The sequence below is a fragment of the Leuconostoc sp. C5 genome (assembly GCF_056530425.1).
The window spans coordinates 1,955,515-2,012,980 of record NZ_CP134351.1; the positions used below are offsets into that span (position 1 = coordinate 1,955,515).

A 57,466-nucleotide genomic window follows, 5' to 3' on the forward strand; every position below is an offset into this window, starting at 1 on the left:
TCTGACGCCCACTTTACAACAATTTATGAATATTTATACAGCATCTTCAACGGACAGTTACCGCCAACAACAGGGCAACCAAAAAGATTTATCCAAAATTGTCTTTCTTAAAAAACAACTTTCACTGAAGAAGGAGAATAACAAATAGTTTATTTGTTATTCTCCACTGTTTTTTTAGTTCGTTTCGCCATTGTGATCGCTAACAAAGCTGTGATAATTAACATGATTATAAATACTGATAAAAAAAGAATTTTCATCCAACCTCGATCCATCATCATACCCGAATAAATGGGACCAATGACTCGACCTGAGCTGATCATCATTGAAACAAAACCTTGTGCCTGTCCAGCTACTTCTTTGGGGGTGATTTGCGCAACCCATGCTGGAACCTGCGGACTTTGTAACATTTCTCCAATCGTTAGTAATTCAAACACTAGCACAATTTGCCAAAACTCTTTTACAAATATTAAAAAGAAAAAGCTAGAAGCAAAAATAATACTACCTAAAATAACTGAAACTTGATATGGTCGCTGATTTGCCCAATTAGAAACAAACTTCTGAAGCAAAATAATAGTTACGCCGTTAATCATCCATAAGTCTGCATAATTACGCGTTGGCATACCTAAACTTTTCATGTGCGGTGCCATCACGGTTTCCCACAGCATGTAGGATAAATACGTAATGAACAGCAATGCCCCAATGGCAACTAAAACTGGCGTCAAGCGAAAACGTTGATTTGGTGCACCGACACTGCTCACTTTTTCTGTTCCTTCAGGCGTCGTAACGCCCGTTGCTTCAGTATTCGTGCGAACTACCGGAACATTAAATTTGGTTGCAATAATTAACATTAATGTAAAATATAATGCTGCCGAAATCATCATCAACAGGTTAAAACCGTAATCAAATAAATATCCTACTGCTAAGGTCCCCAAAACCACCCCAATATTCAACACAATGTACATATTATTGAATACGATGCGCGTTTTTTCACCAGGAATTGTTGTGGCAAAAGAGTTAACTAACGTTTGTTCCGCGCCCATACCAAAATTAGCTAGCCAAATAAAAAAGGCAAATACGGGCCACCCATTCCAAATAATTAGACTGGAAACAGCAATTAAGATGATAAAACTCGTAATTACCATCGCTTCATATGGCCGCCAATTATCAAATAGTTTGCCACCAACAAATGAGCCAACCATACTAATAAGTGATCCCACCATTAAAACTAGTCCCGCCATCGTAAAACTTTGGTGCAAAACACCGGTCATATAAAGTGTCGTGACTGGCCAAATCATTGAATTTCCAGTGTTGGATAATAAAGTACCAAAAAGTAGCCACTTTTCATCAAGTGGCCGCGGCTTATCAGTTAAGTCAATTTGCATAAATCCTCCGAATAATAGAATAATTGTAACACGAAACCTATTCATATAACGGAAAATTAAGTGATTAATTTATCATCATTTGCGCATATCCCGTTTGTTTTTTATTAATCGAAGGATGACATATATAATACCCATTAAAATTAGACCCTCGAACGCCACACCAATACCTAAAGTGAAAGTTAGAATTAAAAATAAAATAATAATCAAGTAAAACATTTAGCACCATCCCATTGTAAAATTATATTGTGAATATATAGTTTATTTAACCTACTTAAACCATATTTTTAGTATAAACTAGTCATTTAATCAATTTTTGACTTGTTCAACGCTTAATATGTTTGTGAATCCCGTACTTTTCCAGACCTTTTTGCGTTATAATGGAGAGTGAATTTAATTATAATATAAGGGGAACATCATGGTTTCAGAAATCAAAACGTTGGTAACTTTCTTTGGCGGAACTGGTGATTTAGCAAAGCGTAAGCTTTACCCATCAGTTTTCAACCTCTACAAAAAAGGATACTTACAAGAACACTTTGCCATTGTTGGGACAGCACGTCAACAATTAAGTGATGACGAGTTTAAGCAATTGGTTCGTGATTCAATTAAAGACTTTACTGAAGATCAAGCACAAGCTGAAGCGTTTATTGCGCATTTTTCTTACCGTGCGCACGATGTCACAGATGCCGCTTCTTATGGTATCTTGAAGTCAGCGATCGAAGAAGCAGCAACCAAATTTGACATTGATGGCAATCGTATTTTCTATATGTCAGTTGCCCCTCGTTTCTTCGGTACAATCGCTAAATATTTGAAATCAGAAGGTTTGCTAGCTGAGACTGGCTACAATCGTTTGATGATTGAAAAGCCTTTTGGTACATCATACGCCACCGCAGAAGAATTGCAAAGTGATTTGGAAAATGCATTTGATGATGACCAACTGTTCCGTATTGACCACTATCTTGGAAAAGAAATGGTACAAAATATTGCAGCATTACGTTTTGGTAACCCAATCTTTGATGCCGCTTGGAATAAGGACTATATCAAAAACGTACAAGTAACTTTGGCTGAAGTTCTAGGTGTTGAAGAGCGTGCTGGTTACTACGATACCACTGGCGCCCTTTTGGATATGATTCAAAACCACACAATGCAAATTGTTGGTTGGTTAGCAATGGAAAAACCTGAATCATTCAATGATAAGGATATCCGTGCAGCTAAAAACGCCGCCTTCAATGCATTAAAGATTTATAACGAAGAAGAAGTGAATAAGTACTTCGTTCGTGCACAATATGGTGCTGGTGATACAGCTGATTACAAGCCATATTTGGAAGAAGCAGATGTCCCTGCTGACTCAAAGAACAACACATTCATTGCTGGTGAATTGCAGTTCGATTTGCCACGTTGGGAAGGTGTTCCTTTCTATGTTCGTTCAGGTAAGCGTTTGGCTGCCAAGCAAACACGTGTTGATATTGTATTTAAGGCTGGCACATTCAACTTTGGTTCAGAACAAGAAGCACAAGAATCAGTACTCTCAATCATCATTGATCCAAAGGGTGCTATTGAATTGAAGCTTAACGCTAAGTCAGTTGAAGATGCCTTCAACACCCGCACAATCAACTTGGATTGGGCAGTATCTGATGAAGACAAGAAGAACACACCAGAACCATACGAACGTATGATTCACGATACAATGAATGGTGACGGATCAAACTTTGCTGATTGGAACGGTGTATCAATTGCTTGGAAGTTTGTTGACGCAATTACTGCCGTTTACGATGCAGATAAAGCACCATTGGAGACATATAAGTCAGGTTCAATGGGTCCTGAAGCATCAGACAAGCTATTAGCTGAAAATGGCGATGCTTGGGTATTTAAAGGATAAGCACATTTAAAAAGACCATCAAACAAATCTTTGTTTGACGGTCTTTTTATATTGTCTGATTTAAGATGCGTTTGGTTTCACGGAAAACGGCTGACAAATTGGTGTATTGATCAGCATGCAATACAACCGTGATATAATGCTTCCCTTTATATGTAAATAATCCCACATAAGAAACGCCTGATTTAACAGAGATACCAAGTTTAGCACCGGTGACCGTATATTTCGTATTTTTAAAATAATTTTTCATTAAAACATAATTACTATCTTGTGTAATGCCATCAAATTGATTTTGTGATTGATGAACAATTCTCTTTATTCGTGGTGTTTTTTCTAAAATATTATCAGTCATAAGCGCAACATCAACAGCAGACATCTTATTTTCTGCATTATCAGGCGCCTTAACGCCATCATCCATTGCTTCATCATTACGGATTCCTGCTGCATTATACCATTGCGCTGATGCAAGTCCCCAAGACTGACTAGTCTTAGTCATTAATTTAACAAACTTTGTTTGTGAACCACTAACCTGATCACCTAAGGCAATAGCCGCGTCATTAGCTGATAACTGTAAGGCAGCACGCAATAATTCATCTGCTGAATAGGATTGATTACTATCCAAATTCACACTTGCCAGATTAGATTCTTCTCCGATTTTCATCGTGTTTGACGACGGCTGCACTTGCGTGCCTAAAGGTAACTTTTTTAGTACCAAATAGCCCGTCATTAATTTACTAATTGACGCAATCGCTAAAGATTTATGAGCGTTTTTTTCGGACAAAATTTTATCTGTATCCGCATTCATCACCACCGCTGCTTTCGCCGTTGTTGTGATTTTTTTAATTGATTTCTTTTTTTCACTTGCTTGGATTTGTTGTTGCCCATTCACAGGAAATGCTGTACTCAATGTCACAATACAAAATGCTGCCAGTAGTCCGCTTTTCTTCATGACTATAATTGTACTCAAAAATAACCTATTGACAATAGCTTCGCTTACATTATATAATTAACTGGTTAATTAACCAGTAAACTAAAGAGGTGTTTATGGAAAAAACAGATAAGATTATTCAAGAGCTTAACTCTTTTGTTCAAGAATACGCTACTAATTCTGAACTCGTAGCGGCAACTGCTGGACAAAAGATCAATTCAACACAAGCCCACTTACTGATGTTGCTTAAAATTCTGCAATCGCAGACTAACACAGAATTAGCTGCTGCAATGAATCTATCAAAGCCTGCTATCACCAAAGCTATTAAAAACCTGATGCGCTATCATTATGTCATAGCGGTGGTAGATGATTCTGATAAACGGAGCACTCACTATTTACTGACTGAAGATGGCGAAAAATTGGCACAACTCCACGAGCAGGCCCACGCCACGATGCACGATGATATTCATACCATCATGGCTGATTTCACACAGGAACAACAACAAACCATCACCCAGTTTTTAACAAAACTCAATAAAATAGGAAATAACTCATGAAAAAAATAATTATAGCACTCTCTGCCATTGTCGTCATCGTCATTGGTGTTGCCTTATTCAGAGGTAACTCCTCGTCGTCATCCAATCAAAAAATAACTATTGTTGCTTCAACAGACTTCTACGCCGAAATCGCCAAAACAGTAGTTGGCGAACACGGTACAGCAACTGCTATTATCAAGGACGCGAATGTTTCTCCCGAAGATTATGAGCCAACAACCACGGTTGCTAAAAAGGTTAGTGGTGCTGATATCGTTCTTGCTAATGGTCTAGGATATGACGCATGGCTAAATAAGCTTGCCAAAACTTCTAAAAATACAAAACTTATTCGCGTCGGTGAAGATGTTTTAAATAAAAAAACAGGCGTCAACCCGCACTTGTGGAATGATCCTGAAACGATGAGTAAAACAGCAAATTACCTAGCAACTGAGCTTGGTAAGAAAGACCCTAAAAACCGCGATTATTACAAAAAGAACGCCAAAAAGTACGTCGCTAGCCTGAAACCTGTGAATGATTTAATCACAAAAATATCCAAAAAGGCTGATGGCCAAACCGTTGCCCAAACTGAACCTGTTTTTGAGTATATGCTAGATGCCTTAGGATACAAAATAATGGATACAGATTTCTCTGAAGCAATTGAGGAAGGTAATGATCCTTCACCCGCAACATTAGCTGCACTTAAATCAGCAATTACAAACCATAAAATTGCCTTCTTCGTTAATAATACTCAGACATCAAGTTCAACTGTCTCTAACTTAATCGATTTAGCAAAGAAAAATGACATCCCCGTTGTTAATGTAACTGAAACCATTCCAAACGGTGAAAACTATGTTAGTTGGAAGCTAAAAGAACTGAAAGCAATCGAAAAAGTTACGCAATAAAAACCTCTCTGAAAAAAATTAAAAAGATCAGCTATCCAAATCATAAAGATAGCTGATCTTTTTAGCATTAATTTGCCTACCAATGAAATACTTTATATCTAACCCTATTTTGTCGCATAGTGTGCCGCCGCGGCACCCAAATTAAAACGAGAAATTCTAACTTTTTTGAAGCCCGACTTTAGCAGCAATTGCCCAAGCGTCATATAGTCCATAAAATGTTCTGTTGTTTCATCAAGATATTTGTATTCCTGATATTTTCCTTTAGCAAAAACACGCCCAAATAATGGCATGACATGACCGAAATATAACTGCCAAAATGGTTTAATAAGAGGGCTATCGGGTTGCGATGTTTCTAAAATGACAAGCTGTCCGCCTGGCTTTAAAATACGATACATTTCTTTGATTCCTTGTTTTGGATCAGGTAAATTACGTAATCCAAAACCAATGGTCACAATATCAAAGCTGTTATCAGGAAATTCTAAATCCATCACATCTCCTTGCTCAAGTGTGATTTTTTCCGAATAGTCACTTATATCAACCTTTGTTTGCCCGACCACAAGCATGGATTCACTGAAGTCTAAGCCAATGATCTCAGAATCAGAGTCACTGTTTTCTGCCAATGCAATTGCCCAATCAGCAGTGCCGGTAGCTAAATCAATGATTTGCGCTTTTCTTGGAAAGACCATTTTATCCATAACTTTTTGGCGCCATTTTTTATGTGCCCCTAGACTGATAATGTTATTCATCTTGTCATATTCTGGTGCAATTGTATTGAATAAAGATTTCACATCTGTATTTTTTGGAGATAATGTCATATCAATTCCTTTAATCTTTCAAGTTCAGCTAGGAAAGGTTTACGTTGTGTTTTTCCACTAGCAGTAGTGTGCCAGCTTTGAGCCAGATAAAATCGTTTTGGTATTTTATAATGCGCAATACGCTCTCGACCGAATTGAATTAAAGCATCTTTTTTCAATTCTTCACCCAAAACGATAGCTATTGGCACTGAACCCCACTTTTGATCCGACACCCCGACGACGACTATTTTATTTAATCCTGGGTATTCTGCGTAAATATCTTCAACTTCATTGGGAAAAATATTCTCACCACCTGAATTTATCATATCACCTTCACGCCCTTGGACAAACAAATATCCTTCGGCATCCAAATAACCATAATCTTCAGTATTAAACCAACCATCTATCATATGTTCAGCTAGTTTATCTGGTTGATTGAGATATCCTGTCGTTAGCGTTGGTGATTGAACCCAAATATTCCCTTGCTGGGACACTTTTCCAGCATGATCAGCAATTTTTAAACGAACTGGAAATAATGGTTTCCCCACAGAACCCACTTTTTGAACCGCATCTTTTGCATCAAGCGCCACAATTTGCGAGGCAGTCTCTGTCATGCCATACGATTGAATGACAGGAATTTGGTGGATCTGTGCCTGTTTCAATGTTGCAAGGTCTGTTGGTCCACCGCCAAGAAGCATTGACCGAAAATGATTATTATAATGAGCACCTTTTGGTAGGTCAGCAACTAACTGTTTTAACATCACTGGAACGACTGATATAGCAGTAATCGATTGTCCAATCAACAGTTCATTAATCTGATGGGCATCAAATTTAGATTGTAAGACCACGCGCATACCATAAATTAATCCACGCATAATGATCGAAAATCCACTAATGTGGAAGATAGGTACAACAGCTAACCAACTATCATCAGATGTTAATCCTAAATTCAAAGCACTCCCCATCGCAGAATAGAAATGGTTTTGATATGTTTGCATAACACCCTTGGCTTTACTCGTTGTACCCGAAGTATACATGATACTTGTCACAAAGTCTTCAGGAAAAGTTTCAATTGGTGTTATCTTTTGCTGTGTGGACAAATCACTGAACTTAATTTGCTTATCAATACTTAGCTCGCTCATGTAATCATCATCTGTTAAAACAGTTGTCACACCCGCATCTGCAAGCTGATAATTAATTTCTGCTACTGATAAACGCCAGTTTATAAAAACGATGGTCTTGCCAAGTTGCTGCAAAGCCATAATCACCAAGTATCCCGTGAGCGTATTATTCATTATCAATGCCACGCGAGAATTATCTTGGGTAACTGTCGCAATTTTTTTGGCCATATTGTGTGCTTGGTCAGCCACTTCTTGAAATGTTAATTGTTTATTTTTATACTGTACGGCGATCCGATTCGGCGTAAGCCGTGCACGTTTTGTAAGCCAGTTTTCCATTTTTATATCATACCGCAGAATTTCTTTGAAAACAAAAATGTTGCTGTGTCAAAAATATTGGTTTTATGGCTAAAATTACTCAACCTGAGCTTCAATTCCTAATTCTGAGACTGCGTTGAGATAGTCATCGTCAGAGATTTCATCTGTCGTACGCAATAGATGGAAAGTCCCGCCCATATTTTTAGTCACGAGATGCGCATCGTTAACCCCATTGCGCTTATAAAAATCATATCGTTTCACACGTTGCATTTCATTATCTGCCTGTTGGCCTGTAATTTCTGATTCTAATATTACCCCATTTGGGTACTGCTCTTTTAATGCAGCAATTGTTTTACTCCCAATCCCTCTTCCACGAATATTCGCATCAACTGCAAAATAGAGCACAAATACTTTTTGTGCTGATATTTCAACCAATAACAAAATACCAACTGGTTGTTCATCAACAACTAAAGCCATCTTAACGGGTTCTTTTGTCTTAGCCAGCTGAGCTAGCTGCATAAAATCAAGGCGTTCATATTCTGGAAATGATTGCATATAAATGTCTTGCCAATAAGCTTTATCTTCTTCGGTTACGTTAACAATTTTTATCATTAGAATGATCTCCATGTACATAGTAGCGATTGTTCTCATTTTATCATAATTCAAAGAAAGATAGGTCTACGCTATTTAAAATAAAAAACGCACCAAGCGTATCAACTTAAAGTAACACTTTTTTGATCTGCCTTAGCGTATTTTTTATGATGATGGTTCAAATTATTTGTTCTTTATCAGCTAATTTAAACACGTGCCAAATAGTAATCGCAACGACCCATGCGATAACAAACAATGCGACCAGTATGACGCCCATCTGGTTAAAATCTAGCGAAGCCGCCCATCGTGTCAATGCGTTGTTCCAATTAAACATAACGCTAAATGACTGAACAAAATCAATAAATCCAATAAATCCGGCTGCCATTATAGAAATCCCTGTAATTGTTAAATTGTAATACACTTTACGATAAGGTGATGAAAATACCCAACGATACGTCGTACTCATAAAAAAACCATCAATGGTATCCATCAAACACATACCAGCAGTAAATAATAACGGAAAAGCTAATGTTGCATACCAGGGAACTCCCGCATTTGCAGCTGTGGCAGATGTTGCTAATACCGCAATCTGAGTAGCAGTATCAAAACCTAATCCGAAAAGAAATCCAACAATTGCTACTTGCCAGTTATGCTTAATCATTCCTAATAGTTTCAAAAATAAACGATAAATCTTAGATGAATTGATTTGGTCATCTGTACCTGCTCTGGTATGATGATTACGCATAGCGACAAACTTCACCCAGATATCATGCAAGATAACACTATTCACGATGGCCAACATCATCAACATGGTAGCTGCAATAAGTGTTCCTAAGGCGCCTCCTATTTGCTCAAAAATAGGCATAGAATGTTTTGCCCATTCTACAAACAGAACGGTTACCAATGCCATCAACACCACAACCATTGAATGTCCAAATGAAAAACTAAAACCAACGCCGCGTGTATTTTTACCATCATTAAGCATCTTGCGTGTCATGTTGTCAATTGCTGCAATATGATCCACATCAAAAGCATGCCGCAATCCCATTGTGAAGGAAAGATAGGCCATCGCTATCATTTCAGGATATTGTGTAGCACTTGTCATTAACAACAGCATTCCCGATACCAAAAAAAGAATAATTATTGCCCCATAGCGTATCGCATCGGACTGAATAGTTGCTTGTTTTTTTATATTTAACATCATAAATTTTTCTCCCTTTTTGCTGTAGAAATAAGATTATCACAGCACCTGTTATCGCGTAAATATGCTGAACAAATTGTGTCCCTAATGAACTAAACATGTCCTTTCATACTACCTTCAATTATTTTTTAGCACGATGCTCATTCGAATTCGCGCTACTGCCTCTTTAAGTTGAAAAGGACAAAAAAACACCCCAACCTTTAACAGTTGGGGTGTTATTACTCACTTGTCCCAACTATCTACTAATCAATGTCACATTGGTTTAGTAGATAGTCACTCAAAGAACCTACTAAACATCAACTGAGAAGTAGGTAGAGGAGAGAATGGTTCATTTTTTTAATTGTTTTGTTCATAATTTTTCCTCTTTTTCATATAATTTATATTTTTTAATATGAAACTAATTATATTATCAAAATCTAATTATGTCAAACGTTTTATTATCTTATTTTAATAATAGAATAAATGTTACTAAGCAACTAACGAGCAAATATATTAACTACTGCTTAATTGTCACGTCCCCGCTGTCTGTTGATATGACGTACGCCCCAGTTGTTCCTTTATGTGTGTAACTTGTTTGATCATCATCATGACTATTGAAAGCAGAAATATCTCCGTCAAGCGTTTTAGCAGTCACACTACTTTTCCCAATCATTGCCGATATATCGCCATCTTGTGCTGTAATGGTAAGCTGACCAGATAGTTGGTTATTCATTAAAGCGACATCCCCATATGATGTGTTTATTTTACCCGTATTAATATGATTATGATGCATGCTCAAGTCACCATTTTCAAGTTGAATGTTCATTCCATCGCTAATTCGTGTATTTTGTATAGTTAAATCACCATTATCACTTTTAATTGTAGCTGTCGATGTAGTCACGTCATTTAAATCAGTATCTTCAATATCATCAAGCGTTAAGTCATGTTGAACTATTATGTTTTTTAATCTTGTATCTGCAACATGTTGAATTGCTATTTTATCCGCTTTGACATCAGACAGGCTAACATCACTGCTATTCTGTCCGTCAATTTGAATATCAGACAAACTTTGTGATTGCGGAACTGTAATTACAATTCCATCTTGATCTCCCTGATTCTCATATTTCCAAGAAAACAATTCGATTTTAATATGACCTGGAGATACACTACCAGCCTGTTTATCAGTAATTTTCAAATGACTTTGCTGATAGCTCAACTCGGGTAGTTTCTGATACGTCATTACTTTAACGGTGGTTTTCTTAACATCCCCTGTGATAATACGTACAGGTAAAGATGTTGACACGTCAATATTTTTCACCTCGTTATAAGTATATGATTGTTGTACCATTTTTTCTTTTTGTGTTTTACGGTCAATAACTTTAGGGCCATTATTCCAAGAAATAGAACTGGACCCGCCACCAAAACCAAATCCAATTAAAGCTAGCACAGCACCAATAACTATCAAACTCAATCCAATTTTAACACTTCGTTTCATGTTATTTGTCCTCCCGATGCATGTACTTTTTATCAGTAAAACGACGATAAATTGCCTTGCTTAATTGTGCTGTTTTATCAATTAGCCACCTCAAGAGACCAATACCAGCTGGCATTACTGTCAACATTATGCCCAATATGAGCAAACCACAACCAATATAATACAGCCCCGTCCAGATTGACTGCAGCAAAACACTCACTCCGATAATCGCTGATACCACACCTGACAAAGTCAACGCAATGACAACCGCAATAAAAGACGCTAAAACTGCAAAACCAACAGCAGCAAGCGTGACCAAGACAATAAATACAGGTAATGCTAACGGTGACGCCAGTAATGCTAATGCAATCCACCAAATCAGCTTAATATTTGACCGTGGATTTTTACTAGTTGTATCATCTGTTGATTTTTCATCTGCCTTAATTGAATAGTCAGCTAAAATTTTTCGTGAGAGTTGTTTTGGCGTGCCTAACTCACTAATGCATTGCTCATATGTGACTAAATCAGCATCCATCACGTACTCTCGATAGAAATTCATCGCTTCCTCTTTATCTGAATGGTGCAACTGATGTAGTAGTTGCTCTAACTCAGCTAAATAATTCTCCATCTGCTTATCTCTCCTTCAATAATGTGTCAACGTTTGCTTGGAACATTACCCAATCTTGGCGTATGCTAGCCAATCTGTCACGACCCTGTGTTGTAATCTGGTAATAACGTCGATTTCTGCCTTGATAAGGTTGATCATACGTTGTAACAAATTGATTATTTTTTAATCTCCGTAGTACAGGGTATAACGTCGATTCCGAAACAGAAATCGTACCCTGCACTCTTTGCGTTAATGCATAACCGTAATAATCTTCTTTATCTAATATCGCTAAAACGCAACCGTCTAATAATTCTGAACTCATTTGAATTGCCATACTTATTTTCTCCAATACTATACGACATATAATATATGTTCAAAAATATTATATGGATTTTTAATTGTTTTGTCAACAAAAAAATATCTCAACAAATGTCATCGTTGAGATATTTTTCGTTGCCTAATCATCTTTTAATAGCTCGCAATCAATAAAATAGATAGCGTAACGCTCGTTTGGCTTTTAACTGTTTTATGCAATTTTTTAGTAATAAAATCCGTGACGATAGTCCCATGACGAGAAAATATCACTCATAATTTTCATGATTTTGTCGACATCTAATCCTTTACGAATAACGATTGGCGCTGGTTGGATACCAACAGCACCATTTTGTTCTGGAATGAGCTTACCTGTCTCATCAACCATAGATACCATCACCCCTTGTTCGTAACGTGTATCTAACGTTTTGTCGGGTTGAATTGATGCCACGTAATCATCGGCCTCAATAATTAGGTCAGCAGCATTTTCAATTTGGTCACCAATGCCAGCTACCAAACCACGATTCCCCTTACCAGAAGGATTAGCTGAACTTGCAAATGAGAACTTACCGTACTTTTCCCACATTTCTTTGGCAATATTTTCACTTGGTGTACCAAACTTGATAACAAAACAACTAGTTTCACGTTTATCCATCATCAAATTTTTTGTCCCGTCATTTGGTATCTTGCTCTTTGCTTCTTCTTTCCATGGCAAGATACAACCCAACAAAATGTCCTCATCCCAATGTTGTTGATACATTTGTTCGATTTCAGGTGTCATTTGTGCTAATTCTTTAACTTGTTCTACTGAACCACATAGCACGACACCTGGCTTATTACGCTTACGATTCTTAGCAGCAAATTTTCGTTCCAACCCTTGATCATCTGAAGTCATGATAATGTAACCCACTTTTGTTGGACTAACGATCATCCCCCCATCTTCTTTCAAGATGTTAATGGCTTCACCTTGAACGCCACCATTCCAATGAATCTTTGCTGTTGTTGCTTCTGTCATGATAAAATACCATCCTTTTAATATATTGCTTTTTGTTTTGTTTCTGGTCCATAAACTGCGACCACAATAGCTGCAATTAGCGCCACTGCTGCGATAAAATAGAAAATCAAGTTCGCACTAAATTGTGTAATTGCCCACGCTGCAAAATATGGTGTTAAAACCGTCAATATTTTAGCAACGCCATTAGCATAACCCGTTCCACGGAATCTAAAGTAAGTAGGGAACAACTCTGACATATAAACCCCAACAACCGAAGCCATCAAAATATACATCATAGTTACGACCAAAAATCCTACAGTTAAAATTCCAACCGTTGTATGTTGCTGCGAATAAATCATCCCAAACACCGCAGTCATTACAAAGGCAGAAACAATGACCTTTTTACGACCTATCACGTCAACCAATAATGCGCCTATCAGTGCGCCTATTGGAGCCCCAGCCATCATAACTGCGGAGAATGTTAGTGAATGAACCACTTCGATTCCTTGTTTGATCAATAATGTTGGCATCCACGATGTAAATGTATACTGCGTTAAATTAACTGCACTGACAGCAACCGTTGCAACCAACAGCCCAATGCCAATCCTAGTCTTCACTGGTTGTCGTTTTACACTAGAATCGTTTGTGCTGTACGAACCATTCACTTCCAATTTCTCAATGATCTTTTCAGCTTTATCATATTCACCACGTGCAATTAACCATCGCGGTGATTCGGGAAAATGACGGCGAACCACCCATAAAATCAATGCTAACACACCAACAATAACAAACATTGCACGCCATGTATAACGAGGAATAATGCTTGCTGCCAAAAGTAAGGTCAATGGTGCAGCCAAATTAGCAACCACAGAAGTTACGCCACTCCACCGACCACGATTTTTAATTGGGGCAAATTCATTAATTAAAGCGTAACCTGTCACAATTTCTGCGCCTAACCCAATTGCGGCGAAAAAACGTAGTCCGACTAACATCCAAATATTAGTTGCAAATGCCGCACCTAGGGTTAGTACACCAAATATCAATAAATTAGTCGAATACGCTTTTCTCCTGCCCAGAAAATCACCGATAAATCCAGCAAAAATGGACCCGAAGAAAAGACCTAAAAATCCAGAGGAAAGAAACACAGAACCTTGTGCAAGTGTGGCAAAATGTGTGCTAACTATTGCACTATTTACTGCACTAGCAAGATAAACGTCCGCCCCATCTAAAATCATACCAGCTGCAATCATCGCAAAGACACGGTAAAATGTCGCTGTTTCTTTAGTCGTGTCCATCCGTTGTTGCAAATTCATTGCCTGTTCCATGTACTGCCTCCTAACCAAAATTTGGTCGTTGCTTTTCGAATGCAGCGATCAATTTTTCATATTTCATCGTGTTATCAATATCATCTTCACCATTGATAAACTTTTCTTTCCATTGTGAGTTGATATCAAAGTGGAAAGTATAGTTTTTATAAGTCACAGTTTGTTCGGGTAAATCAATTTGAATATTTTCATCTGCTTGAATACCCCGTAATATTTTCCGATTTTCTTCGGGCAACACAATCGGTAACAAACCATTCTTAGTTGAATTCATGTAAAAAATGTCTGAAAATCCGCCGCCAATCACTGCCCTGAATCCATAATCCGTTAACGCCCATACTGCGTGTTCTCGTGATGATCCCGATCCAAAATCATTTCCTGTAATTAAAATTGAAGCCCCTTGATGTGCTGGTTTGTTCAATTCAAACGCCTCATTCAACGAACCGTCGGCATTGTAGCGCCAATCAAAGAATAAATTTTTACCAAAGCCGGTCTTTAAAATGTTTTTCAAAAATTGTTTAGGCAAGATAATATCAGTATTAATGTTGTCATTTGGAATAACAACCGTTCTACCTGTTTCTCTTACAAAAGCTTCCATATTATTCCCCTATACAAATTCATCTGTCGTAATATCAACGAAGTGACCAGCAATCCCTGCTGCAGCAACCATAGCTGGAGAAGCCAAATGCGTTCTCGATCCTGCACCTTGGCGTCCAATGAAATTTCTATTTGATGTTGAAGCAACATGTTTCCCTGCTGGAATTTTATCGGGATTCATCGCCAAGCATGCCGAACATCCTGGTTCACGCCATTCACAACCAGCTTCTTCAAATATTTGAGCAATACCCGATTTAATCGCACGATTTCTTATCGCACGACTGCCAGGCACCACCCAGGCAGTGACATTAGGCGCCAAGTGATGCCCCTTCATCATATTCGCAGCAATTTCAAGATCTTCATAACGACTATTCGTGCATGATCCGATGAAAATGTAATCTAAATTAATGTCAACTGGCTTCATATTGGGATGCAAGCCAATATATTCATAGGCATTGGCATCATTATCATCTTTGATTGCTGGCAAAGACTGATCAACAGGTGTGGCCATGCCTGGATTTGTTCCCCATGTCACCATCGGTTTCAAATTTGATACATCAAAGGTCAACGTCTCATCAAAATCACTTTCATCATCTGTGTAGAATTGTGACCAATAGTTTTTAGCAGATTCAAAATCTTTTGGTGCTTGTTCACGACCTTCAATGTAGTCAAATGTCGTTTGATCTGGTTGCACCATACCAGTTCTTGAACCAGCTTCAATCGACATATTACACATCGTCATACGAGCCTCCATTGAAAGGTTCTCAACAGTTTCTCCGTAAAATTCGATCGCATAACCGACTCCAAACGACACCCCATATTTAGCAATGATGCCCATGATAATATCTTTGGCGTATGTATTTTTAGGCAGTTTTCCAGTAACCTTAATCCCCATGGTTTTTGGTTTAACTTGCCAAATCGTTTGGGTCGCTAGCACATGCTCAACTTCGGAAGTACCAATTCCAAAGGCAATTGCGCCAAACGCGCCATGAGTTGCTGTATGAGAATCACCACAGACAATCACTTTAGCTGGTTGTGTCAATCCTCGCTCCGGTCCCACAACATGAACGATTCCTTGCTTATCATCACCAATTGATGCCAATGGCACATCAAATTCTTTTGTATTTTTAACTAACGTGTCCATCTGTAATCGAGACATTTGATCTTGCACATTAAATATATCTTTCGTTGGCACATTATGATCCATGGTTGCAAAAGTTAAATCTGGTCGTCTAACGCGACGGTTCGTACTTCTCAACCCATCAAAAGGTTGAGGTGATGTCACCTCATGTACCAAATGCAAATCCACATAAATCAATTGAGCCTCACCAATTTCCCCAGTAATGACGTGTTTTTCCCAAATTTTATCAAATAGTGTTTTGCTCATTTTATATCCGCCGATTCATAATTTTTTATGTAATCAACCATTTTTTGTGTGACTTCATCGGTCGTCATCGTGCCACCCATGTCTGGTGTCACATAGTGGTTTTCAATAATGTAGTCTACTGCTGCAGTAATTTTATCGGCAATCCTTTTTTCATCAAAGCTTTCCGTTAACATCATAGCTACCGTATTTACCATAGAAATGGGATTGGCTATGCCTTGCCCAGCAATGTCAGGTGCTGAGCCATGAATTGGCTCATACAAATTAGGGCCGCTTTCACCAACTGACATAGAAGGTATTTGTCCAATTGAGCCTGTAATTTGTGCTGCTTCATCACTTAAAATGTCCCCAAACAAATTAGGTATAATCACAACATCAAATGTTGTGGGCTTGGCCATGATAGCCATTGTCATTGCATCAACATAGTAATAGTCGATTGTCACATCCGGATAACTTTTGCCAACTTCATTAGCAATCTTTCGCCAAAACTTTGATGTAGCCAATACATTTGACTTATCAACAATGGTGACATGCTTGTTCCGTTTTTGCGCCATTTTAAAACCTTGGTGCATAATACGAGTCACTTCTTCTTCGCTGTAATACATCGTATCAATCGCTTGATGTGCTTCGAGTTTACGTGGCTTTCCAAAGTAAGCACCAGAGGTCAGTTCACGAACGATTACAAAATCCGTATTTTCAACATACTCTGGCTTCAATGGTGAGCGGTCAATTTGCGCTTGTGTCACTTTTGTTGGCCGGATATTTGCAAATAAGTTAAGTTTTGATCTAATTTCTAATAGCCCTTGTTCTGGACGTCGTGGCGTATTATCCCATTTTGGCCCACCAATTGCACTAAGTAGCACCGCATCAGCTTGTTTTGAAACATCAATAGTTGACTGTGGTAGCGGGTCACCAGCTCGATCAATACCATCACCACCAAATGGTGCATCTATAAGTTCATAAGCAAATGTTGTATCCTTTGTCGCAGCGTCCAATACTGCTAAACCTGCTGTCATGATTTCGGGACCGATATAATCGCCTTTTAAAACTACTATTTTTTTAACTGATGTCATATTATTGATAACTCACCATTTCTTTTTCTTCAACGACTTGCATAATAACCTTTAATTGATCATCTGTAATCAAATCAGACTCTTCGGCAACTGATTTAAAGATTGGGAAAATTGATTTCATATCATCACGAGTCACCTCATAACCTAGGCTATTTAGTTTTGACATTACCGCATGCGATCCCGACAATTTCCCCAGAGGTAGGGATGCCGTAGCACCAACCATTTCTGGCTTCAAAATTTCATAAGTTTCTGGATTTTTTAAGTAACCATCCTGATGAATCCCAGATTCATGAGCAAAGGCATTGCGTCCCATAATGGGTTTATTACCCGCAACTGGCATGCGGGTTGCGCGTGCGACAATGTCAGAAATGGCTTTTGACTGAGCTAAGACAATATCTGTTTCTGCATTAAACTTTTCATGACGCACATGAATAGCTGCTGCTGCTTCAATCATATCAACGTTTCCGGCACGTTCACCAATCCCGTTGATTGTACCTTGAATTTCCGTCGCACCATGCTCAATGCCTGCCAAAGCATTAGCCGTTGCCATACCCAAATCATTATGTGTATGTGTTGACCAACCAACTGTGTCAAAACCAACAATATTTTGACGCAAGTTTTCAAAAACTTCACCGTATTCTTCTGGCGTATCATAACCAACTGTGTCTGGTATGTTAATCATTGTTGCTCCAGCGTCAATAGCTGTTTGCACGCTGGCTACCAAAAAATCAGGTTCAGTTCGTGTCGCATCTTCAGGTGAGAATACAATATCTTGCATATGTTGCTTAGTAAAAGTAACGTCTGCTTTGATTTTGTCCAAAATTTCTGCTTTGGTCATGTGTAATTTAAACTCACGATGAATTGGTGAAGTTGCAATGAACACATGAATCATTGGATGTTTTGCATCCTTGGTTGCCTCAATAACCGCATTAATATCATTTCTGACCATTCGTGCCAAACCGACAACTTTTGCGTTATCCACAACTTCTGCAATTCTTTTCACTTCTTCAAAGTCTTTCTGAGAAGCCGCAGGAAATCCCGCTTCAATTGCTGCAACGCCATAATCATCCAATCCTTTTGCTATTTCAATCTTTTCTTCAATTGAAAAGTTAACCCCAATTGTTTGTTCACCATCACGCATTGTTGTGTCATAAAAAGTTACTTTGCTTGCCATAATTTTCTCCTTAAATTAAAATCCCGGACCAGTCAATTTGACTAGTCCGGGATCATGCACTCACATCCTTTTATTCACTAGCCATTAGATAAGTACCTAACAACCAGCTCAAAAGCTCAACTTGCTAGGGTAGTCTAAGCAAGTTGAGGAGAAGGGCTGCATTTGTAATATTCGTTTGTACAGTAGCCTGATTTCTCATGTGAAACACTTCCTTTTAATTTAATAATCCAATCATAACTACTTTATAATTCATCGTCAATTACAAGGTGTGTTTTATTCCAATTTTATATAATTTAGTCGTTTTATAATCCTAACGCCATTTTTGCGTATCGCGACATTCGATCAATTTCCCAAGCTGGTTCCCATGTGAGTTCAACTTTGGTTGTCTTTACTTCAGGTAAAATTTTTAATGCTTCGTCAATCATTTCTTCCAACACACTAATTAACGGACACCCCATCGTTGTAAGCGTCATATTAATGGTTACATCACCGATAGAATTGATATCAACAGCATTGATTAATCCTAAGTTAACAATATCAACTCGCAGTTCTGGGTCAATGACTGTCGTTAAAGCATCCATGATACTTGCCTCAACTTTTTTATTCATACCTTATCCTACCGATCCCACCATTTCAAATTTCATTAATCGATTTAACTCAACAGCATATTCCATTGGCAGCTCTTTTGTGAAAGGTTCGATAAAGCCCATAATAATCATCTCTGTGGCTTTTTCGGCAGAAATACCACGTGTCATTAGATAATACAATTGCTCTTCAGAAACACGCGATACTTTTGCCTCATGCTCCATTGACACATTACCATTCAAAATTGTATTGTATGGAATCGTATCAGCTGAAGATTTATCATCAACTAAAATCGTGTCACACTCGACGTGAGCAAATGACCCATCAGATTCGCGACCAAATTTCACTGTGCCACGATAATCTGTAGAACCACCATCGTGTGCAATTGACTTTGAAATGATAGATGACGACGTATTTTTAGCATTATGAATCATTTGCGCACCAGAATCTAAGTTAACGCCTTCGCCAGCAACAGCAATCGAAAGCATTGTACCCTTTGCGCCCTCGCCTTCCAAATAGACTGATGGATACTTCATCGTCGTTTTTGAACCAAAATTACCATCAACCCATTCCATCGTTGCGTTTTCATGCGCTGCTGCACGTTTTGTTTCTAATGAATACACATTATTAGACCAGTTTTGAATCGTAGTGTAACGGCAATATCCGTCTTTTTTAACAATCACTTCTACCACAGCAGCATGTAGTGCATCCCCTGAATACATTGGTGCTGAACAGCCCTCAACGTAATCAACATGCGCCCCTTCATCAACAATAATAAGTGTCCGTTCAAACTGACCTTCATTTTCAGTATTAATTCGAAAATAAGACTGAATAGGTGTCGTAACGTGAACACCTTTAGGGACATAAATGAATGTACCACCAGACCAAACTGCTGAATTTAAGGCCGCTAATTTATTATTGGTTGGTTTAACCAGTGATCCAAAGTATTCTTGAATAAGCTCTGGATATTCTTGGACTGCAGTATCTGTGTCGGTAAAAATAATACCTGTCTTAGCGAATTCTTCTTTCATCCGGTGGTAAACCACTTCAGACTCGTACTGGGCAGAAGACCCTGCTAGCCACTTCCGTTCGGCTTCAGGTACACCCAAACGCTCAAAGGTTTCCTTTAATTCAGCTGGTACATCATCCCAATCACGATATTTATCATTTGTTGGCTTATTATAGTAGTAAATATCTTCAAAATGAATTTCACTTAGATCTGGCCCCCATGTATGCATAGGCATTCTGAGGTATGTTTGATAGGCTTGTAACCGGTAGTCTAACATCCATTGAGGTTCATTCTTTTTAGCTGAAATTTGACGAATAATGTCTTCGTTTAACCCTTTTCCTGTTGAAAATACAGCCTGGTAGTCATCTTGAAATCCTAGTTCACTGGCCTTATCATTTGAAATGGCTGCTTTTGTTTGATTAATAGCTTCTTGTCTATCTATTTCCATTATCGAAACCTCTTTATTTCTCTACTGATAATAACTCGTCCAAGGCATGCCATGCTAAAGTTGCGCACTTTATTCGTGTGGGAAATTTAGTAACCCCTGCTAAAATTTGTGCTTCTCCAAGAAGTTTTGTATCAGCTACTTCGCCACGTGTCAGTTTTGAAAACTCCTCAAGTAAGGTAGCGACAGCTTCACGACGCTGTCCCAGTACTAAATCTGTCATCATTGAAGCCGAAGCCTTTGATATAGCGCAGCCATCCCCATAAAAATATATATCTGTCACTTTATCGTCAGTCATCTCAAAAGCTAAATCAATAATATCACCACAAGTGGGATTATATTTTCGAACATGATAAGTTTCTGTACCCAACATAGGCTTATAATGATGCGGATGTTGGGCATATTCCATGACTGTTTGGCGATATAAAAGATCTAAATTATGCAAACTCACGGTTAAAATACTCCTTAATATCTTCAATGACACTAATAAATCGATCGATTTCTTCACGCGTATTATAGATATACAAACTAATACGAACTGTCGCTGCAATATTCAAATATTTCATCAGCGGCTGCGCACAATGATGTCCTGCACGAACCTCAATTCCTTCTTGATCCAAGGCCGTTGCTAGGTCATGGGCATGGACCCCTGCTAAATTAAATGCAATCACGCCTGAATGCTGTTCACTGTTTTGCGGACCATAAATGGTGACACCCGCAATACTTTTTAGCTTTGGCAAGGCATAATCAACTAGAGACTGCTCATAGTTTTCGACCTCTTTCATTCCGATATTTGTCAGATAATCAATAGCGGATCCTAAAGCAATTGCACCAGCAATATTAGGCGTTCCCGCCTCAAAACGCCATGGTGAAGGCTGAAAGGTCGCTTCTTGCAAGTCTACCAATTCAATCATTTCTCCACCAAATTGAGCAGGTTTCATATTTTCTAAAATATCATGTTTGCCATAAAGAACTCCTATACCTGTTGGTCCAAGCATTTTATGACCCGAAAAAGCAAAAAAATCAACATCCATATCTTGCACATCAACACGCATATGCGGAACAGATTGGGCGCCATCAGCAATCATGATAGCATCATGTTTGTGGGCTATTTTTGCGATTGTTTTTATGGGATTAACAACCCCCAACACATTAGAAGCATGTGTGATTGATACAATTTTAGTTTTGTCTGTTATTTTCCGTTCAAGATCAGCCATATTTAAGGTGCCATTGTCATTGAGTTCGACATATTTTAAATGAGCCCCAACACGTTGCGCTAATTGTTGCCACGGCACAATATTAGAATGATGTTCCATGTAAGATATTAGGATTTCATCTCCTTGTTTAACATTTTCTGCACCATAAGTACTTGCCAACCAATTAAGCGACTCAGTTGTGCCACGAGTGAATAAAACTTCTTCCCGTTTTTGAGCATGAATGAATTTTTGCACTTTATCGCGGGCTTGTTCATATTGTTGTGTCGCACGCTCTGATAGCTCATAAATACCTCGATGCACGTTTGCATTATTATTTTGATAATAATTCACTAATGAATCAATCACATACTGGGGTTTTTGTGACGTAGCCGCACTATCAAAGTAGAGCAACTCTTGCCCATTGACTGTTTGATTTAGTATTGGAAAATCATGTCTAATCGTCTTCATGTCGTAACTTTCTTTCTATTTCTTCAACTACTTGCCTTTGTGCCGCTTTTGTTGGCATTTTTGCTAAAACTTCACCCATAAAGCCGCGAATAACTAGCTTTCGAGCTACTTGCTCACTAATACCCCGACTCATTAAATAATACATTTGATTTTCATCAACACGTCCCACAGAAGCTGCATGCCCCGCCGTCACATCGTTTTCATCAATTAGTAACAAAGGATTTGCATCTCCACGTGCGCGACGTGATAGCATCAGAACACGCGATTCTTGCTGCGCATCCGATCCTTTAGCGCCCTTAATAATTTTCCCGATACCATTAAATACTAAAGTTGACCGATTGAGAATAACGCCTCGTTGGAAGATATGACCAATGGTATGGCGACCACGATTCAAAATGGTTGTCACCAAACCTTGCGTTTGTTTTTTTGTGGTAAGTCCGATGACATTTGTATGTGACGTAGCGCCTTCACCATTTAGTTGACTAGCTAATCGTATGATTACATTACCGTCATTAAACTCAGCATTTTGCCAATCCACAGTTGCATGATCTCTTACTTCAACTTCTCGATTAATAAATGCTGTCGTTTGTTCACCAAAGGCATCAATATTAGCGTAAGTGACTTGGGCACCTACATCCGCTACAGCTTCGATAACAACAGAAGCCTTTGTCTTTTGAGTCCCGATTGTATGCATTTCTTGTAGTATGTCAACCTTGGCATTGGCGCCAACGCATACAAAAATACGAGCCACAAAATCCTCTCCAGATATAGCTAAATGATTCAATGACAGGTGCAAAACATCATCAAATTGAACGTTTTCTGGTATATAGACAAAAATTCCTGTGTTAAACTGTGCAAAATTTTGTGCTGATAATCGATCGGCTGTTTTGGAAATCACACTACCCAACAGCTTTTCAACTAATGCTGGATGTTCAATCTGTGCTTGTGCCATATTCATCAGAATCACTCCACGAGCGATCATGTCATCCGATAATTGCTGATAAGTAGTGGATAGCCCACTAACTTCGATGCCGTGAACATTATTCTCAGTGAAATATGACGTTGTCGTTTCTTCCTTGGCTGCTATCATTTCATCAAGTTGCCAGGAACTGTATCGAACTTTAGCAAATGTTGGTAGTGGTAAAGACTGTATTGCGCTATTATCAACCATATCAATCCTCCACAAAATACGAATTCACATCTTCATCTGTCAAATGAACGTTCAATCCGAGTTCATCTCGCAATCCCGCATATCCCTCAGATTCTAGTTTCTTCGCCAAATCCGCACCGCCTGTTTTAACTATTTTCCCGCCCATCATCACGTGGACAAAATCAGGCACAATATAGTCAAGTAACCGTTGATAGTGCGTAATCATAAGTGTGCCAAATTCACTGGAACGCATTTCGTTAACACCACGAGAAACGACCTTTAAAGCATCAATGTCTAATCCTGAATCAATCTCATCTAAAATAGCAATTTTCGGCTCTATCATCATCATCTGTAAGATTTCATTACGTTTCTTTTCACCACCAGAAAATCCTTCATTAAGATAGCGTTCTGCCATTTCTTCTGACATCGATAAAAATTCGCGTTTTTCATCAAGTTTTTCAATAAAAGACATAATACTGATTTGATTGTCTTCAGCACGACGAGCATTGATAGCTGCCCGCATAAATTCAGCATTGGTCACCCCTTGAATTTCAGATGGGTACTGCATGGCCAAGAATAGACCTGCACGAGCGCGTTGATCAACTGACATGTCAGCCAAATCTTGATCATCCATGTAAATATGACCTTCAGTGACTTCATATGCTGGATGTCCCATAATTGTTTGTGATAACGTTGATTTTCCAGTCCCATTGGGTCCCATAATAGCGTGAATTTCACCAGTGTTGACGACTAAATTAACGCCCTTTAAAATTTCTTTTCCTTCTACTGAAACATGTAGATCCTCTACCTTGAGTGTTGCCATATTATTTTTCCCCTTTTCGCTGACTGATTTTTTGTAAAATAGCTTCGTTTTTATGTATTTTAGCAATCACACGCGCATTTTCAATCATCTCATTTACAATAAAATTCTGACTATCCCAAGTATCACTAGCTTGCACCAATAGCCAAAAAAAGTTTTCTAAGAAATAAGTACTATCGCTTGCGTTCGCTAAATCAATGCCATAAGTTGCCAACATCATAGCATATTTGTAGTTTTTAATCGACATTTGATATTGTGCTAACAAATAAACAATCGCCGCTTGAAATCCAGAATGGTCTACTGTTGTACTTTCCTTTTGGTAGCGCCAAACGTCTTCAAAAGCCTGGTGAGCCTCTTTGAATTGGCCTCGTTGATAATAGTAATGACTCGTTATGGCATAAAACAATAACTTGTGTGACTTGTTAAGACCTGCTATATCAATTTTTTTAATGATTTGTTTTGCTTTTAGACAGTCTTGTTTTAAGATAACTGCCGAAAAATATTGCGTAATTTGATAGGTTGGCCGTTCGATATCAACCATTTTATCAATTTCTACTTGTTTGATTAGATGCTCAAATTTTCCAATATTTTGATAAAAGAGTGCTTGTGTGGCCAATGTTAAAACACGCTCATTATTTGTTTGACGCGCAGTAACATTGATTGGAAAAACATCATTCAACGTTAACCCTAACCGTTCACACAGAGCAATCATGATATCAAAAGCTGGCACTTGTTGATGCTTTTCAAATTTGGACAAAGTAGCTTGTGTACAGATATCAGTACATAGCGCCATTTGTGAAATTTTTAAGCGTTTTCTCGTGCTGATAAATTTTTCTATGTTTATCATTGATCCCCCAATCCTATGAAAAAAGGCACCTAACTGCGTTCACAGTTAGGTGCCTGAACAAAAAATGTCCCAACTGTCTACTAAATCCAAATCGATTAGTAGACATTCACTCAAAATAACCTACTAATCATCAGCTGATAAGAAGGATAATGAGAATATTGTTCAATTTTTTTATATTTTTATTCATTATGTTATCTTTCGTTTCTGAGTAAAAACTCACATTAATATTGAAATAATTATATTCCTATAATTTTAAAATGTCAAACGTTATCGGAAGATAAGCAAGATTGTCTCTATATTTTTACAGTCATCGTCATAATCTGGTCATTTTATAGATGAAGCGATAAATCATATAAATTTGGAATAGTTCGTTGACAATTGAGTTTATACCCCTATACTCATATTAGTAAAAACATATTAAAAATTAGAAAACGCGGAGATTTATTTCATGACAGACACTTTTTCATTTAATGTAAATAGCGATGACTTACAAAAACGATCTGATCATATCAAAATGGGTATTCATCAAGCTCCAGCCCGCTCGTTATTATATGCGACAGGTCAAGTCAGTAACCCCGAAGATATGAAAAAACCATTCATTGCCATCTGTAATTCCTATGTAGAAATCATCCCTGGCCACGTTCATCTGCGTGAACTAGCTGATGTCGCCAAACAAGCTATTCGTGATGCCGGTGGCATTCCTTTTGAGTTTAACACCATTGGTGTGGACGATGGTATTGCGATGGGGCATTTAGGCATGCGCTATTCGTTGCCATCTCGTGAATTAATCGCCGATTCAGCTGAAACTGTCATCACAGCACACTGGTTTGATGGTGTATTCTTCTTACCAAACTGTGACAAAATTACGCCTGGCATGATTATGGCTTCTTTGCGCTGTAATGTACCCTCTGTATTCGTCTCCGGTGGCCCCATGAAAGCTGGTTTAGATCCTCAAGGAAAAGCCACGACTTTATCTTCTATGTTCGAGGCCGTGGGTGCATTTAAATCAGGACTAATGACTGAGGAAGAATTCTTAGAAATGGAGCAAAATGCCTGCCCTACTTGTGGATCTTGTGCTGGTATGTTCACAGCTAACTCCATGAATACCTTAATGGAAGTGATGGGTATCGCCTTGCCGTTCAATGGCACTGCACTAGCAATTTCTGATGAACGACGTGATTTAATTCGCGATGGCGCCAAGCAATTAATGCGTATGGTTAAGGAAAATGTTAAACCACGCGATTTAATTACAAAAGAAGCGCTTGATGATGCCATGGCACTTGATATGGCCATGGGTGGCTCAACCAATACTGTTTTGCACGTGTTGTCTATCGCTCATGAAGCTGGCATTGATTATGACCAAGCAGACATTAACGAAATTGCTAAAAAAGTACCTTACCTATCTAAAATTGCCCCTTCTTCTAAATGGGCAATGGAAGACGTGCATAATGCTGGTGGTGTGCCTGCTATTATTAATGAACTAATTCGTATGGGTGGCGTTTTGCACCCTGACCGCATGACTGTAACCGGTAAGACATTGCGCGAAAATGTTGCTGATCATGAAATCATCAATGACGAAATTATCCGGAAGTTCGATGTTAATCCCTATTCAAAGCAAGGTGGCTTGTCCATTTTATATGGCAACTTAGCACCTAAAGGTTCAGTTATTAAAGCAGGTGGTGTTGACCCAAGTATTAAAGATTTTACCGGAGAAGCCATTGTCTTTAATTCTGAACAAGAAGCGGTTGAGGCGATAGATAGCGGTCAAATTCACGCTGGTCACGTGCTGATTATTCGCTATGAGGGACCAAAAGGTGGCCCTGGTATGCCCGAAATGCTAGGACCTACATCAGCTATTACTGGTATGGGTCTAGGAAAAGAGGTGGCTTTGGTGACGGATGGCCGTTTTTCCGGTGCATCACGTGGTATCTCTGTTGGCCATGTTAGTCCCGAAGCCGCTGATGATGGTCCAATTGCACTGGTTGAAAATGGTGACAAGATTACCATTGATCTTGTCAATCGTACGATGCATTTGCATGTTGATGATACAGAGCTAGCGGAACGCCATGAACATCTCAAACCCTTTGTTCCTAAAATGCGAAATGGCTGGATGGCACGTTATCAAGCCTTAGTCACTTCAGCAAATACTGGCGGCGTATTAAAGGGCGCTGATGAATTATTCCCTAGCTAAAAGCTATCCTCAAATGTCATAAAGGACGCTGACACATGGAAAATAAAACACAAGAACTACAAGACCAGATGTTGGAAGCCTTATCACAGGTAATCGACCCCGAACTGCGTTGCGATATTGTTAGCTTAGGATTAGTTTATGGACTAGCTATGGATGAAAATGGACATGTCACTGTTAAGCTTACTTTGACCACGATGGGCTGTCCATTGACTGCGGTATTAGATACGATGATTACACGTGCACTCATGGCAATAGATGAAGTACACGATGTCAAAATTGAATTAGTTTGGGAACCGGCATGGTCTACGGACAGAATGAGTCGCTACGCAAAAATGGTTTTGGGTGTCCATAATTGAAAAAAACAGCCAATTTATTATAAGTTACTGGGAGAGCAACTATGAACACAATCAAATCACTTTCAAAATTTCTTACTAAATACTTTACCTTTTTTGTTATTTTAGTAGCTTTATTGGCTATTTTTATTCCTGGACCAGGTACTATGCTTGCTACAACAAAAGTGGGCAACCTCTCGGCTGTATCAATCTTACTGATGATTGTCTTATTTGGTATGGGTATTACGTTGACACCAAATGACTTTAAAAGGGTTGCTCGTAATCCCCTACAAGTTATTTTAGGAACGATAGCACATTATGTTATTATGCCTTTCATTGCTTTTTTACTGGTACATTTGTTTGGGTTAACCGGCGCTGCAGCTGTTGGTGTAATTTTGGTAGGATCAGCGCCCTCTGGCACATCCTCTAACGTTATGTCCTTCTTATCTGGAGGGGATGTTGCGCTTGATGTTTCAATCGGCCTGCTCTCTACATTGTTAGCACCTGTCATGATTCCGACACTATTGAAGCTATTAGCCGGAAAATGGGTGAATGTACCTTTTTCATCAATGTTTTTTTCTGCATTTCAAATTGTTGTCATACCTATTGTTTTGGGTATCATCGTTCATACGATTTTTAAAGAACATGTCCAAAAAGTCATTGAGATTATGCCTTTAATATCCCAAGTGGCTATATTAGTGATTATTCTAGCCGTGTTGTCAGCTAACTCTAAAACCATTTTAGCAGTATCAACCCTAATTTTGGTGCCAGTCATCATATTACATAACTTGCTTGGTTACTTACTGGGTTACGGTTTCTCGAAACTAATGAAAATGGATACCCCTCAACAAAAGGCAATTACCTTCGAAGTTGGTATGCAGGATTCGGCACTTGCATCAACACTGGCCATTTCATTTTTTGAACCTGCTTCAGCCATCGCAGCCGTGATGTTTTCTGTCTGGCACAACATTTCTGGTTCAGTATTAGCTTCTCTCTGGAAAAATCACACAGAGAAAGCACCAGACTAAAAACATTTTAAAAAGACGATGAATTCAATATCATCGTCTTTTTTTTGATAAAAAAACGCCAGTTTATTACTGACGTTTGAATAATCTGAACTTTACCGCAAAATTTCGTTTTCAGTAACGCCGCCATTTACCATCGTTACGGCATCATTTAAAGCCATTTCCACCATATTTTTTATTGCTGTGTTTGTATAAAAAGCAATATGAGGTGACAGTAGAAAGTTGTCATATTCGATTAAGCGCTTTACATCTGCTGGTAGCGCCGTTATATCTTGCTTTTGGTTCATAAAATCATTTTCATTTGGTGTCACATCAAATGCTGCACCAGCCAATAACTTTGATTCGAGTGCTTTTTCAAGCTCAACCATATCAACAATTTCACCACGCGCAAAATTCAACATAATTGTTCCTGGTTGAATTTTAGCAAAGAAATTTTCATCAGCCATATAGCGCGTCTCGTCATTTAATGGTGTATGAAAACTAATAACATCTGCTCGAGACAAAGCATCATCTAATGTCGTATAAGTTACAAATGGTTCGTTCTGGGCACGATATATTGGGTCCACACCTAACACTGTTGCGCCCAGCGCGTGAAGCATTTCTGCAAGGGCTGTCCCAATTCGACCTACACCAATCACAGCAACAGTTAAATCATGAATTTCTCTCGCTTGACCACCAGCAGCCCAAGTATAGTCACCCGTATTCATGGCGCGATCAAATTTTTTATTGTGTCGAATTAAATTAAAAAGCTGTGTTAGCGTGTATTCTGCAATTGCTCGGGGTGAATAGGCTGCAACATTAGACAAACGAATATTGTGAGCAAAGGCTTCTGGCAAGTCCAACACATCATAGCCAACCTGTCGAATAGCGATTTGCTTAATATTGAATTGAGCTAGTTGCGCATAAACTGGTGCATTAATGGCTGTTGTTTGTTGTGTGGTAATTGCATCAAAACCTTTAGCGCGATCCACCGTCGTTTCGTTAAGTGGTTGATCAATGGTCACTACTTCGTGGCCTGTTTTTTCAGTCCATTTTTCAACATATGGCATTTCGTCTGAAACTGTATTGTACATTAAAATTTTCATAATATCCTCCAAAGGTGCGCTAGCAATAAGTTATTTAACTTTTCCCAAGAAATATTTTTTCTTACCACGACGAACCAATACAAATTCACCATCATAATGTTTTGTTGGATCAATTTCAAAGTTAACGTCCGTTACTTTTTCACCACTAATGGTAATCGCCCCATTTGTAACATCTTCACGCGCTTGACGCTTTGATTTCTCGACTTCTCCGTCGACTAAGAAATCGACAACATTTTTCTTTTCCGATGTAATGTCAAAGCTTGGCACACCACCAAATGCATCAGCAATATCTGCTGCAGATAAATTAGCAACATCACCACTAAATAATGCTGCTGATAGCTTTTCGGCATCAGCAACAGCTTGTTCTCCGTGAACAAATTTAGTTACCTCTTGTGCCAAGCGTTTTTGCGCTATACGACCTCCAGGGTTATTTTTGGCTTCTTGTTCGAGGTTATTAATCTCATCAACACCCAAAAATGTAAAGTATTTCAAATACTTCACAACATCTTCATCACTTTGGTTATACCAGAATTGGTAGAAAGTGTAAGGTGAAGTTTTTTCCGGATTCAACCAAATTGCATTCCCTTCTGACTTACCAAACTTTTTACCTGATGAGTCAGTCATCAAAGGAATTGTTAGACCAAAAGCTGTCGCATTATTCCCTTCAATTGAGTGAATTAAATCAATGCCAGAAGTAATGTTCCCCCATTGATCTGAGCCACCAATCTGCAATTGTACATTATGACGACGCCATAGTTCATGGTAATCAATGCCTTGCAAAATCTGGTAGGTAAACTCTGTAAATGAAATACCTGTTTCTAAACGTGAAGCTACGACGTCCTTTTTCAACATCACATTGATAGAGAATAACTTACCATAATCGCGTAAAAAGTCTGTCAATGTTAATTTGCCAAGCCAGTCGTTATTATTAACAATAGCAGTTTTTTCATCACCAAATAGCTTGGTTACTTGCTCAGTAATTCCTTTTTCATTCTGACGTAACTGTTCTGGTGAAAGTAATTGACGTTCTGTTGTTGGACGTGGATCACCAATAGCACCAGTTGCACCGCCAATAATAATAACGGCTTTTCCGCCAGCATTTTGAAAACGTTTTAACACCATAAATGGAATCAAGTGCCCCAAATGTAATGAATCAGCTGTTGGATCGGTACCCACATAGGCCCCAATTTCTCCTGATGCCATTGCTTCAATTAATCCTGCTTCATCTGTTACTTGGTTCAGCGCACCGCGCCATTTCAAATCTTCAATAAAATTCATTGCCATCTCCTTTAATTACAGAAAAAATCGTCCTAATCTTAATAGACTAGGACGATTTTCACCGTGGTACCACCTAAATTGTAAGTCATCGGACCTACCACTTAATATGCCTTATCGCGGCACACGTCATTGATTTGCACACTGTGTAACTCAACAATATCCACGGATTAGCTCACAGCAGCCGCTAACTCTCTTTGACGCGTATGATATTATCTTTATCAGTGTAATGAATGTTTTTATTATACCAGAATATTAGATAAAAAAGGACATTTTAATTTTACAAGAAAACGATCCGAATGTTTCATGTGAAACATTCGGATAACAGCCTATAATAAATTACTTTGACAACCACAGTAATATGTTATATTATGTAGTTATAAGAGGTAACTGCATATGGATATATCAAAAGATCTCATTCGTGGTCATACGGACACCATTATTTTAAATATTCTTAGTCAAGGTGATTCTTATGGATACCAAGTTTCAAAATCCATTCGCCAATTATCCAGTAAGCAATACGAACTGAACGAGGCAACACTGTACACTGCGTTTAGACGCTTGGAAAAGGTCGGAGACATCCGTAGTTACTGGGGTGATCAAACCCAGGGGGCTAGACGAAAATACTATACCCTTACTGATCAGGGCCAAGAACATTTTAAATCAGCACAACAAGAATGGGACTTCGCCAAAGATATCATTAGCCATTTAATTAGCGGAAGGATAAAAGATTATGATGAGCGTTGAAATGGAAATTAGAACCCGTTTGGATGTTATTTTTTCTAAATATACGCCGAACGCACAATTAACGGAATTTAAAGAAGAACTTGTAGCCGATTTATTAGAAGCTTATCAAGATTTTTCCAAAACTGATCGGTCCCATAATGAAGCTTTGGACGATGCTTTTGAGCAACTAGGTGATATTGATAGTTTGTTAAAAGACTTAAGTGAACCCAGTACAAAAGAGGAAACAGATAAAGAATCTGAACCAAAACGACCTTACGTGGATATTTCAAATAAAGGCGTGCACATTGGAAATTTACACATCAACAAAAAAGGCGTAACACTTGGTGATGATATCATACTTGATGGCAAAAATAATAAAGTCCAATTCGGTGACTGGTTGCACGTTGACCGTGATGGCGCCCGTGTGGGCGATAAATACTATAAATTTGAAGATAATGTTGATTCAGATATCAATGATACTTTTGAAAATAAAGACTTCAAGGAACCTAACTGGGCTAAATCTCACCATCAATTGACCGTGCCAACCAGTACCAAAGATTTTGTAATTGATTACAGCGAAGCTTCGATTCACTTCTATACAAATGATAAAATCGACCTCATTACTATTGATGAATACTTTAGTCGTGATAATAGACGTTATTTTGCCACTATCTCAGAAAATGATGATAAAATTATAGTTAACCAGGGTGAACATCCAATGCTCTTCCATGTCCGCACTGCTGTGAACATAGGAATTCCGCGCTCGTTCACCACCGGGAAAATAGAAGTACGAAACCAAGCAGGTAGCTTATATGCGCAAGACTTAGTTACCGAGAAGTTTAACGTTCAAATTAACGCCGGAAGTTTCAAAGTCAAAAATATGGATACCAAGACTGCAGATTGGCAGCTTGCATCCGGATCAATAAAAGCAACACATATCAAGGCTGAACAAGCTAAAATACATGCTCAATTAGGTGCTGTTAATATCAGCGATGCAACTATTGATTATGCTAAAGTTAACGCTGACTTTGGTTCTGTACGTATAGACAATCTTGTTGGTGGCGGAGAATTCACGATTAATTCTGGTTCACTTCGTTTGAGAGTTGACCAACTAACAAACGATTTGAAACTAAACTCTAATTCTGGGACCATTCGCTTAACGGCTCCAGCTGATCAAGACTTCAATTTTGAACTAGCAACTAACTCAGGGGCAGTTCATTTGGATCGCAATGACATCCATTATAATAAAAGTTTCGATGGCTATAAAAGTGGATTTGTTGGCGCTAACCCTGAATTTACAATCGATGCACAAGCAGCTATGGGTTCTATAAAGATATACTAGTACCTATATATGATTTCTAAGCCTAAATCAACAATTATTACATGGAGGAATAACAATGACAAAACATAAAAAATTAACTCGCTCACGTGATAACCGTGTGATTGCCGGTGTCCTTGGTGGAATTGCTAACTATTTTAATTGGGATGCTACGTTAGTTCGAATTATTTTCGTGGTATTAGGATTCTTACCCGTTCTGCCCGGAATTTTAGTTTATATTATCGCTTGGGTGTTGATTCCTGATGAACCACGTCAGACACATTATTATTCAGACGGTTCCAGAAAAGATGTCACACCTGATGACTACGATGATCGCCCTTAATTAAAACATTAATCTCAAATAGACCCTGTGGACTTTTTTCATATCCACAGGGTCTATTTACTTGCTTTGCAAAAACGCATTGTTAGTTAGTATTTTGTCTGATAAATGCCAATTTTTTTGCATGAATATCATCCGTGTTGAAATCACGTGGTCCATGATACGCATCATCAACTAGTATCACCTCAGCTCTTTTACCCACTTTCTGATAATACTTTTCAGCCAATGAAACACTCTGTAAATAAGGTACTACGTCATCCTTAGTTCCAGCAAATAATAACAAGGGCGGCATATTCTTTGAAAAATAAGTTGCTGGGTTCGCTTGTGCAACTTTGCTTGGCATCTGGTCCGGCCGTTTGGTTCCTAACATTATTCCTTCAAATGACTGTGCCTCACCAGTTTCGCTGAACTGTGGTTTTATGTTGAGAGCAGCAAATTGTTTAGAAAAATCGTCAACTTTGTAGGGCCCATACATCCCAATCACGCAACTAATTTTTGGAAAAAACGTGTGTTCCGCTACATCTTTGAGTCTGCCCAACAATAAGTGCTCAGATATTGTTGCTGCCGTTAAAACAGCTAACTGGGCTCCGCTAGATTCCCCAATCAATATAATGTTGTCCTTATCAAGGCCATACTGCTTTGAATTCTTTATCAAAAAATTTATTACTGCACGAATCTCAGCGATTTGGACAGGGAAAGTTTGTTCACCTAGCTGATTAAGTGAATAATCTGGACTCACTACTGCAAAACCATCATTCAAGAACCGTAAACTGGGATTAAGTTTATATGAGGATTTTTGGCCTCGAAGCATACCCCCACCATATATGTCTACAATAACTGGACAATTCTCCCCCGCTTTAGGTAAATAAAGGTCAAGCTGATTACGATCTCCAACCGAATAGCTAAGATTATGAAACACCCTAGCATTTTTTGGCATATTTGCTGGAACATATTTATATGTTTTATCTTTGAATAACATACTTTCATTATAAAACAATTAATGTATCCGTCAAATTGTAATAATAATATTAAAACTGATACAAATTTTACCACTACCAGCTTATAATAAGTTAAAATGGTTTAAATATAACAATTGGAGAACGTTGTATGCTTCAAAATTCTATACAACTTACAGATAACAAGCTACGTGAAATACTATTTGCTGGTCGTTTTGGTATTGAAATAGAAGAACACCGTGTACAATCAGGAAGTAAAAGCCTATCCCAACATCCACACCCTCGTGATTTAGGCAATCGGCAGTATCAACCCTACTTCCAGACTGATTTCTCTGAAAGCCAAGAGGAACTAGTCACCGGTACTAAACATTCTTCAAAAGATGCCTTAATGCATTTGCACGAACTCCAGACTATATTGGCATCTGAACTGGCTGAGGATGAAATTATTTGGCCACTTTCGATGCCCCCACATTTGTCTGCCAACGATATTGATTATTTGCTTAATCATTTTGAACGATCTTGGTATCAAGAATATCGGGATGTTTTAGTCAAGCGTTATGGACCTTTCAAGCATATTATGGCTGGAATTCATGTTAATTTTTCACCAGCTGACGACTTAGTTTGGTGGTTTGGCTCCCAAAGAGAAATCAATTCCTATCCTGCTGCCAAAAATGAGTTATACTTTCAAATCGCTCAACAGATAACTAGTTATAGGTGGCTACTGACCTATCTTTTTGGTGCAAGTCCCGTTTCTGAAAATTCAACAGATAATTTACCAACTAATTTCAAACATAGGCAACCGGTTCGCTCTTGGCGCGCCAGCAATTTTGGTTTTGCAAATCATAACGATATTGAAATTGACTATACTAACTTTGAAACGCATATGAAACAAATTCAACATTATGTTGATACTGGCCAATTCTATGATAAAAGTGAGTTTTATGGTCCAGTACGTTTAAAGGCTCCAGGAAGTTTGACTAATATGGCACAACGTGGTGCCTCATACCTAGAATTTAGGATGTTTGATACCAATCCCTTCACACTAGATGGTATTTCACAAGATGCGTTAAGCTTCCTCCATTTGCTAATCATCGATGCCATCATTAATCCACAGCAATGGTCAGATGACGACCTAAAAAGTGCGCAGTCTCTAAACCATATGGTAGCTTTACAGCATCCAAATGCTCCCCTCATCCCATCACTCGCCACTTCTGCTAAACAATTGATTCAACGCTTGGAGGATATTATTAAGCTGTCCCCCGCTGAACTACAGGAAGATTTTTTTAGCGCTCTCACGTTCGCTAAGGATGCCCTTGCTGATCCAACGAAAACTATTGGGGCCCAGTTATCAAACTTCATTAGTAATGATTCTCTGGAAGCATTTGCTTTGAAACGCGGACAACAGATTTTGTCAGAACGAAAATCCAGCAGTAATAATTTTGTTTTTGCCCCAAATCATTTAAAACAAACTTACATCCAGGCGCATAAATTAGGGTTTAAAACATTATTGCGCAAGGACAATTGTCTACAAATAAGCCAAAACGACCATGTCTGGACGTTCACAAAAAATACAGACTTAACTAAATATGTCAAAACAAAAAAGTAATGATACGGACTGTATCATTACTTTTTTAGTAGTTGTTATCTTAAAATATCAATCAGGTTTTTATTACTTGCTGTTTTTGCTGGTAAAATACCAAACACTAGACCAACAACTGTTGACGTTCCGAAAGCCAATAAGAATGTTGATAGTGAAACACTAGCTTTAAATGGTAGGAAAGCAGAAATTCCCATCGCTACCCCTAACCCCGCAAGGTAGCCAATCATCCCGCCACTAAGTGTTAACATAACTGCTTCAATCAAAAACTGCCATAAAATTTGTTTCTGAGATGCCCCCACAGCCATCCGAATACCAATTTCTTGAGTCCGCTCGCTGACTGCAATATACATCATGTTCATGACCCCAATGCCGGCAATAAATAACGAAATACTTGCGACAGCAACAATAAAGTAAGTAATACCCTTAATGACTGCTGTTATACCTTTAAGCATAGCTGCCGTATCAAAAAACTCATAGGATCCGGAAGCATGTTGTGAACCAATTTTATTGAGTTGATCTTTAATATCAGTTGTTGCTTTAGATATATTTGTTCCAGACACAAATGTTAGCTTTAAGGTATTCGCATTAACCGTTGCGTTACTGTTCTCAAACACGTGTCGTGGCACAACAACGTCGTAATTGTAAAATTCACCCTTTACCGCATTATTATTAATAATACCAACAATTGTATACATTGTGCCATTGATTTCAATTCCTGAATTCAACGCATTTCGATTTGTTCGATAACCCTTCTTGGCAATTGATTGACTAACCAATGCAACTGGGTTATCCATTGAGATATCTGTTGCTTTAAGGCCATGCCCAGTAATTATCTCACTGTCATTTGCTGTTGTTGCTAAATATACTGATGCTGTTAAGCTCTTACCATTAATGGTCCCCTCACTGGATAAGATACCATGATCATCAGACTGTACCGTAACTTTGCTGACTTTGGCATTAGCGCGAATACGCGCTAAATCATCATTATTGAATCCGGAAACTTTAGCATCATTACTTGGCGAAAATGTAATTTCCGTCGACTGCTGTCCACTACTATCGGCCTGCAAATTTTTCAGCATTTCAATTCGTGCACCATCGCCAAGAGATAGGATGGTGATCACCGAAGCAATACCAATAATAATTCCAATCATAGTTAAAATACTGCGACGTTTATTTGAAATTAATGACCTGAATGAACTGACAATTAACTCACGAACCTGCATGTTGCACCTCCATGTCACTTTGTAAACGACCGTCTAAAATTCTAATCAGACGATTTGTTTGGCGTGCAACGTTTTCATCGTGTGTCACCATAATGATTGTTGTTCCATTACGATTTAGCTCTTCAAAAAGTGCCAATATTTCTCGAGATGTCGCCGAATCTAATGCCCCCGTGGGTTCATCTGCCACTAGAAAGTTAGGCCGTGTGACAATTGCACGAGCAATTGCAACACGCTGCTGTTGTCCACCCGATAAATTTTTAGGTAGTTTATCATAACTGCCGGGCAATCCCACTTGCTCCAACACATCATTTACACGAGCAATAATATCACGTCGCTTCAAACCAGCATATAATAACGGCAACCCAACATTTTCGCCTACACTTTGGTTCCTAATTAGTTTGAAATTTTGAAAAATAAAACCAACTGATTGATTACGCAATCGAGCATGATCGCGTCTATTCAAATCATTAACTACAGTGCCGTTGAAATTATATTGTCCATCAAAATTATTGTCTAAAAAACCAATAATGTTAATCAATGTTGATTTCCCTGAACCGGACGGTCCCATAATCGCAACAAATTCACCAGCATCAATATTTAACGAAATTTCATGTAAAGCCTTATAATTATCGTTTCCCTGTCGATAACTTTTGCTGACTGAAACTAAGTTAATCATCAACAACCTCTCCGTTTGTCAACTTTGCATCCGGATTAGTAACCAATTCTTCCCCTTTACTAATACCAGAGTTAACAATGTACGTATCTCCATTTTGCGTTAAGTCAGCTTGAGCTCGACTAGCCTTACCATCAATAACTTTGTAAACACTACCTTTATATACCGCTGATTTTGGAATTTTCAACTCTGACTGCGGCACCTTTACTTTAACGCTTTGTCCGTACAAAAATTCGTTATTAACACTGGCAGAGAAAGGATAATACGTTGTTCCTTTGCCCTTATTAGATGGAATTTGTTCAATTTTTGTAATCTTAGTACTTTGTTTTGGCGAGCCATCAATACCGCTCACTGTGACAGTATCTCCAGCGTGTACCTTACTGTAATCATATTCTGACACATTAGCTTGCAAAACTTTTTGACTTGAATTCATTGTAATGGCTGGTATACCATCTTTTGTATCGTTACTAACTGAAACAACCCCGTCAAAAGGTGCCTTTAAAGATACAGTTAATTTACCTTGTAATTCTGCTAGCTTATTTTGGGCATCTTGCAAATCACCATTTGCATCAGTTAATGCTTGTTGCGCTTGTGTAACAGTGTCCTTTAGCGAAATTTTAGTATCCGCATCTGCTTGATTGTAACTTTGTTGCGCATTTTTCAGAGTAGCTGATGCGCTGCTAACTGCGCGATTGGCTTTATTTACAATGTCCTGTTGTGAACTAATAGACTCTTGCACGTCTGTAGCAGTTACGGTAAGTAAAATATCACCATTTTTAACAGACTGCCCGTCTTTCACATTAATTTGTTGCAATTTCCCAGTTGGTGAGTTTAAAGATTGTGTTTTTTCAGCAACCACTTTTCCTGACATTGTAAGTGGTAAGGCGCCGGTTACTTTATACACTTGATACTTGTTTTTAGCAGTTGATGTTGGCTTTACCAGTTTATGATAAGCTTGCACGCCAGTGGCAGTTAAAATACCAAGTGCAGCAATACTTCCAACAACAGTTACTATAATTTTTGTCTTGCGTTTCATATACTTCCCCTACATAACATGTTAATGATTATTCAAAACTCTTTACATCTCGTTAACTACAAAAAGTTAAAACGCAAAGGCCATCCCAGTGCCTAGAGCTACTGAAATCACAATAAAAATAATCTGTGTACGTTTTGTAATCGTACCATCCTGACGCAAAATTAATGTATATAAGAATGTCGCAACAAGATCACCAATAATGCTTGCTACTTTATTATCATTCTTATATAGATTCAAAACAGTTATTAGAAACAGATTAATGATTCCAACAGGTAACGTACTTACTACTGTGGCGTACCATGAATTCATGAATGATACGGATTGCTTTGCCTCTTGACCAAGTTGCGAAAGAAAAATAAATAATTTGCTGAATAACGCACTAAATATAACGTATGCTGTTGCTCCAACAGCTATACTAATCATTACATACAAGTTTTGAGTACTTGATTCAGTACCACTTACGTCTTTTATAGCGATCAAACTACTAACCATCGTTATTCCGATTAGAACCAAAGTACCAACGATTGTTAACACAATCTTAACTGTTTTTGTCATATTTCTCCCTGTTGATTACCAAGACTACAAGATTCATCATGCTTGCACCTAATAATAGTTCAAACTGTAACAATACTTGAAGTAAAATAGATGAGTTTTGAAAATATCCCCACAGACTTTCAAAAAATCATCTATTTTTTAAATACAAGTATAAGTGAACTATTCAGATAATCTCTTTTCTCCTTTATTTGTATCAGGCCTATACTATTTAGCCGATAGTTATTATTATATCAAAATCAATACGACCAAAATTCATCAAAAGTTACGTCATATCGTATTTTTTGCGATAAATATTTTATTGACTTTTGTTGTAAAATCTGATAATAATTGTTTTAATTAAACAAACGACAAATAAATGTCATTTTTTACCCATGTTTTTCGGACTTTATTATTAATTTATAAAAAAGTAGTGGTATTTTCATGTATGAAATTAATAAAATAATTAAAAAAATTAGAGATGACAACAAACTCACGCAAACAGAGTTTGCTGCTTTTTTGTCTGTATCTCACCAAACTGTTTCAAGTTGGGAACGTGCGAGAACCCGGCCCACACTTGTGATGTTGAAAAAAATATCCCAATCATTTAATATACCACTTTCAAAATTATTACCCGTCGATAAGGTGCCAAAGAAAAGTAAACGTGATCTGGATAAAGAAAAATTAGCCCATGCATTCTTGTGCTTATTATCTCGCTCTGATATGCGAAACGTCACTATGCAAGATATTATTCTTGAGTCCGGCCTAAGTCCACATTATGTCTCATCGCTTTTTTCAACACCTTTGGATATATTAACTTTTATTGCGATGAAAATCGAACAGGAAATATCAATTGCGCTGGAACATACAACAGCAACTGACCCTTTTATCATACTTGCTGATGTTATATTGCCTATTTTATATCAGCATTGTCACGTTCTAAAAATACTCTATTCGAAAAATTATGCAAATGGCGAATGGCTGCATTTTTTAGAGCAGAGATACATTAAATGGGTGACTCCGTTTTTTAATAATTATTGTGTTGAAAACGCCCCAGTTAGTCGATCATTTGCTATTGAACTCAGCGTGAAAATGACACTCTCAATTATTTCAACTTGGCTAACTCAACCTATCCCCGAAACACCAGAAACTTTTCGAGTTCATTTCTTACAATTAACCAAGATGTCTATCACTGACATAGCCACTTTATAATTTTTAAATAAAAACACCGTATTTTACTAATGCGGTGTTTTTATTCAATAATTATGCACACAGTATAATTATTGGTTTTGATTAATTTCATATTGTGATTTTGTTAACTTTTATATAAACTGAGCTATCTCGCTATCTATGAATAAAAATACAAGCACCATGTATTATACCTGCTTTCATCATTAATAATGGCACTTAAATTATAAAACTAAGAATAGTATTGCTTTTTTATGTTGTTTGTTTTATACTTAGAAACATGAACAAGCAAATGAACTCACAAGTAAACAATACAATTATCAACGCAATTATTATTATTTAATAGTTGGGTTGTTATTTAACGTAACGACTCGTAATATCTGGTCGTTACGGTTATAAAGGAGTTTAAAATCCCATTTAATAACTGTAATAGTTATTAAATGGGATTTTTTGTTTGAAATAACAATAAAAGAGGAAAATATCATGACAACATCAACAACACACACCGTACAAGAATTAACTACTAAACTCTTCCAAGCATTTGATACCAACACGCCACTTGACAGAGACGAATATGTCGGCGTCGTTGATAATTTCGAAAATGCCTATAAAGTCCAAGATGCCGTTCTTACTCAAAAGAATGCTCCAGTTGCTGGTTACAAGGTTTCCTTAACGTCTCAGGAAACACAAGATTTATTTAACTCTGATTCACCACTATATGGTGCCCAATTAGCTAATCGATTTGTCCAATCTGGTTTCAATTTAGATTTAACAGCATACAATGAACCGCTAGTTGAGGTGGAATTAATGTTTACTGCAAAGAAGGACCTAACCCCATCAATGAGCGAAGTAGAACTACTCCAAAATACAACTGTTGCACCAACTTTAGAATTACCAGATGCCCGTTTCAAAAATTGGTTCCCAAAGCTCGACAAGTATCTCGTTTTGTGCGATGCGGCCGTAGGGGGTGCCGTCGTTTATGGTAATCAACGTGATGGCGCTGACTTAGATTTAGCTACTTTAGCTCGTGTTTCAGCTGTTCTGTCGCACAATGATCAAGAAGTTGCCAATGGCGTTGGCAGTGAAGTCCTTGGCAACCCAGTTACATCACTAAAATGGCTTGTTGAAAAACTATTTTCACAAGGCAAAGATTTTCCAGCAGGAACGCATGCTTCGACAGGAACATTTCTACTCCCCTTGTCACTTACAGCCGGCACTTGGAAAGCGCAATTTACTGAAGGCTTTGGTTCTGTTTCGGTTCATGTGAAATAATAATAAAAAGTGTTCCACGTGGAACACTTTTATAATAGGCTTGTAGCTCAATGGCAGAGCGTTGCGCTGATAACGCAGAGATAGAGGATCATTACCTTTCAGGCCGATATATACTAAATTTAAAATAGAATTTTTATTAAAATAATAGCAAGTATGACCTGTACTACACCAGTCACAAGGCCAAAGCTAAGAAACTTTCCCCCAGACTTTCTGATTGTGTCCAGCTTAAGATTCAATCCGATCCCCGCTAAGTTCACGACGCCGAAAAACCCAGAAATCTGTTTGGCTCCACTTGTTATTAAGTTGGGTAATGGAATAAAACTATTAACTAATAGTAAAACTACGAATGCCATGATGAACCAAGGAATTTTGACACCTTTACTATTAATATTTGTTGCTGAATCGTCTTTTTTTTGTGCCATTTTAGCAAAAACTAACACAACAACTGTTAACATGATGACACGTAGCATTTTAAACAGGGTCGCATACGTGACAACAGTAGGATTAATCAATGATGCTGTTCCAACGACTTGCCCAACTGACTGAACCACACCACCAACTAGTGCACCCAACAGTAAGTTATGGTCTCCTAACACGTGTGGCCCAAGAATCGGCAATATCAGTAACAACACAACACCAGTCAAACTAACAGTCGCAACACTTGTTCGTCGTTGATCATCAGTGGCCCCTATCGCTGGTGCTACTGATGCAATAGCACTTGATCCACAAACAGCATTACCTGCGCCCATTAACATGGAGGATTTGTCAGAAACTTTGAAAACACGACCACCCATCCAAAGAACAACCAAAATAGTTAATGTCATCTGTATCAAAATGAATGCCAAGCCATTAATACCAAGATTTTCAATGGTCCGGAGTGTAACGGTAAGCCCCATCAACGCAATACCAATTTCGATGGGAAATTTTTCTGCCCATTTCATCCCCGGTGCGAAAGATGGCTGATTCAAAATAGTATTACCTAATAAAATACCTAATAACATTGCGATTGCTTCCGCGCCTAAAAACGGCAGCCACGTAGCTAATACTTTAGCAACTGCAGACAATATTAAAGTAATGATAATACCAGATATCATAGTCTTTTTAATTTTCATGTCAATTCTCCCACACGTTTAACAGCACCAATGAGCTGCTAAATTCTAATTTCGATAGTTATTATGTTACCCCCACCTTTGCTATTTGTAAAATAAATATTTATAATATATTCAATTAAGTATTTTAATAGGAAGTCATATGTTTAAACGAATCCAATCCTTTATCGCAGTTTATGAAACACGTTCTTTTTCAAAGGCGGCTGAACAATTATTTATTTCTCAACCTACAGTCAGTGTGCATATTAAACAGTTAGAGTTGCAATTAAACACTACGTTATTTGAACGAAACGGGCGTACTGAATTAGTACCTACTACAAATGCCAGAAAATTTTACCAACATGCTCTACATCTACTGGATGACTGGCAAAATGCAACAGACAGCTTAGATTTAGCTGAAGAACGGCCACGTACTACAGTGAGAATAGGTGCATCGCAGACCTCAGCAACCGTTCTACTGCCCAAGATTTTTGCACAAATAAAAAAAGATGAATTTAACACCATTGATTTCAAAATTGAAATGCATAATTCTGAAGAAATCCTGGCTGGTGTTTTAAATCATCAATTTGATTTTGGCATAATTGAAAAACCGATCACACATGATTTTATTACTCGTGATGCGATAGCCGTCGATCAACTTGTTTTGGCTGGTAATCTGGACAGCACTGTTTGGTTGGTTCGGGAAAAAGGTTCTGGGGTGTATCATTACACACAACAATACTTTAAACAGCATAACATTGTACCAGATCATTTCTTAACTATTGCAAATAATGATATTATTGTAAAAATGCTGGCACAAAATGTTGGTAAATCTATTGTTAGTATTCAAGCTTTACCAGAATCTGTTCCTTATAAGAAACTAGATGACGCGTTTAACCGTCAATTTTATATTATTCACCATGAACATAGTAATCAGAGTGCTATCAAAAATGAGATCGCACGCTTTATTCAGATTGCCAGAAATTTATAAGAAAATAACTTCATCGTTTTCAAAACCTTTAATTCTTGCCAAACTTTCAACACGTACCCCGCGCTCATCTAGAATTTGACGGCCTTTTTGAAAAGTCTTTTCTATGACAACCCCAACCCCAACAACATTAGCATTTGCATCGTTGGCGATCTTAAGCAGCCCCTCGACAGCCTGTCCATTAGCTAAGAAATCATCGATTATTAAGATATTTTCAGCGGCACTTAGGAAGCGATGATCAATCATAATATGATTCGTCGTTTGCTTTGTAAATGAATACACATCTGCAGTCCAAACATTCTCTGGCAATGTTAAAGATTTATTTTTTCGTGCGAATACAACTGGCACATGAAGTGCCAGACCTGCAAAAACTGCCGGAGCTATTCCAGATGATTCAACCGTTACGATCTTATCAATTTTCTCATCAGAAAATATTGTTGCAAATTCTTCACCCATGGCTTGCATAAGTTCTGGGTCAACTTGATGATTTAAAAAAGAGTCCACTTTTAACACATCTTTACCCAAAACACGACCATCTTTTTTAATTCTTTGCTCTAATATTTTCATCATTCATTTCCTTTTTCATTTACTGCCACTATTGCCAACCACTACCTTTTTAATTTGAGACGTTTTTAGAAAAAAATGGCGACAAACTATCGTAATCAATACAAAATTTGAAATAATCATTATTTTCGAAAAAAACCAGAAATCATCATCAAAATGCTAACCAACGCCATTAATATAAGGGTAATAACAATCGTTACCCACCAACCACTTTGTGCATCAGCAAACGGCAACCACTTCACATTTTCACCATAAAACCCACTTACAATAGTTGGGACTGTCAAAACAATTGAGTAAACAGTTAATACCTTCATCGTCCAATTCAAATCACGATTACTGAGATTGCCCATCGCGTCACTAACTGAATTAATCACCTCTAGTGCCAAGTTAGCCATTCGCTTAGCTTGTTCAACTTCAACTCTTACATCATCAATATGTTCTAGTTCAAACTCTTTCAATAATGTTTTAAAATCTGTTCGAAAGCTATCTAGCATCACATGATTATTGGCCAGTGAATTTTGAATATAAATCATTTGTGTTTTTAAATATAATAACTCATTCATTTGGTGTGTCGTTTGTTTTTGTTGACCAAATTGTGCTTGAATGACACGCCGTTTTTTATTAATTTCTGTTATTTCGTCAACATACTTTATCATTAAAGAATATAATCCTGTCATGATAAAATCAAATGCACTAATTTCGTCCTCTTGCGCTCGTATTTGTTGATTTTGCGGATCTAATATAATCGGTTTGATGTAATCTGTAGGCTCATGCGTAAATGTATAGACATCATTATGAGCAAATAAAATACCAATTGGTCTAGTCTCTACATTGTTGTCTTGATGTACAATCACGTCAATAACCATCAAAGTTTCGTCCGCATGCCGATCATATTCCATGCGCACACTCTCATTATGATCAACAGCATATCCTATCATTTCATTGGTTAAGTGGTGCTCTTTGACTAAGCTTTCATGTTCTTCAACTGTCAAATTTGAAACGTGATACCATGTAAAGTTTTTTACGTTCTTAACTATCTCAATCATTTTCTGCCATCCCTATAAGTCAGATTTTGTGGCTTTGCAAACACTGATTTTCCAACAGCTAAAAACCCTTCTCGTTCGTAAAAACGTTGCGCAGCAACATTAGCTGTAACCACTTTTAATTCTAACGCTTGCGTTACTTGATTGCGTGCCCAATCAAGTAATTTTGCACCAATGCCACAACCATTCCAGCCTTCTTTAATAAATAGCAGATGTAAAAAACTATCACGCTCTGATAAGGATGCAAATCCTACAATTTCTTGATTAATAATAGCGATCTCGACCACCTCACCATGAGAAACTCTAGCAAAATCCTCTAATTTAGGATGTTTAACCCAAGAAAAATTATGTTGTCGAGCACCTAAATAAATACGCGCAAGTGCCTCTGAATCGTCAGGTTGCATTGCGCGTAGTACTAGATTTTTCGTTGATTTAGTTTGCAAAAAATTTTTTTGACTGGTCATTAACATTCTCTTTTGATTGATTATCTGAGTTCCAGAATGGCACATAGATTTTACCAAGTACATGCTTCTTTTCAACGTAACCAAACATACGACTGTCATTTGAAACCGATCGGTGGTCGCCTAGTACAAAGTATGAATTCTTTGGTACAACTGTTGTGTTACGATCTTTCTTTTGCCAAAAATCTCGAGATGATAGCGTTTTTAACGTCCAATCACCCCAAGTGCCCCCTGATTGTTGCTCTAATCCAATGTAATCCTGATTAACTTTTTTACCATTAACATATAGATTCGCACCTTTATGTGATACTATATCACCGCCAACAGCAATTACGCGTTTCACGTAATCCTTGTGCCCAGATTTAATTTGTGGATCCTCATTGGTTGCGTCAAAAACTATGACATCCCCACGTTTCACAGTAGATATTTTGCTCTCAACAACTAATTCGCCATTGTCTAAATTGGGATTCATTGACGGTCCGTCAACTGTCACCAAAGTAAACAGAAATATGCGGATAATCAAAGCAATGAAAAGACCAATGACAATGGGTATTACCCAGTTTTTTATAAAGTTCATATCCTATCTGCCCCTCTAACATTAAATAATATTATATCAGTTTTTAAAAAATATTTATACAAAAAAAGCTGGAAACAGTGTTATAACAACATTGTTTCCAGCTAATAATATCATTTTTTACCGCTTACGGCGTTTTGCTTTTCTGATTTTACGTTGTTTTTCTTTTTCAAGTTGCGCTGCTGCTTCGCGTTCACGTCGTATTTTGAAAGGATTTTGCAAGAAAAATGTCTGTACAGTTTGGAAAGCATTTCCCACAACCCAGTACAGTGACAAAGCACTCGGAACGGCTAGAGCAGAGAAAAAGATGATCACAGGGAAAATGTATGGCATAGCCTTAGTCATACCATTTTGATCGGGGTTAGATTGCATTGAAAGCCATGATGATGCAAACGTGAACAATGCGGCCAACACCGGTAAAATAAAGTACGGATCATTACTTCCCAATTGTAGCCACAGAAACTTTCCCGATCTTAGAACAGGTGAATTCCAAATTGACTGATACAGTGCAATTAAAATAGGCATTTGCACAATTAAAGGTAGCATTGAAGCAAATGGATTTACGCCAGCATCCTTATAAAGCGCTTGTTGCTCTGCCATCATTAACTGACGACTTTCAGTATCCTTACCTGGATACTTTGCTTGTAGTTCTTTTAAAGCCGGCTGAACCACTTGCATTTTCATCATTGATTGCACTTGGTATACCATTAGTGGCAAGATCAAGAAGCGAATAAAAATAGTAAACAGGATAATACCCATACCATAGTTATTGCCAAACCAACTTGAAGCACCCAAAATAGCTCTTGTAAACACCGCGACAATCGCACTCCAGAAACTATGTGATGTCACATGTCCATCATACGACAATCCGGACACAATGATTAAGACCAAAGCTACTCCTGCCATAATCAAAGGTAACGGTCCAATTCTCTTCAAAATATTCTCAAATCGCTTCATTCGTTCTCTTCTTTCAATATCTTAGCCAACTTTAACACATGAAGCATTTGATTTTTCAAAAATTTTTGACTTCTATGTGCTGCAGCAGGGCGTGCAATGACTAATAAATCCAACTCTTGAGGTAATTCAGGTTTCAATTCTAACAAGCTTTGACGGATACGACGTTTAACCCAAACCCGCTCATGTGCTTTACCTACTTTTTTACTAACCGAAAGCCCAACACGAAAATGTTTTTGCTCTGGTTTATCCATTTGATAAACAATAAAATACTTATTAGCTACAGAACGGTGTTTATTAAAAACATGTTGAAATTCTTCTGGTTTTTTTATGCGGAATGTTTTTCTCATGAAATTACTCCCTATTTATGTACGTAGCCGTATCAACATGCCTAAATGGTTACTAAAATGTTCATCTTCACGATAAATAATATATTATTTATTTCTTCATGTACTAAATAAAAAAGCCACTGCATAGCAGCGACCTTGTTAGGCAGATAGAACCTTGCGGCCCTTTGCACGACGGCGAGCCAAAACTTTACGACCGTTGCTCGTGCTCATACGCTTACGGAATCCGTGTACGCGTTCACGATGACGCTTTTTTGGTTGGTATGTACGCTTCATGTGTGTTCACCTCCATTCACGATTTTTACCTGCAAAAACTTTGCAATTCGAGTTTAATCATATCATGAAATCAACCCCAGCACAAGCGTACTAGATTTTTTTTCAAATACTTAACTATTATACGCTCTTTGCTATGTTAATAGCAATATAATCCTCATCTCAGCATTGACAATCAAACTTTTGTTACAATAAATTTTAGAAATATACTTATATATTATTTTAAAATTTTTTAATCCTATTTGCTCAAATATTATCAAGATACTCTAAGGACTCTTCTTATGCGTAAATTAACACATCCTAACCACAATTGTATTTCAGAAACTGTTCTATTTAGTCAGCTTCCCCAAGATGAACTAAATATGATTAGCAAACAAATCAATTACATTGAATACGCGCCTGGGGAAACCATTTTTGATGTAGAGGATGATTCTGATCGACTACTATTAGTACATCAAGGCAAACTAAAGATCAGCCAAACCTCCAGCAATGGAAAAGAACAAACGCTTTATTTCTTAAATGAAGGTGACATTGATGGAGAAGAATCTTTAATTATAGGTTCACGCCACGCAGTAACGTGTGTCGCTGTGATAAAATCTCGCATTTGTGAAATTCGCAGAGGCGATTTTATGACCTTAACAAAACGACAACCAACCATTGGTCTATCATTAGCCATATCTATTGCTGAAAAGATGCAGAAATTACAGACACAACAAGCTAATCTTTTAACTGGATCTGTGGAAGATAGATTATTGAAGTTTTTAAAGGATACTGCCGAGGAAACAGATAGTTTAAGTTTTGAACTACCTATGTCAAAAAAAGAACTAGCAGCATATCTCGGCACTATTCCTGCTACCCTGAGTCGAAACTTTACAAAACTTGAAGAAAAAAGAATTATCAGTAATAGCTCCAAAGGTAAAATCGTGTTAAATATCACAAAAATAGATAATCCTTGACTTAGGTCAATTACTTATGTGATTGTTTGAGCTTATAATTGATGTACAGATTACAATTACTAATCGGAGGACATACATCATGAAAATAGGTATAATTGGTGCTACACATGCTGGCGTATATGCAGCCAAACAAATCAAATCGGAGCATCCCGAGGCAGAAGTAACTGTATTTGAAAAAAATACTACTGTTTCATTTTTGTCGTGCGGCATAGCTTTGTGGATTGGTGATCATGTTTCTGATCCTGAAAAAATGTTCTACGAAACTCCTGAATCAATGCGCAACCAAGGTATTACCATGTTGATGGCGCACCAAGTTAATCAGGCTGACCTAAAATCTAAAACATTAACAGTAACTAATTTAGATACAGAAGAGGTTACAACACAACAATTTGACAAAATAGTTATCACAACTGGTTCAAAGCCCGTTATTCCAAATATTCCTGGGATTGACAGTAATCGTGTGTATTTCTGTAAATCTTGGGATGACGCTACGCGTATCAAAAGCGTTGCCAAAGATCTCAAGCGTGTAGCTGTCATTGGCGCTGGTTACATTGGAGCTGAGTTAGCTGAACAACTTTCTGTTACTGGAAAACAAGTGACGTTAATTGATGGTGCTGACCGTGTGTTGGCAAAAAACTTTGGTCCGGCTTTCACCGAGCGTATTCAAAAAGAGTACGAAAAAAACAATGTTGATGTGGTTCTCAACCAGTTTGTATCTAAATTCGAAAACACGCCTAACGGTATCAAAATAACCACACCAAATGGCTCATACGAAGCTGATATTGCAATACTAGGCATTGGATTCTTACCAAACACCGATTTATTCAGTGGTCAACTTGAGACACTCCCAAATGGTGCGATAATTGTTAACGATTATATGAAAACTAGTGAAGACAACGTCTATGCCGCTGGAGATGCCAGTACTGTCTTTTTCAATCCAACCCAAGCCATTGATTACATCCCCTTGGCTACAAACGCTATCCGCCAAGGTATACTAGTCGGTAAAAACATTGTTGAACCAACAACTCGTTACCTCGGAACACAAGCTACTTCCGCAGTCGAACTATATGAACAGGCCATGGTTGCTACCGGATTGAATAGTGCGACTGCTAAAGAAAAAGGTCTTGATGTCATTGAAACAGTTATCGAAAGTGATTATCGTCCCGACTTTATGCTAAGTACAACTTCTGTTCTTAGTTCATTAACTTGGGAAAAAGATACTGGCCGAATTGTTGGCGGTTCGTTTATGTCTCAACATGATGTGTCGCAATCTGCCAATCTCGTTTCCATAGCCATTCAAAAACAAATGACAATTGATGAATTAGCAATGTCTGACTTTTTCTTCCAACCCAACTTTAGTCAACCAATTAACTACATTCCTGAGGTTGCTCTTGCCGCTGTCGCTGAGAAACAGGCTTTGACATTAGCTTATTGATGAATTTATTGAATTAATGTATACAAATAAAACACGACTTTCTATGACGAGTCGTGTTTTATTCTTGTATCGTGATTTTTATATTTAAATTATTAGTCTTTGTCACCTAAGATTGAAACCATAGAAACAGTAGAATTCCATCACTGTCAATCTTTGACCAAGGTTCTTTTTAATTTCAAAGGAGCCCTAGATTGTAAAGGAGCCCAAATAGCCATTCATCACGATGTAATTTTGTCATCAATATTCTGCCATCTTTTGACAAATTATGGTTGAGAGATAGTTTTCGAAGTTCATTAGTCATACTTGTTAATTCTCTGTATTCTGATACTTTTGGATTATTCAACTTTTTAGTTGTATCAGAGATTAATTTTTCTTCATCACGATTTAAATTGGGGTGTTTTTCTAAAAATTTCAATAAATATTTTTGTTTATCCGTTTTGAACATGGTTTTCCTTTTAATTTTTACGTTCGTTAATTGTTATCAAGTTTAAAAGTATGCATATTATTTAAACATATGTGGTAAGCGTCCGTCAATTTTTTGCTAAATTAACTAATATAAGCCATTTAACAAATAAAAATAGCCCAGTGAAAATGATTCGGGTCAATTTCACTGAACTATTTTTGTTTACTTTATACAGTCTATGCCACAAAAAGACCATTCAAATGAAGCCCACAATTTTACAATCGCTTGTACACCTTCATCCCCATGTTCTTGACTCAATCGCTCAAAGAGTTGCTCGGCAAGTTTGGTATTGGGCAAATCTATATCCATTTCCTTAGCAGCGTCTAACGCTATTCGTAAGTCTTTTAGTAAGTGCTTGACATAAAACCCAGGCGCATAATCACCTTGGAAAATACGTGGTATATAATTATCGACCGACCATGATCCTGCAGCGCCTTTACGCCAAACATTGTAGGCACTCTCTAAATCAAGGCCAGCTGCTTTTGCATAAACTAAGGATTCTGCCATTGTAATAACGGTTGCTGCAACACCAATATTGTTGCTCATCTTCATGTGTTGTCCCTTGCCCGCTGAACCAGCAAAAACAATTTGCTGTCCAATAACGCTTAATACAGGTTTAATCTCATCAAGAACTTGTTGTTCGCCACCAACCATAATCGCTAATGTCCCATTCTTAGCACCAATGTCACCACCTGAAACTGGCGCATCCAACACTTTGAATCCTAAATCAGCACCAGTTTGAGCCAATTGTTCAGCCAAACGTGGTGTTGAAGTTGTCATATCAACCAAAATTGAACCTTCTTTAGCACCAGCAAAAACACCATCTTCACTCGTCCACACTTCTTCAACATCTTTTGGATAACCAACCATCGTAAAAGTAATATCCGAGTACTGTGCAACTTTGGCCGGTGTATCTCGCCAGATAGCGCCATTGTTGAGCACTGTATTTGCTTTGCTATGGGTACGATTGAAAACGGATACCTCATAGCCCGCTTGCAATAAATTATTAATTATTCCTGTGCCCATTACGCCAGTACCAATAAATCCGATATTCATACTTCATCCTCCTTAATTTAAAAGCACCACACCATGTGCAATGCTTTTAAATAGCTATTTTGTAGTAATCAGTTGTTGAATAGTTTTTAAAACACCACTATGATTATTATCCGACAATGCAACATTAAATTGACCAATAATGTCAGCATCCGGCATTTTATATGGCAGCCCAACTGCGTTTAACATTTCCAAATCATTACCACCATCACCAAAAGCAACAGCATGAGACAAGTCAAGCGCATAACTTTCAGCTAACATTTTTAATCCTTCGGCCTTATTGACATAGGCAGGAACAATATCAATAGCCCCAGTACCTGTTTCCGTAATATGCACATCATCACCAAAGAATGCAAGGGCATCATCGTAAAACCTTTTTTCGTCAAAGTTTGTCCAACTCATAGTGACTTTGTAGATTGGTTCGTTAATTTCACGCACGTCACCGAAACTTTTAACGTACTTAAAGTATTTAAAATAACGCTTGTTACTTGCCATATCCAAATCCAAAGGCAAATAAGCGGTCTCATCTGTTGAAAAAACCAAGCCACGGTCTGGACGCATACTATAGTTATTCAAGAATTGTTGAATTTTACGCAAAGTTACCGGGGGGAGAACTTTCGAGAACAACACGGTGCCATCGCTTTTCACCACACGAGCCCCGTTATTGGTGACAAAATTCAAGGGCTCATTAAGAAAATCTTTAAATAAGATATTAATGCGTTCTTGATGAACACCTGTGGCTATCGTAAATTGAATATGCTTCTTATTTAATTCACGCAATACATTACGAAACAATGCTTGATCAAACTTCTTATCGTCCGTCAAAAACGTACCGTCTAAATCCGTTGCTATCAGCTGAATGGTCAATGTTGGAAAGTTCCTTTACCTGTCTACTAGTCTATATGCTATTCATTCTACCTTGATAAACTGGGTATAGCAAATCTGTCTTTTTGTTTCACGTGAAACAATCAAGATTATGCCAAAATCTGTTGTGCAATCCATGCCCCTTCGCGCAAAACAACCGTATTAACACCAGGGCGTGGAATAACTGTCCCGAACCATTTTTTGCCTTCAAGAGGGATACCATAAATATATAAGTTATGCATGCGCTCCCCTTTGGAATTAACAACCTCAAAGGTACGACGATCCGCATCAGCTGAACCCAATTTATAGGTTGATCCATCGTTACGTGTCCAAATAGCAGCTGCCAAAATGCCCTTCTCTCGCAGACTAGCAATCAATGGGTTTGTTGATAGGTCAATGTTTGTCATGCCAACACGCGCTTCAACTAATGCATTACCTTGCACTTCGTTTCCCCGAGCATCACGAGCAACAAAGTTACCTGATTCAGTGGTGACCTGTATGTTGGCAGCCATGACTTCCACAATTCCAGCTTTAATCAAGGCACGTAACTGCTCGACACGTTCCAAGGGTGGTCCAACAGATACCATAGCGTCTAACGGTCTGAATTTACTCAAAAATATTTCATATTCATCTGCAGAGAAATAATCATGCTCAACTACAAAACGAACCCGATCGCGTAAATCACGTAAAATATCGAAAGCACCTGCAAAAGGCGCTATTTTATTGCCTAAGCGAGCATCTTGAATGTCTTTTTCTAAGTAGTCTAATAACCACTCCGTATAATCAGCACTCTTAGGTAAATACTTTGCCGGTTGACGTATAGCCTCGATATCAAAAGGTGGCTCATCAATCAAACCAACTGATTCTGCTGTTGCATTTAAATCAGCACTCGTTAGTAACGCCTGCTTCAAATCCTGCGCCTGATCGTATGTCAAATTGCTAGTTGGACTGTCGATTCTATTCAGTAAGTGTTTATAGGTCAACTCCTTAACAAGCAACTTTTCAAAATCATCGTACTTGATTTGTCCATGTCCAGCTGCGCGCAAAGCTTCTAAGGCTGGTAGTGTGAAAAATATTGGCTCATAAACTTCACTTGTCTCTTTTTCATTGATACCACGCGCATGCAATGGCACGCCACTACGAGACCCGGCAATAATATGCGGTTCTCGTCCAGATGAATGATAGGTCAAATCACCATCTGTTTCGCGTTCAAAGTACCCCCCTTTTCCAATTGACAATCCTGCCATATAATCGAAAAAGCTTAGCCCGAGGCCACGAATGATGACTTTATCTTCTTGCGAAAATACGGAAAGATTGGCCTCAGATGGATGCGTAGGCGGTAAATACTTTAGACTATTTTCGTCTGCAAATGACTTAAACTTAGCTTCCTCAGCCGTTAAATCATTATTTGAATGTCCTAAGGCCATCACGACTTGATTGGCTAAAATTTGGGTCCCATCTGTCAAAACTACTTGGTAATTTGTACCAATTTGGGTAAGGTTTTCTACGCTTTGCTGCGTAAAGGTTAATGTTTGATTGCTACGGACTCTCTTTTTCAGCCATTCAAAATACCAAGCCGCGTAAATGCCCATCATGCCTCTCGTAGCAAAATCACTAGGTGATGTTAAATGTTGTATTTCGGCTGTATAGGAATCATCAAACTCTGAATGCTTCTCCAAAAAAGTGCGCGCGTCTGACTTTAACCACTGAAACAAAGTTGGTCCATGTAGTGGTTTACCACCATGTTCAATTGAATCATCAGTAAATAACGTAATTTGATCAATCACTGTATTCATTAGAAACAATTTATTTTGTGGAATGGATGGGTCCCAGACTCGTCCACCAATGACGTATGGATCAAATATTTGAACATCGAGTTGAACATCGTCATCCGCTAAATTAATCAGTCGCTCAGCTACCGCTAAACCACGCGGACCGGCACCAATGATTGCTACTTGCATTATTTATCTTCTCCAGAACGTCTAATTTATTAACGCTTTTATATTATTATTAGTTTCCCATTATTATAGTTGTTTATAAAAATATTTTCAAAATGATCAATAAATATCATAGGTACCTTAAAACACAAAAACGACAGCCATTAGGCTGACGTTATTAGTATATTCATTCATTTGCAACTAGTTATTTATCAATGTCATAAGAATCGGAACCACTACCAAACTAAGAATTGTTGATTCAGTTACCATAATTGCTGCATAATCAGCATCCGCACCATACAAACTAGCCACTACTGGCGCATTTGTCATAACTGGCATAGCTGACTGTAAGATAAATACTTGTTTCATTAGATGCGGCACATCAGCCTTCCATAGGAGGAAAAACATGACAATTGGTGCCAAAATAAAACGACCAAATAATATACCTAAACTATATTTATTGAACTCCATATTTCTCAAGCCTGCGCGCTGCACAGCAATACCAATAAAGAACATTGATAGTGGCACAGTTAAGTTACCTATGTACTGTAAATCAGAAACCACAAATGTTGGCAGTTTAACATCTGTCCAAACAAAGATGATTCCTAAGATAAAGCCAAGCAACGGTGGTGAAAAAACCTTTGATAGCGTCGCCCTGATATCAAATTTCCACGCTCCTTCCCCATCACGCTGGATGAGATAAGTACCCAATGTCCAGAAAAAAGTCGTGTTCACCATATAATAAACTAACACATACGGTAGACTTTTAACACCAAACAAAGCCATATTTATTGGTAAGCCGACAAATACAGTATTTGAATTGAAAAACATTGATTGAAAAAGGCCACGGCGATTTTTTCGAATACCTAAAGCTCGTGCAAATCCAACCGAAATTGCAAATAAAACTAGCATCGAGATAATTGGAAATTTAATTTCAGGTAATAAACGTATCAGTTCGCCTTTAGTGAAATCATGCGTTATCGTATTCACCATGTACATTGGCAACGCAACCTGCGTCACGATACGTGCAATAATCTGGCCACTTTTATCCGTGAACCACTTTGCACTTGCCAATCCATAACCAATGGCAACCATTACTAGGATCACCAAGACACCCTGTATACTCTGTAAAAATACGCTCAAAACACTGCCCCATTTATGTGAGAAATTTTAAAATTATTCACATAACATCATATCATTTACTAGTTTTGTTTGCACCATCTATATAAAAATATGCATAAAACCGTTGATGAACATACGAACGTGTTAAATTATTTTTTTTCAGGAAAAAAATCGATTTCTCGCCCATTTAAGTCCTGTACTTCACGATAATTATTTGGATAATCAGCATGTAAAAATGCTTTATCTTGCTTTGATATTTGTATTGCTGACGTCAAAACGAGCCAGTTAATATTTTGCCCTAATGGCGGTGTTGTCAACGATCCTGTATATCGATAATAACTACGATTGTCAGGAATTAACTTCAATAACCCTTCTGCGTTAACATGTTCATCATAAATGTTTTGCACTTCGATACCGTTATCATTATTTGCTGTTTCTCCAAAAACTGCTAACACTAACGTTTGATTATCACGTTGAAAAACAAAATGAATCTCAGCATCGTACCTCTTACCGTCTACGAGATGTTCTGCCCCATCATGAAAATGAAATCTTTCTAATGCCCATACCGTCCCATCAACACGCAAATTACCTTGAACTAAAAACTGTTCTCCTATAATTCGATCGTCAGACTGGACTCGATCCTCAAAATGAATAATCAACTGACTGTTTTCTTGTTGTTGAATGCTTGTCAACGGAATATCAATCGGTGATTGATAAATCGTGTCATCGGCCTTTCGCCAATCCTCTTGTTCTCTATAATCTAAGTGCTTCATCCGGGTACCTCTTAAATTTCTTACTATCGTATTTATATATAGTAAAGCAACAACAAAGAAAGTTCCCACAATATGCTCACAATGCACCATCAATTTTTGCTCCCCAGCATCAATTGGTTCATTTATTCTAACACGTTTTATTTTGTGAAAATAATTATTAATGCATTTTGGTTGACCATCCTAACAAAAACGGCTCAAAAGCTATGATAATTAAGGTTTTTTCAAAAATATTTATCAACTTTTTAGAGGAAAAACAGAAAATAAAATAGCTCCTTAATAAATTCTTTAACATTCACAATGTTATAAAAACTTATCCTCTACCTGTTTACTCACGGTGTTTTTTAGCTTTTTACTAACATGCTCTTTCACAAGTTATCCACATATCCACAAGTTGTGAACTCACCCCTGTGGATAATGTTTATAAACAGCCTCAATTATTGTCCTTTCGCCCTTTTGCTTGTGTATAACAATGTTCATTTGTGGATAACCCACACATTTGTTCGTCTTAATATCAACAACCCCTCTTTTTCATTGTCCACAACTGTTGATATTCTCTAAAGTTGTCGTTTGCCTGTGGAAAACTATTTTTCTTATTGTTATAATTATCTTTGCTACTTCTTCTATATTAGAAAAGTCGTCGGTTCAATCCATAATCTTCGTTAAATACTATCAACGTAAGATCGTCATTTCATTCTGACTTGAACCATATTTAGGAGAGATAATC

At 37.8% G+C, this 57,466-nt stretch carries 59 protein-coding genes and 1 tRNA gene (1 of these 60 cut by a window edge); 17 read left to right on the forward strand and 43 right to left on the reverse strand.

The window, feature by feature from the left end:
* Positions 1-148, forward strand: partial view of a phosphoribosylanthranilate isomerase gene (locus tag RHP56_RS09920; protein ID WP_114665936.1) — the 3' portion only. 365 nt of this gene lie to the left of the window's left edge; only the last 148 of its 513 coding nucleotides appear in the window; the start codon falls outside the window, past its left edge; it ends in the stop codon at positions 146-148.
* Between the two features lies 1 nt (position 149).
* Here the strand turns inward: RHP56_RS09920 and RHP56_RS09925 are convergent, their stop codons facing one another.
* On the reverse strand, positions 150-1,382 hold the full coding sequence (locus tag RHP56_RS09925) for an MDR family MFS transporter (RefSeq protein WP_011680533.1): 1,233 nt from the start codon (positions 1,380-1,382) through the stop codon (positions 150-152).
* Positions 1,383-1,797: 415 nt separating this feature from the next.
* Between RHP56_RS09925 and zwf the strand changes: the two genes are divergently transcribed.
* Positions 1,798-3,258, forward strand: coding sequence for a glucose-6-phosphate dehydrogenase (zwf, locus tag RHP56_RS09930; protein ID WP_002815576.1), 1,461 nt, complete (start codon positions 1,798-1,800; stop codon positions 3,256-3,258).
* 46 nt (positions 3,259-3,304) lie between these two features.
* Here the strand turns inward: zwf and RHP56_RS09935 are convergent, their stop codons facing one another.
* Positions 3,305-4,222, reverse strand: coding sequence for a D-alanyl-D-alanine carboxypeptidase family protein (locus RHP56_RS09935; RefSeq protein ID WP_223317031.1), 918 nt, complete (start codon positions 4,220-4,222; stop codon positions 3,305-3,307).
* Positions 4,223-4,299: 77 nt separating this feature from the next.
* On the opposite strand from RHP56_RS09935, the gene RHP56_RS09940 reads away from it, so the two are divergent.
* Together RHP56_RS09940 and RHP56_RS09945 are read left to right on the forward strand one after the other, a co-directional pair.
* On the forward strand, positions 4,300-4,740 hold the full coding sequence (locus RHP56_RS09940; RefSeq protein WP_059442087.1) for a MarR family transcriptional regulator: 441 nt from the start codon (positions 4,300-4,302) through the stop codon (positions 4,738-4,740).
* Positions 4,737-5,618 (forward strand): metal ABC transporter solute-binding protein, encoded by an 882-nt coding sequence (locus RHP56_RS09945; RefSeq protein WP_010285772.1) that lies wholly within the window; start codon positions 4,737-4,739, stop codon positions 5,616-5,618. Before RHP56_RS09940 ends, RHP56_RS09945 begins: the two co-directional genes overlap by 4 nt.
* A gap of 104 nt (positions 5,619-5,722) precedes the next feature.
* Here RHP56_RS09945 and ubiE read toward each other — a convergent pair whose 3' ends face one another.
* The 20 genes from ubiE to RHP56_RS10045 all read right to left on the reverse strand — a co-directional run bounded on the left by ubiE (position 5,723) and on the right by RHP56_RS10045 (position 25,076).
* On the reverse strand, positions 5,723-6,433 hold the full coding sequence (ubiE, locus tag RHP56_RS09950; RefSeq protein ID WP_102753467.1) for a bifunctional demethylmenaquinone methyltransferase/2-methoxy-6-polyprenyl-1,4-benzoquinol methylase UbiE: 711 nt from the start codon (positions 6,431-6,433) through the stop codon (positions 5,723-5,725).
* A complete protein-coding gene (locus RHP56_RS09955; RefSeq protein ID WP_102753466.1) occupies positions 6,430-7,869 on the reverse strand; it encodes an o-succinylbenzoate--CoA ligase in 1,440 nt (479 codons plus the stop codon). The genes ubiE and RHP56_RS09955 overlap by 4 nt, the downstream gene beginning before the upstream one ends.
* Before the next feature lie 75 nt (positions 7,870-7,944).
* Positions 7,945-8,460, reverse strand: coding sequence for a GNAT family N-acetyltransferase (locus RHP56_RS09960; protein WP_010295526.1), 516 nt, complete (start codon positions 8,458-8,460; stop codon positions 7,945-7,947).
* A gap of 157 nt (positions 8,461-8,617) precedes the next feature.
* Positions 8,618-9,643, reverse strand: coding sequence for a HoxN/HupN/NixA family nickel/cobalt transporter (locus RHP56_RS09965; RefSeq protein ID WP_081099108.1), 1,026 nt, complete (start codon positions 9,641-9,643; stop codon positions 8,618-8,620).
* Positions 9,644-10,136: 493 nt separating this feature from the next.
* On the reverse strand, positions 10,137-11,114 hold the full coding sequence (locus tag RHP56_RS09970; RefSeq protein ID WP_050884175.1) for a DUF4097 family beta strand repeat-containing protein: 978 nt from the start codon (positions 11,112-11,114) through the stop codon (positions 10,137-10,139).
* 1 nt (position 11,115) lies between these two features.
* The gene (locus tag RHP56_RS09975) at positions 11,116-11,721 is read right to left on the reverse strand and encodes a DUF1700 domain-containing protein (RefSeq protein WP_011680540.1); all 606 of its coding nucleotides are present in this window, start codon (positions 11,719-11,721) and stop codon (positions 11,116-11,118) included.
* 4 nt (positions 11,722-11,725) lie between these two features.
* Positions 11,726-12,034 carry a PadR family transcriptional regulator gene (locus RHP56_RS09980; protein ID WP_011680541.1) on the reverse strand — a complete coding sequence of 103 codons (309 nt, stop codon included), beginning with the start codon at positions 12,032-12,034 and terminating at the stop codon, positions 11,726-11,728.
* A gap of 204 nt (positions 12,035-12,238) precedes the next feature.
* Positions 12,239-13,027 (reverse strand): L-threonylcarbamoyladenylate synthase, encoded by a 789-nt coding sequence (locus tag RHP56_RS09985; RefSeq protein WP_042251955.1) that lies wholly within the window; start codon positions 13,025-13,027, stop codon positions 12,239-12,241.
* A gap of 17 nt (positions 13,028-13,044) precedes the next feature.
* Positions 13,045-14,331: an MFS transporter gene (locus RHP56_RS09990; protein ID WP_258984335.1), complete on the reverse strand. Its 1,287-nt coding sequence runs from the start codon at positions 14,329-14,331 to the stop codon at positions 13,045-13,047.
* A gap of 10 nt (positions 14,332-14,341) precedes the next feature.
* Positions 14,342-14,926 carry a 3-isopropylmalate dehydratase small subunit gene (leuD, locus tag RHP56_RS09995; RefSeq protein WP_102753464.1) on the reverse strand — a complete coding sequence of 195 codons (585 nt, stop codon included), beginning with the start codon at positions 14,924-14,926 and terminating at the stop codon, positions 14,342-14,344.
* Between the two features lie 9 nt (positions 14,927-14,935).
* Positions 14,936-16,312 carry a 3-isopropylmalate dehydratase large subunit gene (leuC, locus tag RHP56_RS10000; protein ID WP_102753463.1) on the reverse strand — a complete coding sequence of 459 codons (1,377 nt, stop codon included), beginning with the start codon at positions 16,310-16,312 and terminating at the stop codon, positions 14,936-14,938.
* Positions 16,309-17,382, reverse strand: a complete 1,074-nt coding sequence (leuB, locus tag RHP56_RS10005) for a 3-isopropylmalate dehydrogenase (RefSeq protein ID WP_102753462.1) — start codon at positions 17,380-17,382, stop codon at positions 16,309-16,311. The genes leuC and leuB overlap by 4 nt, the downstream gene beginning before the upstream one ends.
* Position 17,383: 1 nt before the next feature.
* The gene (locus RHP56_RS10010; protein ID WP_011680546.1) at positions 17,384-18,556 is read right to left on the reverse strand and encodes a 2-isopropylmalate synthase; all 1,173 of its coding nucleotides are present in this window, start codon (positions 18,554-18,556) and stop codon (positions 17,384-17,386) included.
* Positions 18,557-18,858: 302 nt separating this feature from the next.
* Complete coding sequence (locus RHP56_RS10015; protein WP_011680547.1) at positions 18,859-19,164, reverse strand: metal-sulfur cluster assembly factor; 306 nt, start codon at positions 19,162-19,164, stop codon at positions 18,859-18,861.
* A 3-nt stretch (positions 19,165-19,167) separates the two neighbouring features.
* Positions 19,168-20,598 (reverse strand): Fe-S cluster assembly protein SufB, encoded by a 1,431-nt coding sequence (gene sufB, locus RHP56_RS10020; RefSeq protein WP_014325254.1) that lies wholly within the window; start codon positions 20,596-20,598, stop codon positions 19,168-19,170.
* Between the two features lie 13 nt (positions 20,599-20,611).
* The gene (gene sufU, locus RHP56_RS10025; RefSeq protein WP_010289660.1) at positions 20,612-21,046 is read right to left on the reverse strand and encodes a Fe-S cluster assembly sulfur transfer protein SufU; all 435 of its coding nucleotides are present in this window, start codon (positions 21,044-21,046) and stop codon (positions 20,612-20,614) included.
* A complete protein-coding gene (locus RHP56_RS10030) occupies positions 21,033-22,259 on the reverse strand; it encodes a cysteine desulfurase (protein WP_102753461.1) in 1,227 nt (408 codons plus the stop codon). The genes sufU and RHP56_RS10030 overlap by 14 nt, the downstream gene beginning before the upstream one ends.
* A complete protein-coding gene (gene sufD / locus RHP56_RS10035; protein ID WP_042251941.1) occupies positions 22,246-23,430 on the reverse strand; it encodes a Fe-S cluster assembly protein SufD in 1,185 nt (394 codons plus the stop codon). The genes RHP56_RS10030 and sufD overlap by 14 nt, the downstream gene beginning before the upstream one ends.
* Before the next feature lies 1 nt (position 23,431).
* The gene (sufC, locus tag RHP56_RS10040; protein WP_102753460.1) at positions 23,432-24,232 is read right to left on the reverse strand and encodes a Fe-S cluster assembly ATPase SufC; all 801 of its coding nucleotides are present in this window, start codon (positions 24,230-24,232) and stop codon (positions 23,432-23,434) included.
* A 1-nt stretch (position 24,233) separates the two neighbouring features.
* Complete coding sequence (locus RHP56_RS10045; protein ID WP_102753459.1) at positions 24,234-25,076, reverse strand: helix-turn-helix domain-containing protein; 843 nt, start codon at positions 25,074-25,076, stop codon at positions 24,234-24,236.
* 448 nt (positions 25,077-25,524) lie between these two features.
* Between RHP56_RS10045 and ilvD the strand changes: the two genes are divergently transcribed.
* From ilvD to RHP56_RS10060, 3 genes are read left to right on the forward strand one after another with little or no spacing between them, the layout of a single operon-like run.
* On the forward strand, positions 25,525-27,267 hold the full coding sequence (gene ilvD / locus RHP56_RS10050) for a dihydroxy-acid dehydratase (protein ID WP_014325258.1): 1,743 nt from the start codon (positions 25,525-25,527) through the stop codon (positions 27,265-27,267).
* A 35-nt stretch (positions 27,268-27,302) separates the two neighbouring features.
* Positions 27,303-27,623 carry a metal-sulfur cluster assembly factor gene (locus RHP56_RS10055; protein ID WP_011680554.1) on the forward strand — a complete coding sequence of 107 codons (321 nt, stop codon included), beginning with the start codon at positions 27,303-27,305 and terminating at the stop codon, positions 27,621-27,623.
* A 41-nt stretch (positions 27,624-27,664) separates the two neighbouring features.
* Positions 27,665-28,627: a bile acid:sodium symporter family protein gene (locus RHP56_RS10060; protein ID WP_096638802.1), complete on the forward strand. Its 963-nt coding sequence runs from the start codon at positions 27,665-27,667 to the stop codon at positions 28,625-28,627.
* Positions 28,628-28,719: 92 nt separating this feature from the next.
* Here the strand turns inward: RHP56_RS10060 and RHP56_RS10065 are convergent, their stop codons facing one another.
* Both RHP56_RS10065 and tyrS read right to left on the reverse strand, forming a co-directional pair.
* Complete coding sequence (locus RHP56_RS10065; RefSeq protein ID WP_011680556.1) at positions 28,720-29,709, reverse strand: D-2-hydroxyacid dehydrogenase; 990 nt, start codon at positions 29,707-29,709, stop codon at positions 28,720-28,722.
* Positions 29,710-29,739: 30 nt separating this feature from the next.
* Entirely contained in the window at positions 29,740-30,987 is a 1,248-nt protein-coding gene (gene tyrS, locus RHP56_RS10070) for a tyrosine--tRNA ligase (RefSeq protein ID WP_011680557.1), read from the reverse strand.
* A gap of 393 nt (positions 30,988-31,380) precedes the next feature.
* Between tyrS and RHP56_RS10075 the strand changes: the two genes are divergently transcribed.
* Genes RHP56_RS10075 through RHP56_RS10085 form a run of 3 tightly spaced genes read left to right on the forward strand, consistent with a single transcriptional unit; the run spans position 31,381 to position 33,371 of the window.
* Complete coding sequence (locus RHP56_RS10075; RefSeq protein ID WP_010293234.1) at positions 31,381-31,731, forward strand: PadR family transcriptional regulator; 351 nt, start codon at positions 31,381-31,383, stop codon at positions 31,729-31,731.
* Positions 31,718-33,052 (forward strand): DUF4097 family beta strand repeat-containing protein, encoded by a 1,335-nt coding sequence (locus RHP56_RS10080; protein WP_059442079.1) that lies wholly within the window; start codon positions 31,718-31,720, stop codon positions 33,050-33,052. The genes RHP56_RS10075 and RHP56_RS10080 overlap by 14 nt, the downstream gene beginning before the upstream one ends.
* 55 nt (positions 33,053-33,107) lie before the next feature.
* Positions 33,108-33,371: a PspC domain-containing protein gene (locus RHP56_RS10085; RefSeq protein ID WP_011680558.1), complete on the forward strand. Its 264-nt coding sequence runs from the start codon at positions 33,108-33,110 to the stop codon at positions 33,369-33,371.
* 82 nt (positions 33,372-33,453) lie between these two features.
* Here RHP56_RS10085 and RHP56_RS10090 read toward each other — a convergent pair whose 3' ends face one another.
* Positions 33,454-34,347, reverse strand: coding sequence for an alpha/beta hydrolase (locus RHP56_RS10090; RefSeq protein ID WP_011680559.1), 894 nt, complete (start codon positions 34,345-34,347; stop codon positions 33,454-33,456).
* Between the two features lie 128 nt (positions 34,348-34,475).
* Between RHP56_RS10090 and RHP56_RS10095 the strand changes: the two genes are divergently transcribed.
* Entirely contained in the window at positions 34,476-35,930 is a 1,455-nt protein-coding gene (locus tag RHP56_RS10095; protein WP_102753625.1) for a glutamate--cysteine ligase, read from the forward strand.
* A gap of 35 nt (positions 35,931-35,965) precedes the next feature.
* Here RHP56_RS10095 and RHP56_RS10100 read toward each other — a convergent pair whose 3' ends face one another.
* The 4 genes from RHP56_RS10100 to RHP56_RS10115 form a co-directional block, all read right to left on the reverse strand.
* Complete coding sequence (locus tag RHP56_RS10100) at positions 35,966-37,147, reverse strand: ABC transporter permease (RefSeq protein WP_014325263.1); 1,182 nt, start codon at positions 37,145-37,147, stop codon at positions 35,966-35,968.
* Positions 37,134-37,823: an ABC transporter ATP-binding protein gene (locus RHP56_RS10105; RefSeq protein WP_102753626.1), complete on the reverse strand. Its 690-nt coding sequence runs from the start codon at positions 37,821-37,823 to the stop codon at positions 37,134-37,136. The genes RHP56_RS10100 and RHP56_RS10105 overlap by 14 nt, the downstream gene beginning before the upstream one ends.
* The gene (locus RHP56_RS10110; protein ID WP_102753627.1) at positions 37,816-38,856 is read right to left on the reverse strand and encodes an efflux RND transporter periplasmic adaptor subunit; all 1,041 of its coding nucleotides are present in this window, start codon (positions 38,854-38,856) and stop codon (positions 37,816-37,818) included. The genes RHP56_RS10105 and RHP56_RS10110 overlap by 8 nt, the downstream gene beginning before the upstream one ends.
* A 66-nt stretch (positions 38,857-38,922) precedes the next feature.
* A complete protein-coding gene (locus RHP56_RS10115; protein ID WP_010287976.1) occupies positions 38,923-39,411 on the reverse strand; it encodes a hypothetical protein in 489 nt (162 codons plus the stop codon).
* Between the two features lie 420 nt (positions 39,412-39,831).
* Here RHP56_RS10115 and RHP56_RS10120 point away from each other — a divergent pair, with 420 nt between their 5' ends.
* The 3 genes from RHP56_RS10120 to RHP56_RS10130 all read left to right on the forward strand — a co-directional run bounded on the left by RHP56_RS10120 (position 39,832) and on the right by RHP56_RS10130 (position 41,954).
* Positions 39,832-40,599 carry a helix-turn-helix domain-containing protein gene (locus RHP56_RS10120; RefSeq protein WP_014325265.1) on the forward strand — a complete coding sequence of 256 codons (768 nt, stop codon included), beginning with the start codon at positions 39,832-39,834 and terminating at the stop codon, positions 40,597-40,599.
* Between the two features lie 459 nt (positions 40,600-41,058).
* Positions 41,059-41,847, forward strand: a complete 789-nt coding sequence (locus RHP56_RS10125) for a 2-keto-4-pentenoate hydratase (protein WP_042251907.1) — start codon at positions 41,059-41,061, stop codon at positions 41,845-41,847.
* A gap of 36 nt (positions 41,848-41,883) precedes the next feature.
* A tRNA-Ile gene (locus tag RHP56_RS10130) sits at positions 41,884-41,954 on the forward strand.
* A 12-nt stretch (positions 41,955-41,966) separates the two neighbouring features.
* On the opposite strand, the gene RHP56_RS10135 is transcribed toward RHP56_RS10130, so the two are convergent.
* Entirely contained in the window at positions 41,967-42,959 is a 993-nt protein-coding gene (locus RHP56_RS10135) for a YeiH family protein (protein ID WP_102753828.1), read from the reverse strand.
* A 139-nt stretch (positions 42,960-43,098) separates the two neighbouring features.
* Here RHP56_RS10135 and RHP56_RS10140 point away from each other — a divergent pair, with 139 nt between their 5' ends.
* The gene (locus RHP56_RS10140; protein ID WP_025268593.1) at positions 43,099-43,926 is read left to right on the forward strand and encodes a LysR family transcriptional regulator; all 828 of its coding nucleotides are present in this window, start codon (positions 43,099-43,101) and stop codon (positions 43,924-43,926) included.
* Here the strand turns inward: RHP56_RS10140 and RHP56_RS10145 are convergent.
* From RHP56_RS10145 to rpmH, 7 genes are all read right to left on the reverse strand, one after another.
* Positions 43,921-44,490 (reverse strand): xanthine phosphoribosyltransferase, encoded by a 570-nt coding sequence (locus RHP56_RS10145; protein ID WP_010293912.1) that lies wholly within the window; start codon positions 44,488-44,490, stop codon positions 43,921-43,923. The two genes, RHP56_RS10140 and RHP56_RS10145, sit on opposite strands and share 6 nt — an antisense overlap.
* A 119-nt stretch (positions 44,491-44,609) precedes the next feature.
* Positions 44,610-45,533 carry a magnesium transporter CorA family protein gene (locus RHP56_RS10150; RefSeq protein WP_011680566.1) on the reverse strand — a complete coding sequence of 308 codons (924 nt, stop codon included), beginning with the start codon at positions 45,531-45,533 and terminating at the stop codon, positions 44,610-44,612.
* Positions 45,530-45,994 carry a GNAT family N-acetyltransferase gene (locus RHP56_RS10155; RefSeq protein WP_102753733.1) on the reverse strand — a complete coding sequence of 155 codons (465 nt, stop codon included), beginning with the start codon at positions 45,992-45,994 and terminating at the stop codon, positions 45,530-45,532. Before RHP56_RS10155 ends, RHP56_RS10150 begins: the two co-directional genes overlap by 4 nt.
* Entirely contained in the window at positions 45,963-46,568 is a 606-nt protein-coding gene (gene lepB, locus RHP56_RS10160; protein ID WP_102753732.1) for a signal peptidase I, read from the reverse strand. Before lepB ends, RHP56_RS10155 begins: the two co-directional genes overlap by 32 nt.
* A gap of 117 nt (positions 46,569-46,685) precedes the next feature.
* Positions 46,686-47,522, reverse strand: a complete 837-nt coding sequence (locus tag RHP56_RS10165; RefSeq protein WP_010280494.1) for a YidC/Oxa1 family membrane protein insertase — start codon at positions 47,520-47,522, stop codon at positions 46,686-46,688.
* Positions 47,519-47,869 carry a ribonuclease P protein component gene (rnpA, locus tag RHP56_RS10170; RefSeq protein WP_096638812.1) on the reverse strand — a complete coding sequence of 117 codons (351 nt, stop codon included), beginning with the start codon at positions 47,867-47,869 and terminating at the stop codon, positions 47,519-47,521. The genes RHP56_RS10165 and rnpA overlap by 4 nt, the downstream gene beginning before the upstream one ends.
* Positions 47,870-48,007: 138 nt before the next feature.
* On the reverse strand, positions 48,008-48,142 hold the full coding sequence (gene rpmH / locus RHP56_RS10175) for a 50S ribosomal protein L34 (protein ID WP_002816117.1): 135 nt from the start codon (positions 48,140-48,142) through the stop codon (positions 48,008-48,010).
* A gap of 278 nt (positions 48,143-48,420) precedes the next feature.
* On the opposite strand from rpmH, the gene RHP56_RS10180 reads away from it, so the two are divergent.
* Positions 48,421-49,095, forward strand: coding sequence for a Crp/Fnr family transcriptional regulator (locus RHP56_RS10180; RefSeq protein ID WP_050884153.1), 675 nt, complete (start codon positions 48,421-48,423; stop codon positions 49,093-49,095).
* A gap of 79 nt (positions 49,096-49,174) precedes the next feature.
* Positions 49,175-50,530, forward strand: coding sequence for an FAD-dependent oxidoreductase (locus RHP56_RS10185; protein ID WP_096638813.1), 1,356 nt, complete (start codon positions 49,175-49,177; stop codon positions 50,528-50,530).
* Positions 50,531-50,705: 175 nt separating this feature from the next.
* Here the strand turns inward: RHP56_RS10185 and RHP56_RS10190 are convergent, their stop codons facing one another.
* The 6 genes from RHP56_RS10190 to RHP56_RS10215 all read right to left on the reverse strand — a co-directional run bounded on the left by RHP56_RS10190 (position 50,706) and on the right by RHP56_RS10215 (position 56,742).
* A complete protein-coding gene (locus RHP56_RS10190; RefSeq protein ID WP_010279386.1) occupies positions 50,706-50,975 on the reverse strand; it encodes a hypothetical protein in 270 nt (89 codons plus the stop codon).
* Between the two features lie 180 nt (positions 50,976-51,155).
* On the reverse strand, positions 51,156-52,049 hold the full coding sequence (locus RHP56_RS10195; RefSeq protein ID WP_462794703.1) for an NAD(P)-dependent oxidoreductase: 894 nt from the start codon (positions 52,047-52,049) through the stop codon (positions 51,156-51,158).
* A 54-nt stretch (positions 52,050-52,103) separates the two neighbouring features.
* Complete coding sequence (locus RHP56_RS10200) at positions 52,104-52,913, reverse strand: HAD-IIB family hydrolase (protein ID WP_011680572.1); 810 nt, start codon at positions 52,911-52,913, stop codon at positions 52,104-52,106.
* Positions 52,914-53,020: 107 nt separating this feature from the next.
* Positions 53,021-54,871, reverse strand: coding sequence for an FAD/NAD(P)-binding protein (locus RHP56_RS10205; protein WP_102753444.1), 1,851 nt, complete (start codon positions 54,869-54,871; stop codon positions 53,021-53,023).
* 177 nt (positions 54,872-55,048) lie between these two features.
* On the reverse strand, positions 55,049-55,990 hold the full coding sequence (locus RHP56_RS10210; RefSeq protein WP_014325275.1) for an AEC family transporter: 942 nt from the start codon (positions 55,988-55,990) through the stop codon (positions 55,049-55,051).
* A gap of 128 nt (positions 55,991-56,118) precedes the next feature.
* Positions 56,119-56,742, reverse strand: a complete 624-nt coding sequence (locus tag RHP56_RS10215; protein WP_042251868.1) for a carbonic anhydrase family protein — start codon at positions 56,740-56,742, stop codon at positions 56,119-56,121.
* Between the last annotated feature and the right edge of the window lie 724 nt (positions 56,743-57,466).

What these genes read in the sequence shown, in the direction of transcription:
- rpmH (WP_002816117.1), bottom strand. Translation starts at nt 48,142, where the DNA reads ATGAAGCGTACATACCAACCAAAAAAGCGTCATCGTGAACGCGTACAC.
- RHP56_RS10205 (WP_102753444.1), bottom strand. Translation starts at nt 54,871, where the DNA reads ATGCAAGTAGCAATCATTGGTGCCGGTCCGCGTGGTTTAGCGGTAGCT.
- zwf (WP_002815576.1), top strand. Translation starts at nt 1,798, where the DNA reads ATGGTTTCAGAAATCAAAACGTTGGTAACTTTCTTTGGCGGAACTGGT.
- RHP56_RS09925 (WP_011680533.1), bottom strand. Translation starts at nt 1,382, where the DNA reads ATGCAAATTGACTTAACTGATAAGCCGCGGCCACTTGATGAAAAGTGG.
- RHP56_RS10150 (WP_011680566.1), bottom strand. Translation starts at nt 45,533, where the DNA reads ATGATTGAGATAGTTAAGAACGTAAAAAACTTTACATGGTATCACGTT.
- RHP56_RS09965 (WP_081099108.1), bottom strand. Translation starts at nt 9,643, where the DNA reads ATGATGTTAAATATAAAAAAACAAGCAACTATTCAGTCCGATGCGATA.
- rnpA (WP_096638812.1), bottom strand. Translation starts at nt 47,869, where the DNA reads ATGAGAAAAACATTCCGCATAAAAAAACCAGAAGAATTTCAACATGTT.
- RHP56_RS09980 (WP_011680541.1), bottom strand. Translation starts at nt 12,034, where the DNA reads ATGGCAATTCAAATGAGTTCAGAATTATTAGACGGTTGCGTTTTAGCG.
- RHP56_RS10185 (WP_096638813.1), top strand. Translation starts at nt 49,175, where the DNA reads ATGAAAATAGGTATAATTGGTGCTACACATGCTGGCGTATATGCAGCC.
- RHP56_RS10065 (WP_011680556.1), bottom strand. Translation starts at nt 29,709, where the DNA reads ATGAAAATTTTAATGTACAATACAGTTTCAGACGAAATGCCATATGTT.
- RHP56_RS10115 (WP_010287976.1), bottom strand. Translation starts at nt 39,411, where the DNA reads ATGACAAAAACAGTTAAGATTGTGTTAACAATCGTTGGTACTTTGGTT.
- RHP56_RS09990 (WP_258984335.1), bottom strand. Translation starts at nt 14,331, where the DNA reads ATGGAACAGGCAATGAATTTGCAACAACGGATGGACACGACTAAAGAA.
- sufC (WP_102753460.1), bottom strand. Translation starts at nt 24,232, where the DNA reads ATGGCAACACTCAAGGTAGAGGATCTACATGTTTCAGTAGAAGGAAAA.
- RHP56_RS10055 (WP_011680554.1), top strand. Translation starts at nt 27,303, where the DNA reads ATGGAAAATAAAACACAAGAACTACAAGACCAGATGTTGGAAGCCTTA.
- lepB (WP_102753732.1), bottom strand. Translation starts at nt 46,568, where the DNA reads ATGAACTTTATAAAAAACTGGGTAATACCCATTGTCATTGGTCTTTTC.
- RHP56_RS09960 (WP_010295526.1), bottom strand. Translation starts at nt 8,460, where the DNA reads ATGATAAAAATTGTTAACGTAACCGAAGAAGATAAAGCTTATTGGCAA.
- RHP56_RS10085 (WP_011680558.1), top strand. Translation starts at nt 33,108, where the DNA reads ATGACAAAACATAAAAAATTAACTCGCTCACGTGATAACCGTGTGATT.
- leuD (WP_102753464.1), bottom strand. Translation starts at nt 14,926, where the DNA reads ATGGAAGCTTTTGTAAGAGAAACAGGTAGAACGGTTGTTATTCCAAAT.
- RHP56_RS10095 (WP_102753625.1), top strand. Translation starts at nt 34,476, where the DNA reads ATGCTTCAAAATTCTATACAACTTACAGATAACAAGCTACGTGAAATA.
- RHP56_RS10140 (WP_025268593.1), top strand. Translation starts at nt 43,099, where the DNA reads ATGTTTAAACGAATCCAATCCTTTATCGCAGTTTATGAAACACGTTCT.
- RHP56_RS10180 (WP_050884153.1), top strand. Translation starts at nt 48,421, where the DNA reads ATGCGTAAATTAACACATCCTAACCACAATTGTATTTCAGAAACTGTT.
- RHP56_RS09985 (WP_042251955.1), bottom strand. Translation starts at nt 13,027, where the DNA reads ATGACAGAAGCAACAACAGCAAAGATTCATTGGAATGGTGGCGTTCAA.
- RHP56_RS10155 (WP_102753733.1), bottom strand. Translation starts at nt 45,994, where the DNA reads ATGACCAGTCAAAAAAATTTTTTGCAAACTAAATCAACGAAAAATCTA.
- RHP56_RS10195 (WP_462794703.1), bottom strand. Translation starts at nt 52,049, where the DNA reads ATGAATATCGGATTTATTGGTACTGGCGTAATGGGCACAGGAATAATT.
- RHP56_RS10080 (WP_059442079.1), top strand. Translation starts at nt 31,718, where the DNA reads ATGATGAGCGTTGAAATGGAAATTAGAACCCGTTTGGATGTTATTTTT.
- RHP56_RS10145 (WP_010293912.1), bottom strand. Translation starts at nt 44,490, where the DNA reads ATGAAAATATTAGAGCAAAGAATTAAAAAAGATGGTCGTGTTTTGGGT.
- RHP56_RS10100 (WP_014325263.1), bottom strand. Translation starts at nt 37,147, where the DNA reads ATGCAGGTTCGTGAGTTAATTGTCAGTTCATTCAGGTCATTAATTTCA.
- RHP56_RS09940 (WP_059442087.1), top strand. Translation starts at nt 4,300, where the DNA reads ATGGAAAAAACAGATAAGATTATTCAAGAGCTTAACTCTTTTGTTCAA.
- sufB (WP_014325254.1), bottom strand. Translation starts at nt 20,598, where the DNA reads ATGGAAATAGATAGACAAGAAGCTATTAATCAAACAAAAGCAGCCATT.
- RHP56_RS10105 (WP_102753626.1), bottom strand. Translation starts at nt 37,823, where the DNA reads ATGATTAACTTAGTTTCAGTCAGCAAAAGTTATCGACAGGGAAACGAT.
- ubiE (WP_102753467.1), bottom strand. Translation starts at nt 6,433, where the DNA reads ATGACATTATCTCCAAAAAATACAGATGTGAAATCTTTATTCAATACA.
- RHP56_RS09955 (WP_102753466.1), bottom strand. Translation starts at nt 7,869, where the DNA reads ATGGAAAACTGGCTTACAAAACGTGCACGGCTTACGCCGAATCGGATC.
- RHP56_RS10120 (WP_014325265.1), top strand. Translation starts at nt 39,832, where the DNA reads ATGTATGAAATTAATAAAATAATTAAAAAAATTAGAGATGACAACAAA.
- leuC (WP_102753463.1), bottom strand. Translation starts at nt 16,312, where the DNA reads ATGAGCAAAACACTATTTGATAAAATTTGGGAAAAACACGTCATTACT.
- tyrS (WP_011680557.1), bottom strand. Translation starts at nt 30,987, where the DNA reads ATGAATTTTATTGAAGATTTGAAATGGCGCGGTGCGCTGAACCAAGTA.
- RHP56_RS10045 (WP_102753459.1), bottom strand. Translation starts at nt 25,076, where the DNA reads ATGATAAACATAGAAAAATTTATCAGCACGAGAAAACGCTTAAAAATT.
- RHP56_RS10075 (WP_010293234.1), top strand. Translation starts at nt 31,381, where the DNA reads ATGGATATATCAAAAGATCTCATTCGTGGTCATACGGACACCATTATT.
- RHP56_RS10165 (WP_010280494.1), bottom strand. Translation starts at nt 47,522, where the DNA reads ATGAAGCGATTTGAGAATATTTTGAAGAGAATTGGACCGTTACCTTTG.
- leuB (WP_102753462.1), bottom strand. Translation starts at nt 17,382, where the DNA reads ATGACATCAGTTAAAAAAATAGTAGTTTTAAAAGGCGATTATATCGGT.
- ilvD (WP_014325258.1), top strand. Translation starts at nt 25,525, where the DNA reads ATGACAGACACTTTTTCATTTAATGTAAATAGCGATGACTTACAAAAA.
- sufD (WP_042251941.1), bottom strand. Translation starts at nt 23,430, where the DNA reads ATGGTTGATAATAGCGCAATACAGTCTTTACCACTACCAACATTTGCT.
- RHP56_RS10030 (WP_102753461.1), bottom strand. Translation starts at nt 22,259, where the DNA reads ATGAAGACGATTAGACATGATTTTCCAATACTAAATCAAACAGTCAAT.
- RHP56_RS10010 (WP_011680546.1), bottom strand. Translation starts at nt 18,556, where the DNA reads ATGGCAAGCAAAGTAACTTTTTATGACACAACAATGCGTGATGGTGAA.
- RHP56_RS10060 (WP_096638802.1), top strand. Translation starts at nt 27,665, where the DNA reads ATGAACACAATCAAATCACTTTCAAAATTTCTTACTAAATACTTTACC.
- RHP56_RS10190 (WP_010279386.1), bottom strand. Translation starts at nt 50,975, where the DNA reads ATGTTCAAAACGGATAAACAAAAATATTTATTGAAATTTTTAGAAAAA.
- RHP56_RS09975 (WP_011680540.1), bottom strand. Translation starts at nt 11,721, where the DNA reads ATGGAGAATTATTTAGCTGAGTTAGAGCAACTACTACATCAGTTGCAC.
- RHP56_RS10215 (WP_042251868.1), bottom strand. Translation starts at nt 56,742, where the DNA reads ATGAAGCACTTAGATTATAGAGAACAAGAGGATTGGCGAAAGGCCGAT.
- RHP56_RS10125 (WP_042251907.1), top strand. Translation starts at nt 41,059, where the DNA reads ATGACAACATCAACAACACACACCGTACAAGAATTAACTACTAAACTC.
- RHP56_RS09945 (WP_010285772.1), top strand. Translation starts at nt 4,737, where the DNA reads ATGAAAAAAATAATTATAGCACTCTCTGCCATTGTCGTCATCGTCATT.
- RHP56_RS10135 (WP_102753828.1), bottom strand. Translation starts at nt 42,959, where the DNA reads ATGAAAATTAAAAAGACTATGATATCTGGTATTATCATTACTTTAATA.
- RHP56_RS09970 (WP_050884175.1), bottom strand. Translation starts at nt 11,114, where the DNA reads ATGAAACGAAGTGTTAAAATTGGATTGAGTTTGATAGTTATTGGTGCT.
- RHP56_RS10110 (WP_102753627.1), bottom strand. Translation starts at nt 38,856, where the DNA reads ATGAAACGCAAGACAAAAATTATAGTAACTGTTGTTGGAAGTATTGCT.
- RHP56_RS10015 (WP_011680547.1), bottom strand. Translation starts at nt 19,164, where the DNA reads ATGAATAAAAAAGTTGAGGCAAGTATCATGGATGCTTTAACGACAGTC.
- RHP56_RS10090 (WP_011680559.1), bottom strand. Translation starts at nt 34,347, where the DNA reads ATGTTATTCAAAGATAAAACATATAAATATGTTCCAGCAAATATGCCA.